The 47,040-nt window shown below is 70.0% G+C and carries 44 protein-coding genes, 1 pseudogene and 1 riboswitch (1 of these 46 only partly in view); of the genes and pseudogenes, 22 read left to right on the forward strand and 23 right to left on the reverse strand.

All coding sequences use genetic code 11. The annotated features are described in order from the left end of the window. The 4 genes from lpdA to O3W51_RS15935 all read right to left on the reverse strand — a co-directional run. Positions 1–448, reverse strand: the beginning of a protein-coding gene (gene lpdA, locus O3W51_RS15920; protein WP_164296201.1) for a dihydrolipoyl dehydrogenase. The gene continues 941 nt to the left of window position 1, outside the view; the window shows 448 of its 1,389 coding nt (coding positions 1–448); its start codon is at positions 446–448; the stop codon falls past the left edge of the window. Between the two features lie 367 nt (positions 449–815). Next, entirely contained in the window at positions 816–2,327 is a 1,512-nt protein-coding gene (locus tag O3W51_RS15925) for a leucyl aminopeptidase (protein ID WP_138353719.1), read from the reverse strand. 128 nt (positions 2,328–2,455) lie between these two features. Beyond that, the gene (locus O3W51_RS15930) at positions 2,456–2,656 is read right to left on the reverse strand and encodes a DUF397 domain-containing protein (RefSeq protein WP_198357143.1); all 201 of its coding nucleotides are present in this window, start codon (positions 2,654–2,656) and stop codon (positions 2,456–2,458) included. Positions 2,657–2,669: 13 nt separating this feature from the next. Then, entirely contained in the window at positions 2,670–3,524 is an 855-nt protein-coding gene (locus O3W51_RS15935) for a helix-turn-helix domain-containing protein (RefSeq protein WP_198357144.1), read from the reverse strand. A gap of 123 nt (positions 3,525–3,647) precedes the next feature. Here O3W51_RS15935 and O3W51_RS15940 point away from each other — a divergent pair, with 123 nt between their 5' ends. Both O3W51_RS15940 and O3W51_RS15945 read left to right on the forward strand, forming a co-directional pair. After that, the gene (locus tag O3W51_RS15940; RefSeq protein ID WP_269286293.1) at positions 3,648–4,124 is read left to right on the forward strand and encodes an ATP-binding protein; all 477 of its coding nucleotides are present in this window, start codon (positions 3,648–3,650) and stop codon (positions 4,122–4,124) included. A gap of 137 nt (positions 4,125–4,261) precedes the next feature. After that, entirely contained in the window at positions 4,262–4,669 is a 408-nt protein-coding gene (locus O3W51_RS15945) for a DUF2690 domain-containing protein (protein ID WP_138353715.1), read from the forward strand. 14 nt (positions 4,670–4,683) lie between these two features. Here the strand turns inward: O3W51_RS15945 and O3W51_RS15950 are convergent, their stop codons facing one another. From O3W51_RS15950 to O3W51_RS15990, 9 genes are all read right to left on the reverse strand, one after another. Further along, positions 4,684–5,079, reverse strand: coding sequence for a helix-turn-helix transcriptional regulator (locus O3W51_RS15950; RefSeq protein WP_164296207.1), 396 nt, complete (start codon positions 5,077–5,079; stop codon positions 4,684–4,686). A 119-nt stretch (positions 5,080–5,198) separates the two neighbouring features. Beyond that, the gene (locus O3W51_RS15955) at positions 5,199–6,077 is read right to left on the reverse strand and encodes an AraC family transcriptional regulator (RefSeq protein WP_198357145.1); all 879 of its coding nucleotides are present in this window, start codon (positions 6,075–6,077) and stop codon (positions 5,199–5,201) included. A gap of 176 nt (positions 6,078–6,253) precedes the next feature. After that, entirely contained in the window at positions 6,254–6,559 is a 306-nt protein-coding gene (locus O3W51_RS15960; protein WP_244809140.1) for a hypothetical protein, read from the reverse strand. 11 nt (positions 6,560–6,570) lie between these two features. Further along, on the reverse strand, positions 6,571–11,127 hold the full coding sequence (locus tag O3W51_RS15965) for a DUF6531 domain-containing protein (protein ID WP_269286297.1): 4,557 nt from the start codon (positions 11,125–11,127) through the stop codon (positions 6,571–6,573). Positions 11,128–11,254: 127 nt separating this feature from the next. Further along, positions 11,255–12,073 (reverse strand): adenosylcobinamide-GDP ribazoletransferase, encoded by an 819-nt coding sequence (locus O3W51_RS15970; RefSeq protein WP_138353711.1) that lies wholly within the window; start codon positions 12,071–12,073, stop codon positions 11,255–11,257. Between the two features lie 22 nt (positions 12,074–12,095). Then, positions 12,096–12,806 (reverse strand): hypothetical protein, encoded by a 711-nt coding sequence (locus O3W51_RS15975; protein WP_164296214.1) that lies wholly within the window; start codon positions 12,804–12,806, stop codon positions 12,096–12,098. Continuing rightward, positions 12,803–14,575, reverse strand: coding sequence for a phosphatidylglycerol lysyltransferase domain-containing protein (locus tag O3W51_RS15980; RefSeq protein WP_269286302.1), 1,773 nt, complete (start codon positions 14,573–14,575; stop codon positions 12,803–12,805). The genes O3W51_RS15975 and O3W51_RS15980 overlap by 4 nt, the downstream gene beginning before the upstream one ends. 112 nt (positions 14,576–14,687) lie before the next feature. Continuing rightward, positions 14,688–15,836, reverse strand: coding sequence for a nicotinate-nucleotide--dimethylbenzimidazole phosphoribosyltransferase (cobT, locus tag O3W51_RS15985; RefSeq protein ID WP_138353709.1), 1,149 nt, complete (start codon positions 15,834–15,836; stop codon positions 14,688–14,690). Between the two features lie 410 nt (positions 15,837–16,246). Further along, entirely contained in the window at positions 16,247–17,452 is a 1,206-nt protein-coding gene (locus O3W51_RS15990; protein ID WP_187144839.1) for a bifunctional adenosylcobinamide kinase/adenosylcobinamide-phosphate guanylyltransferase, read from the reverse strand. 118 nt (positions 17,453–17,570) lie between these two features. Between O3W51_RS15990 and O3W51_RS15995 the strand changes: the two genes are divergently transcribed. Beyond that, on the forward strand, positions 17,571–17,780 hold the full coding sequence (locus tag O3W51_RS15995) for a hypothetical protein (protein WP_138356213.1): 210 nt from the start codon (positions 17,571–17,573) through the stop codon (positions 17,778–17,780). Positions 17,781–18,011: 231 nt separating this feature from the next. Here the strand turns inward: O3W51_RS15995 and O3W51_RS16000 are convergent. The 3 genes and pseudogenes from O3W51_RS16000 to O3W51_RS16010 all read right to left on the reverse strand — a co-directional run. Then, positions 18,012–18,575, reverse strand: a pseudogene (locus O3W51_RS16000) (S1C family serine protease); the annotation flags it as partial. Beyond that, entirely contained in the window at positions 18,575–19,276 is a 702-nt protein-coding gene (locus tag O3W51_RS16005) for a class I SAM-dependent methyltransferase (RefSeq protein WP_269286308.1), read from the reverse strand. The gene O3W51_RS16005 and the pseudogene O3W51_RS16000, both read right to left, overlap by 1 nt. Positions 19,277–19,362: 86 nt before the next feature. Next, positions 19,363–19,950: a DUF3043 domain-containing protein gene (locus tag O3W51_RS16010; protein ID WP_138356211.1), complete on the reverse strand. Its 588-nt coding sequence runs from the start codon at positions 19,948–19,950 to the stop codon at positions 19,363–19,365. 194 nt (positions 19,951–20,144) lie between these two features. Here O3W51_RS16010 and O3W51_RS16015 point away from each other — a divergent pair, with 194 nt between their 5' ends. After that, positions 20,145–20,915, forward strand: a complete 771-nt coding sequence (locus tag O3W51_RS16015) for a PspA/IM30 family protein (protein WP_138356210.1) — start codon at positions 20,145–20,147, stop codon at positions 20,913–20,915. 64 nt (positions 20,916–20,979) lie between these two features. Further along, a complete protein-coding gene (pspAA, locus tag O3W51_RS16020) occupies positions 20,980–21,258 on the forward strand; it encodes a PspA-associated protein PspAA (RefSeq protein ID WP_164296222.1) in 279 nt (92 codons plus the stop codon). Between the two features lie 93 nt (positions 21,259–21,351). Here the strand turns inward: pspAA and nadA are convergent, their stop codons facing one another. Beyond that, positions 21,352–22,533 (reverse strand): quinolinate synthase NadA, encoded by a 1,182-nt coding sequence (nadA, locus tag O3W51_RS16025; protein WP_138356208.1) that lies wholly within the window; start codon positions 22,531–22,533, stop codon positions 21,352–21,354. Between the two features lie 232 nt (positions 22,534–22,765). Between nadA and O3W51_RS16030 the strand changes: the two genes are divergently transcribed. Next, positions 22,766–23,119: a HesB/IscA family protein gene (locus tag O3W51_RS16030; protein ID WP_138356207.1), complete on the forward strand. Its 354-nt coding sequence runs from the start codon at positions 22,766–22,768 to the stop codon at positions 23,117–23,119. 93 nt (positions 23,120–23,212) lie between these two features. Here the strand turns inward: O3W51_RS16030 and O3W51_RS16035 are convergent, their stop codons facing one another. Together O3W51_RS16035 and O3W51_RS16040 are read right to left on the reverse strand one after the other, a co-directional pair. Further along, positions 23,213–24,811: a hypothetical protein gene (locus O3W51_RS16035; protein ID WP_269286312.1), complete on the reverse strand. Its 1,599-nt coding sequence runs from the start codon at positions 24,809–24,811 to the stop codon at positions 23,213–23,215. 94 nt (positions 24,812–24,905) lie between these two features. Beyond that, the gene (locus O3W51_RS16040; protein WP_138356206.1) at positions 24,906–25,124 is read right to left on the reverse strand and encodes a hypothetical protein; all 219 of its coding nucleotides are present in this window, start codon (positions 25,122–25,124) and stop codon (positions 24,906–24,908) included. Positions 25,125–25,312: 188 nt separating this feature from the next. On the opposite strand from O3W51_RS16040, the gene O3W51_RS16045 reads away from it, so the two are divergent. Continuing rightward, entirely contained in the window at positions 25,313–26,287 is a 975-nt protein-coding gene (locus tag O3W51_RS16045) for a carbohydrate kinase family protein (RefSeq protein ID WP_138356205.1), read from the forward strand. A gap of 97 nt (positions 26,288–26,384) precedes the next feature. Here the strand turns inward: O3W51_RS16045 and O3W51_RS16050 are convergent, their stop codons facing one another. Further along, the gene (locus tag O3W51_RS16050) at positions 26,385–27,782 is read right to left on the reverse strand and encodes a cysteine desulfurase/sulfurtransferase TusA family protein (protein ID WP_269286314.1); all 1,398 of its coding nucleotides are present in this window, start codon (positions 27,780–27,782) and stop codon (positions 26,385–26,387) included. 237 nt (positions 27,783–28,019) lie between these two features. On the opposite strand from O3W51_RS16050, the gene ctaC reads away from it, so the two are divergent. The 4 genes from ctaC to O3W51_RS16070 all read left to right on the forward strand — a co-directional run bounded on the left by ctaC (position 28,020) and on the right by O3W51_RS16070 (position 32,498). Continuing rightward, the gene (gene ctaC / locus O3W51_RS16055) at positions 28,020–28,970 is read left to right on the forward strand and encodes an aa3-type cytochrome oxidase subunit II (RefSeq protein WP_138356203.1); all 951 of its coding nucleotides are present in this window, start codon (positions 28,020–28,022) and stop codon (positions 28,968–28,970) included. Then, positions 28,967–30,724, forward strand: a complete 1,758-nt coding sequence (gene ctaD / locus O3W51_RS16060) for an aa3-type cytochrome oxidase subunit I (protein ID WP_138356202.1) — start codon at positions 28,967–28,969, stop codon at positions 30,722–30,724. The genes ctaC and ctaD overlap by 4 nt, the downstream gene beginning before the upstream one ends. Further along, on the forward strand, positions 30,721–31,119 hold the full coding sequence (locus O3W51_RS16065; RefSeq protein WP_138356201.1) for a cytochrome c oxidase subunit 4: 399 nt from the start codon (positions 30,721–30,723) through the stop codon (positions 31,117–31,119). The genes ctaD and O3W51_RS16065 overlap by 4 nt, the downstream gene beginning before the upstream one ends. 122 nt (positions 31,120–31,241) lie before the next feature. Beyond that, on the forward strand, positions 31,242–32,498 hold the full coding sequence (locus tag O3W51_RS16070; RefSeq protein WP_138356200.1) for a L,D-transpeptidase: 1,257 nt from the start codon (positions 31,242–31,244) through the stop codon (positions 32,496–32,498). Positions 32,499–32,507: 9 nt separating this feature from the next. Here the strand turns inward: O3W51_RS16070 and O3W51_RS16075 are convergent, their stop codons facing one another. Then, complete coding sequence (locus O3W51_RS16075; protein WP_269286319.1) at positions 32,508–32,915, reverse strand: hypothetical protein; 408 nt, start codon at positions 32,913–32,915, stop codon at positions 32,508–32,510. A gap of 228 nt (positions 32,916–33,143) precedes the next feature. Between O3W51_RS16075 and ctaE the strand changes: the two genes are divergently transcribed. The 6 genes from ctaE to O3W51_RS16105 all read left to right on the forward strand — a co-directional run bounded on the left by ctaE (position 33,144) and on the right by O3W51_RS16105 (position 40,406). Next, positions 33,144–33,764, forward strand: a complete 621-nt coding sequence (gene ctaE / locus O3W51_RS16080) for an aa3-type cytochrome oxidase subunit III (RefSeq protein ID WP_138356198.1) — start codon at positions 33,144–33,146, stop codon at positions 33,762–33,764. Between the two features lie 82 nt (positions 33,765–33,846). Then, a complete protein-coding gene (gene qcrC, locus O3W51_RS16085) occupies positions 33,847–34,659 on the forward strand; it encodes a cytochrome bc1 complex diheme cytochrome c subunit (protein ID WP_138356197.1) in 813 nt (270 codons plus the stop codon). An 8-nt stretch (positions 34,660–34,667) separates the two neighbouring features. Next, positions 34,668–35,720 (forward strand): cytochrome bc1 complex Rieske iron-sulfur subunit, encoded by a 1,053-nt coding sequence (qcrA, locus tag O3W51_RS16090; RefSeq protein WP_232484789.1) that lies wholly within the window; start codon positions 34,668–34,670, stop codon positions 35,718–35,720. Further along, positions 35,717–37,351: a cytochrome bc1 complex cytochrome b subunit gene (gene qcrB / locus O3W51_RS16095; protein WP_138356195.1), complete on the forward strand. Its 1,635-nt coding sequence runs from the start codon at positions 35,717–35,719 to the stop codon at positions 37,349–37,351. The genes qcrA and qcrB overlap by 4 nt, the downstream gene beginning before the upstream one ends. A 137-nt stretch (positions 37,352–37,488) precedes the next feature. After that, positions 37,489–38,553, forward strand: coding sequence for an anthranilate phosphoribosyltransferase (trpD, locus tag O3W51_RS16100; protein WP_138356194.1), 1,065 nt, complete (start codon positions 37,489–37,491; stop codon positions 38,551–38,553). Positions 38,554–38,871: 318 nt separating this feature from the next. Further along, positions 38,872–38,987: riboswitch (SAM riboswitch) on the forward strand. 45 nt (positions 38,988–39,032) lie between these two features. Beyond that, the gene (locus O3W51_RS16105; RefSeq protein ID WP_164296231.1) at positions 39,033–40,406 is read left to right on the forward strand and encodes an aminotransferase class V-fold PLP-dependent enzyme; all 1,374 of its coding nucleotides are present in this window, start codon (positions 39,033–39,035) and stop codon (positions 40,404–40,406) included. A gap of 33 nt (positions 40,407–40,439) precedes the next feature. Here the strand turns inward: O3W51_RS16105 and O3W51_RS16110 are convergent, their stop codons facing one another. Both O3W51_RS16110 and O3W51_RS16115 read right to left on the reverse strand, forming a co-directional pair. Then, positions 40,440–40,721 (reverse strand): Lrp/AsnC family transcriptional regulator, encoded by a 282-nt coding sequence (locus O3W51_RS16110; RefSeq protein WP_138356192.1) that lies wholly within the window; start codon positions 40,719–40,721, stop codon positions 40,440–40,442. Continuing rightward, positions 40,718–41,497 carry a rhomboid family intramembrane serine protease gene (locus O3W51_RS16115; protein ID WP_138356191.1) on the reverse strand — a complete coding sequence of 260 codons (780 nt, stop codon included), beginning with the start codon at positions 41,495–41,497 and terminating at the stop codon, positions 40,718–40,720. The genes O3W51_RS16110 and O3W51_RS16115 overlap by 4 nt, the downstream gene beginning before the upstream one ends. 139 nt (positions 41,498–41,636) lie before the next feature. Here O3W51_RS16115 and O3W51_RS16120 point away from each other — a divergent pair, with 139 nt between their 5' ends. The 5 genes from O3W51_RS16120 to O3W51_RS16140 all read left to right on the forward strand — a co-directional run. Then, the gene (locus O3W51_RS16120) at positions 41,637–41,927 is read left to right on the forward strand and encodes a hypothetical protein (RefSeq protein ID WP_138356190.1); all 291 of its coding nucleotides are present in this window, start codon (positions 41,637–41,639) and stop codon (positions 41,925–41,927) included. Positions 41,928–42,018: 91 nt separating this feature from the next. Continuing rightward, positions 42,019–43,395, forward strand: coding sequence for an NYN domain-containing protein (locus O3W51_RS16125; RefSeq protein WP_198357148.1), 1,377 nt, complete (start codon positions 42,019–42,021; stop codon positions 43,393–43,395). A gap of 308 nt (positions 43,396–43,703) precedes the next feature. After that, complete coding sequence (locus O3W51_RS16130) at positions 43,704–44,729, forward strand: C40 family peptidase (protein WP_138356188.1); 1,026 nt, start codon at positions 43,704–43,706, stop codon at positions 44,727–44,729. Positions 44,730–44,927: 198 nt separating this feature from the next. Further along, positions 44,928–45,974 (forward strand): C40 family peptidase, encoded by a 1,047-nt coding sequence (locus tag O3W51_RS16135; protein WP_138356187.1) that lies wholly within the window; start codon positions 44,928–44,930, stop codon positions 45,972–45,974. 62 nt (positions 45,975–46,036) lie between these two features. Beyond that, positions 46,037–47,040: hypothetical protein (locus O3W51_RS16140; protein ID WP_269286328.1), on the forward strand; the 1,004-nt coding region annotated here is incomplete at its 3' end.

Genomic DNA, 47,040 nt, shown 5'->3' on the forward strand with positions numbered 1-47,040 from the left:
GCAGCGACTTCGGCACGGAGCCGGTCGCCAGCAGGAGGTGGCGGCCGGTGTAGCGCTCGCCGTTCACATCGACGGTGGTGGGGGAGGACACCCGGCCCTCACCCGTGACGTAAGTGATCTTGCGGCTGGCGACCAGCCCCTGCAGACCCTTGTACAGGCCCGCGATCACGTCGTCCTTGTACTTGTGGACACCCGCCATGTCGATGCCATCGAAGGTGGTCTTGACACCGAACTGCTCGCTCTCACGAGCCTGGTCGGCGATCTCGCCCGCGTGCAGCAGAGCCTTTGTGGGGATGCAGCCGTTGTGCAGACACGTGCCACCGAGCTTGTTCTTCTCGATCAGGGCGACGTCCAGGCCCAGCTGCGCCGCGCGCAGCGCCGCGGCGTAACCGCCACTGCCGCCGCCGAGGATCACTAGGTCGAAAACGGTGCTGGCGTCGTTCGCCACGTCACGTCCTCCATGCATGGGTACGCCGGAGCCGGTCTGTGGTGACCGGGCGGCGGCTGTTATTCGGCCGCTATGTCTGAAAACTGTGAAAACTGGGCCCTGTCGTGCCGACCAACATCTTCGCACTTGTTCGCGGCGGACGGGCCACCGGGCCGGGGTCTGAGACGGACTTAAGCCTCATCCCGGGAGGCTACTGGCCCGTAAGGGGCACTCCGGGCGCTGGAATCTCGCTCAGGGCGAACACCCGCCCGGTCGCGCGTACGGCCCCGGGCGTGCTAGCCCGGGGCCGTACCTTCGTACAAACGAGCACTGAATTCCGGCTGAAACGCGCGGTCGGAAGCGCGTCCGTCCGGGGTTTGCCGGGGGTCTAGAGGACGTCGCCCGCGGCGGCCTTCTCGACCAGCCGGACCAGGGTGCGGACCGCCGTGCCGGCGCCGCCCTTCGGGGTGTAGCCGAACGGCGCGCCCTCGTTGAACGCCGGGCCCGCGATGTCCAGGTGCGCCCAGGTGATGCCCTCGCCCACGAACTCCTGCAGGAACAGACCGGCCACCAGGCCGCCGCCCGCCCGCTCGCCCATGTTCGCGATGTCCGCGACCGGGGAGTCCATCGCCTTGAGCAGCTCCGGCGGCATCGGCATCGGCCACGCCTGCTCGCCCGACTCCGTCGCCGTCTCGTGCAGCACGGTACGGAAGCCGTCGTCGTTCGACATGATCGCGAACGTACGAGTACCGAGCGCCAGCACCATCGCGCCGGTCAGCGTCGCCACGTCCACGATCGCGTCCGGGTTGTCCTCGGAGGCGCGCGCCAGCGCGTCCGCCAGGACCAGCCGGCCCTCGGCGTCGGTGTTGAGCACCTCGACGGTCTTGCCCGAGTACATCTTCAGCACGTCGCCGGGACGCGTCGCGTTGCCGCCCGGCATGTTCTCCGCGAGCGCCAGCCAGCCGGTCACGTTGACCTGCAGGCCCAGCTTGGACGCGGCCACGACGGTCGCGAACACGGCGGCCGCGCCGCTCATGTCGCACTTCATCGTCTCGTTGTGGCCCGGGGGCTTGAGGGAGATGCCGCCCGAGTCGTACGTGATGCCCTTGCCGACCAGCGCGACGGTCTTCTTCGCCTTCGGGTGGGTGTACGCCACCTTCACCAGCCGCGGCGGGGTCGCCGAGCCCTGGCCGACGCCCATGATGCCGCCGAAGCCGCCCTTGAGCAGCGCCTTCTCGTCGAGCACCTCGACCTTGAGGCCGTGCTCCTTGCCCGCGGCCTGGACCGCCGACGCGAACGCCTTCGGGTTCAGGTCGTTCGGCGGCATGTTGATCAGGTCACGCGCCCGGTTGACCTCCTCGGCCACCGCGGTCGCCCGCTCGGCCGCGGCCTTGTGCGCCTTGTCGCGCGGCTTGGCACCCACCAGGGCGATCTCGCCCAGCGGACCCTTGCCGCCGGCGCTGTCCACCCGGTACGCCGTGTACGCGTAAGCGCCCAGCAGTGCGCCCGTCGCCACCGCCTCCACGCCCGCCGCGTCCGTCGCCGGCAGCGCGAACGCCGCCTTCTTCGTCCCGCTCAGCGCACGCGCCGCGGCACCGGCCGCCCGGCGCAGCGCCTCGGCGTCGTAGCCGGCACCGTCGGCGGGCGTCTCACCCAGACCCACAGCGAGCACCACCGCCGACTTCACGCCGGACGGAGCCGGCAGCTTCGTCACCTCGCCCTCGCCGCCCGAGGCGCCGAGGAGTTCCAGCGTCGCGGCGAGCTTGCCGTCGAACGCCGCGTCCACGGCCTCCGCACCGGCGGCGACCTCGGGGCCCTTGGCGCCCTTGGTCACTCCGATGACGACGGCATCCGCGCGCAACGCTGCGCCGGAGGAAGTGCTGAGTGTCAGTGCAGTCACGGTGAGGGTGGTCCTGTTCCGTCGAATGTTGTCGGCCGAGGGGTGGGCCGGCCGCGCCCCTCGCATCGTATTCCGCCACGCCCGCGGGGCGGCACGCCAGGGCTGCGCGGCCTGTGCCGCGGTCGAGCCTACGCCTGACGCGGCGCGTCGAGGGCCCCTGCCTTCACGGCGTCGAGGAACGCCCTGAGCCGGGCGGGGGTGGTCGTCACGATCGCCCCGGGCTCGGTGCTTTCGCGTATGGATACGCGGGGGCCGGTGACGGCCAGCTGTATGCAGTTGTTGCCGCCTCCGCCGGAGAACGAGGACTTCTGCCAGTTCGGTCGGGACACGTACGGCCACCTCTCAGAGTTCGCGGGCGATTGCCAGGATGAGCTCCCGGGACGCGACTGCGGGCATTGCCATCTGCTCCATGTTGTCGAGCAGCGCCGCATAGTTCGTCAGCGGCGTCGGGGCGTCGACGAAGACCGGGCCGAGCGCCGAGTCCAACTGCACGGTGTCCAACTGCGGGACGGGACCCTTGGCGTAGAGGATGGACTGGCCGTCACCGAAGATCCCACCGGCGCTGAAGGGGATCACCAGCAGGGTGACGCGCTCCCGCTCGGAGGCCTCGGCGAGGTACTCGAGCTGCGCACGCGTGGTTTTCGGGCCGCCGAACTGAATGCGGAGCGCGGCCTCGTGGATGATCCCGGTGTACTGCGGTGGGTCGGGCCGGTCGAGGACGGTCTGACGTGCCATCCGCTGCGCGAGCCGCAACTCCAGCTCAAGCGGGCGGGGCTTGGGGACGGCGAGCGAGAAGATCGCGCGGGCATGGTCTTCGGTCTGGAACAGTCCCGGCAGATGTGTCGTCTGGGAGGTACGCAAAGAGACGGCGAAGTGCTCCAACTCGCAGATGTCGAGGAACCCGCCGGGAACCTTGCCGCGGTACTCGTCCCACCAGAGACGACCCCGTCGCGCACCGGTCATCCCGGCCAGGGCATCGATCAGCGCGTGGTCGGAGCATCGGTAGAAGCTGGCGATCTGGCGGACCCGGTCCTCGCTGAGGCCGGTGCGTGCCGCTTCGATGTTCGAGACCATCGTCCGGTCCGCGCCCAGCCGCTCGGCGGCCTCCGCCACGGAGAGACCTGCTTGTTCGCGAAGCCTGCGGACCTCCGTGGCCAGGCGGCGCTGCCTACCTGTCGGTGGGTTCTTCGATGCCATGGGTCCTCTCTCGCAGGCCGGAGCCAGTTTGTCAGCGCTGCACGAGGCCGGTCCAGCAGCCGCAAGAATAGTTCACCTGTTAGTTGGAAATGGACTCACATGTGAGTCAGAATCCACTACGGTGTGACCCACGCCACTCAACCCGGCCCGGAGGGCAACATGTACGCCGTGCAGCCGTCGTGTCCCGACCCCGCCCGCCGCGAAGCGGAAACGTGGGAGTACTACCTCCAACTGCCGCACGACCCACGCGCGCCCGGGATCGCCCGGACGACCGTCCGGGCGATCCTCGTGGCACACGGCTTACGTGAACTCGTCGATACGGCTGCGCTGTTGACCTCGGAGCTGGCGACCAACGCGTACCGCTACGCGCAGGGCCCCGCTTCGCTGCGGCTCAACTGGGAGCCGCGTCGGCTGCGGGTGACGGTCCGGGACAACAACCCGGAGCTGCCGGCGGCGCTCGCGCCGGATCCGGACGCGGACGGCGGGCGCGGGCTCTTCCTGCTGGACCTGTTCTCGGACCGGTGCGGCGGATACGCGCTGGGGGAGGAGCCGTTCGGGCTGTGCGGCAAGCTGATGTGGTTCGAGCTGGCGGCACGGTGACCGCCGCAACGACGTACGCGGCGGTCTAACGGTTCCAGGGTGTCCGGAAGGGGACGCATGTCCTGTTCGCCCTCGTCCGGGGGGACTTCGGCTGGTGGGATCGGGGGGTCCCAGCAGGTAGCCGAAGGGAATCGCAGATGTCTTCGCTCAAGCGCCGGATCGCCGCAGGAATCGGAAGTACCGCCATCGTCGTGGCGGGTGTCGTCACCCTCGCCCCAGCCGCGAGCGCGGCGCCCAGCGCGCCAGCGGCGTGCAGTACGAGCAACGCGGTGACCAAGAAGACCGCGCACAACGGGAGCATGTACATCGAGCTGCGCTACAGCACGTCCAGCCGGTGCGCGTGGGGACGGATCAGCAGTTCCAACGTGGGCAACAAGGTGTGGGTCGACCGGTCGAGCAACGGTGGGTCCACGTGGACCGGGCCGATGGGGATGACCACGCAGCAGTCGGGCAGCGACACCCACACGCCGGCCTTCGATGACGCGGGTTACGTCATGCGGGCGTGCGGGTTCAACGGCACCACCGTGTGTACCGGCTGGTACTAGAGGGCCCAGTGGGCCTAGACGGCCCGCCGGTCGTAGGCCGGCAGCCAGCCGAGGCGGGCCGCGGCCAGTGCCAGGGTGAACCTGTTGCTGGCTCCGGCCCGTTCGGCGAGGGAGCCGACGTGGCGGCGGACGGATCGTTCGCTGACGCCCAGCCGGCGGGCGATCGCGCTGTCCTTGGTGCCGTCCGCGAGGAGCAGCAGGATGTGGCGCTGCACGAGCGTCGGGGGCAGGACGGGTGGGTCGCAGCGGGAGACGGCGGGCGGTGACGGTGCGGCGGCCAGGGCGGTGAAGGTCTGGATGCGTTCCAGCAGGGCGTTCTGCTCGGCGAGCAACCGGTTCTGGTCCGCGAGCAGTTCCTGGTAGCGCCGTAGTGCCGCCGGGGCGGACGGGGCCGTTCTGGTGTCATACACCTCGGCAGGCTCGCAGAGCGGCGGTCGCGCCGTATTGAAGAAATTCGCACCCGCACCCGCACCCGGCACCCGCACCCGCACCCGCACCCGCACCCGGCACGGTTCGGCGCAGGCCGGCGTCAGGTCAGGATGATGCTGGTGACCTGGCCGTCCACCCGGTCCACCGTGGGCGGGCCCGCGAAGTCCAGGCCGCGGGCGTGCCGGAACTGGCGGGGGGTGCGGCCGATCATCGCCTTGAACTCGCGGTTCAGGTGCGCCTGGTCGCTGAATCCGCACTCGGCGGCGATGCCCGCCACCGGCAGGTCCGCCGCCATCAGCCGCAGCACCTTGCGCAGCCGCATGACGCGCGCCGCGCCCTTCGGCGTCAGCCCGATCTCGGCGCGGAAGCGGTTCTCCAACTGCCGCCAGCCCCACCCGGTGGCGGCGACGAGCTCGCCGATGGGCAGGGCGCCGGAGGTCCTGGCGAGTTCCCGCCAGGCGTACCGGACGCGGTCCGAGACGGGGAGCGCGTCCTCGGACCAGTGCAGGAACACGGTGTCCAGCAGGTCGAAGCGCTGGGCCCAGCCAGCGGCGCAGGCGAGGGCGTCGGCGAGATCGCGGCAGCGGGGGCCGAGCAGGTCGATGGGGTCGGTGATGGTGTCGGCGAGTTCGTGCATCGGGATCCCGAACAGCGAATACGCCTTCCATGGCGAGAGGATGACCTCCAGGCCGTACAGCCGCCCGCTGTGCCGCCCGAGGCCGGCGCTGGTGCGTAGCCCGACCAGCATCGAGCGGTGGGCGTTGCCGGGGGCCGACGGCGTCAGGGCCTCCGTCACCCGCACTTCGTGGTCGAAGGAGAACAACAGCGTCACCGCGCCGTCCGGGACCTCCAGCCGCTGCCGCGGCAGGTCCAGGTTCAGCCGGTACCCCCGGTACCGCTGCACCCCCGGCCGCAGCCGGGCATGCGGCAGCGCCGTCGCCACCTCCCAACGGCCCTCAGGACACGCCAGATGCTGCATCGTCCGTTCCCCCCATGACCCCGGAACCGCTCAGCCCTTGTCATCCTGCGGTGCGGGGAAAGGGTTCGGAGCACCCTTTCCGGTCAGATGTGGCCTGCCAGGTCGCGCTGAGGATCCGTCGGCACCGGGCGGACCGTGCCGAGTGCCTCTGCCGGGCCCGCGATACCGCCACCCGGTCAGGCCTCCAGGGTCCAGGCGGGCGAGTCCCGCGGCGGGGCCTGGCGGATCCGCCATTGGGACCGGTCGGCGTCGGGCTCCCAGTAGGGCACGTCACCTTCGTAGTAGAGGCCGTAGGCCCAGTGCTCGGGCTCCTCGTGGGCCAGTAGGTCGGGCCATTCGTTGAACACCTGGTTGCCCCACGCCCGGTTGATACGCGCCACCGCCTCGGCCCGGGAGATCCCGAAGAGGGTCACCAGTTCTTCGGCGACTTCGCCCAGATATTCCTGCATCTCCGGAACTGCGGGCATCGTGAACTCGGACACGAGTCGATCTCCTAACGGACCAAGGATCGGGTGAACAGATCAGCTGCCTTAGAGGAGAAGATCGCTATCTGGTGTCCCTTGAAGACGCCGTCCGCGCCGCCGCGGAAAGCCCTGAGGTTCAACAGCATGGGGCCCTCCACCATCTCGAAGCTGTGCATTGCGCAGCCATTGCGGTGATGCCTGATGAAGCTGGCCAGGTCGTCGCTGGGACCATGGAAGATCTTACTCGTGAGGTTGTCCAGCTCGCTCTTCGGAACGCGGAAGTGCAGTACCTCCGCTGTGCCGCCCGCCCGGTCGGCGAGTCTTGTGGCCCACTGTCGGGCCTGGTTGGCGTCATTGGTGACGTAGAAGCCGCCGCGTCCGAAGTCCATGGCCCGAGTACTGAAGGTGGGATCGATCCCGTTCTTGAGGATTCCGTCCAGGCCGGCTCCCGTTGTGCCGTGGTAGAGATCCACCAGACACTTGGCCTTGAGACCCAGCGGATCGGACCAATTGAGAGGGTTGGAGACATAGCCGTGGTGATCGGGAGCGGCAGTGAGGCCGAGCGGGTCCGGGCTGAGGTATCGGGCGGTCCCGGGTTCGTAATAGCGTTGATAGTTGTAGTGCAAGCCGGTCTCGGCGTCGTAGTACTGCCCGGGAAAGCGCAGAGGGCAGTCCACATTCGCCGGTGACGTGACGCCGAGCGGTGATCCCCACAGTGTCGACCGATTCTTCCAGACGATCACACCGTATACGTCGACCATTTCGGTTGGCGTACCGACCAGATCGGTGACTATGGCGTAGAAGCGCTCGTCGATGTCGTCCTGAGGGGCATCGCGCAATGCGGCGCGAACCGTCTGTGCGACGGGTATGTCGCCGTGTTCCCAATCCCAGGTTGTCGTGGCATCCGCGGTTGTCTGCTCGGCGAGGCGCGTGCCGTCCCAGACGAATTCCGTTGTTTCCAGGGCGGTAGTTCCGTCGTCGGCAAGGCGTGACTTGGAGATTCGGCGGCCGAGCGGGTCGTACTCGTAGTGCCAGGCGATGCCGTCCGGGGTGGTGACGTCCGTGAGCCGGTCTTCGGCGTTCCACACGTATTGATATACACGACTGCCACCCGAGAGTAGCTTTTGCGTACGCCTGACCACCCGGCCCTGATCGTCGTATGTGTAGTTGACGTGCCCCGCCCGCTGGATGAGCGTTCCGTTGTAGGACCGGTCGCCCGATTCCGGGCTGGTGTGCTCACCGGCCGGCAGTGTCGCGGCGGCGAGATTCCCGGCGGTGTCATAGACGTATGCCTCGGTCCAGTCGGCACCGTTGACGGCAGTGACGCGGCTCGCGGAATCCAGCTCGAAGTGGTGGAAGCCCCCCGAGGCGTCATCGACGGCTGTGAGGCTTCCGTCCGCGGCGTGAGTGAAGGTCCGCCGTTGCGCCATCGGGGACTTCGGGCCGCGGGTTGACAGTGTCTGTGCTGTCGAACGGTTGTTGTCGTCCCACTGCCAGCTGAGTGCCACGCCCCCTAGGTCGCGCTCGACCTCCCGGCCCGCTTCGTCGTACGCGAAGCGCACGGTGTGGCTGCCCGACCGCAGGGACATCGGCCTGCCGGTGGTGCCGAATTCCCAGACGCTCAGGACCCCGCTCGGCGTGGTGCGCCGAGTACGGCGGCCTATTGCGTCGTAACGCGAGGAAACAGTACGACCGTTGACGCTTTCGGCCAGAATGCGGCCGAGAGGGTCCAGCTCCCGGGAGAGGTCGGCAACGGGGCTGACGGCACATTTCAGGCGTCCGAGTGCGTCGTGAACGAAGTCGGTGACCACACCACCGGAATCCTGCCGGGTGACATTGCCCAGGACATCCCGCTCGAATCGGATGCTTTGCCGCTCTCCGTTGATGCGTTCCGTCAATTGACCGGCTGCGTCGTAGCGATAACTGAGCTTCCGGCCATTGAAGTCGGTCTCCCCAACGAGGCGGCCCGAGGGATCGTAGTCGTAGCTCCAGACTCGGCCCTGCGCGTTGGTTACCGCCACCACTCGTAGCTCGGTGTCGTAGGTGAACTCGTAACGAGAGCCGTCCGGTTCCGTACGAACGGCGCAGAGGTCGAAATGAGTGTTCTCGTATCGTGTTGCACGGCCACTGCCGGAGCGGTGCGCGACGGGGTTTCCCTCGACGTCGTACGACCATTGCTCAACGGACCCGTCCGGAGCCATGCGCCAAGCGATCTGCCCTTCGCCCGTCCAGCCGACACTCGTGGACGCCCCGGACGCGTCAGCGGCCTCCACCATGCGTCCGAATGCATCCCGCGTGATCCGGATCGTGGTGCCACCTACGTCGGTGATCGCCGCCGGAAGACCGGCGGAGTCATTGACCACGACCTGTTGCACTGTGCCGAACGCGTCGGTGACGCTGGTCAGACCGCCGCGCTCGTCGTAGGTGAAGGTCGTCGTGGCGCCGAGCGCGTCGGTCGCGGACGTACGGTTCCCAGCGGCGTCGTAGGAGTAGCGGGCGCGCGTTCCGTCGGGTTGGGTGATCCTCACGGGCAGGTTGAGGTCGTTGTACTCGATCGTCGCGGAGCTGCCGTCAGGGCGGGTCGCCATGGTCAGGTTGCCGGCACCGTCGTACGCGCAGCTCGTCGTGCGGCCGAGGGGGTCGGTCCTGGTGAGCAGGCGGTCGTACCGATCCCAGCTCAGCAGGGTGACCTGCCCCAGCGGATCGGTCTCGCGGATGAGTTGGTACTGATCATTGAAGTGGAACGTGGTGGCGTGGCCGAGAGAATTTGTGGCGACGGTGGTGCGGGCGTCGGGATCGTATGAGTAGCGGTAGTTCAGAATCCCTTCCGAGCCTGTCGTACCCACACAGCGTCCTGCTTCGTCGTACTCGTAGCCGTACGAGGTCCCTGTCCGGTCCTCCCAGCCCGTGATACGGCCACGTTTGTCGTAGCTGAAGGCGAGCGGCAGGCCGGAGGAGTCAAAGATTTGGGTGAGGTTGCCGTCGCCGTCATATCCGTATCCCATCAACAGCGGCCGTTCCGGATCGCTGAGGAGGCGCAGAGCGGTGACTCGGCCGCCCCCTGTCTCGATTCCGACGTGGTATCCCCCCGTATGGCGCAGATCGACGGGGGCCGCGTCCGCGGAGTAGGTGATGGTGACGCGGTTGTTGTACCGATCGCTGATCGAAGTGAGCAGGAGTTCGGCTGTGCCCGGGTGCGGAGTGAAACCGAGAGTCCGGCCGGACTCGGGTATGCGGACCGACATGTCACTGGTAGGTCCGCCGTCCCATGTCAAGGGCCAGCGTGGACCCTCGAGAGGCATGAGGGAAAGGCCTGCGCTGGGGACGGGATAGTGCAGCAGCATCCCGTCGCCAGTGGTGAAGCGCACACCCTGATCGTCGAGATGAAGCCTTTGGTCCAGCGTTGAGGCCCAGGATTTACCGAACCAGCGGCCCGCCCGGTACGAGGAGCGGAAGTGGCGATCCAGGGTCAGCGGCAGGACACCGGGAAGTTGGAGATCGGTGGCTGACATGACCATTTCGCCGCTTGCCACGTCGATGGGGTCGCCACAGGTGAAGAGCTTCTTCATCTCGCGTCCCATTTGACGCAGCCCGCCGGCCCCCTTGCGGACGCTGTTGGCGATGTTCTCCAGGGCCTTGCCGCTCTTCAGCAGTGCCGGGAGTTCCTTGGCCATTTTGAGCAGGCCGCCAGCGGTGGTCAGGCCCTTGAACATGGGGATGCAGTCGAGGGCGGCGAAGAAGACGTCCCAGAGGCTGGCTTTTCCTTGCGCGTATTTGATGAGGGTGTCGGCGAGGACGACCAATGCGGCGGCCAGCACGATCCAGGCGAGCGGTCCGCCGATGATGAGGACGACGATGCCGAGCACGGCGACGATGACCTTGCAGACCGCGACGATGTCGTCCCAGTGGTCGGCGACCCAGTCGACCGCCTTCTCCCACCAGTGCTTGTTCTTGATCCCAGCGTCGGACGCCTCGTGCAGGGCGTGCTCCGCGGTCGACGCGGCGGTGTCCCGCAGGTGGGCGGCCTGAGCTGCCAGTTCCTTCGCCGCGTCCAGGCGTTGCTGCGCGTCGTGGACGGCGGTGTTCGCGGACTTCTGCGCGTTCGAAGCGTCCAGCGCATTACGGGTGGCGGTACGGACCTCGTCCGCCGACGGCGGTTCCACGCCCGGCTTCGGATCGGCCTGGTACTCCTTGGACTTGTCGCCCGCCCGCTTCACCCAGTCGTCGGCGTTGCCCTGCGTGGTCTTGGCCGCGTCCAGATCCTGCCGGGCGGTACGCCCCTGCGCCAAAGCGCGGTCCGCGTCCGCCTGCGCGGTCTCCAGCTTCGGCCAGTACGTCTCCAACGCCCCGGAAGCCAGCCGGTAGGACTTCTCCAACTTGCCCAGCTCGCCCGGCAGATCCCCGAACTGCTCGCGGTACGCGTCCCCCGCCAGACCCGCCCAGTCCTGCACCGCGTTGTTGCCGCTCAGCCCGCGCACCGACCGCAACGCCGACGACACATCGTCCGCGAAGTCGCCCAGTTTCCGGGCGAGTTCCTTCACCTCGTACGGATCACCCGGCACCGGATCCCGGTCCAGGTCCAGCACATGCCAATCCGTCGGACGATTCGCCACTGTCTAACCCCCGTGATTCGCCTCTGTCCGAGCGATCCTTTCACTTCCGCCACAGACGCTTCCATGGCGCCTGGTGCGACAGCACCCGGCGATGCCGTCGTCAGCCCAGGGACAGGACGACCAGAACCGCCGTCGCCGCCGTTTCGGCCAGGGCGCCGAAGACGTCGCCCGTGATGCCGCCGAAGCGGGTGCGGCAGTGGCGGAGGAGGAGTTCGGCCGTGATGAGGGCGAGGAGGGCGGCCAGGGCGAAGTGGAGGGCGGGGGAGAGGCCGAAGAGGGCGCCGGCCGCCGCCGCGACCACGAGGGTGCCGGCCGCGGTGAGGGCCGCGATGCGGAGCGGGACCGCTCCGGCCACGGCGGCGCCCAGGCCGTCGGGGCGGGCCGGGGGCACGCCGTCGCGGCAGGCCAGGGTCATGGCGGTACGGGCCACCACGGCGGAGACGGCGGCCGCGGCGGCGCCGTGGGACCAGCTGTCGGCGTAGAGGGCGGCGAGGCAGGCGACCTGGGCGAGGAGGACGAAGAGCAGCGTCAGGACGCCGAAGGGCCCGATGTCCGACTGCTTCATGATCCGCAGGGCGTCCTCGGCGGGCTTGGCGCTGCCGAGCCCGTCGGCGGTGTCGGCCAGGCCGTCCAGGTGCAGACCGCGGGTCAGGGCGGCGGGCACGGCCGCGGTGGCGACGGCGGCGAGCAGCGGGGACGCGTCCAGGAGCAGCAGCAGTCCGCCGACCGCGGCGGCACACAGGCCCACCACCGCCCCGACGACCGGCGCGCACAGCATCCCGCCGCGCGCGGCGGACCGGTCCCAGCGGGTGACGGTCACCGGCAGCGCGGTGAGGGTGCCGAAGGCGAAGCGGAGCGCGTCCGCGACGGAGGCGGCGGGCGCGGGTCCGGCCTTCGAGGGCTCGGCGGAGTCGGTCACCGCGTGAGGCTACCCCGGGCGGCTAACCCGAGGGCTGCCGCGGTGACTCCCGATGGAGCTCCGCCTCCCGGCGCCGCCGGAGGTGGCCCTCCAGGGCGCACAGCAGCAGCGTCGCCACGATCGCCGTCAGATGCTCGAAGCCCGCGAGGTTCACGATGAAGACGACCTCGACGAGCATCGCGAGGATCAGCGCGCCCCCCGTCCACCAGGCGCGGTAGCGGCAGGCCACGTACACCCCGAGGGCGACGACCGCCGCCGACGGGCCGGTGTCGCGCACGACGAGGGTGGAGACCGGGAGCCCGAGGAAGCCGTCGGGGCCGACCGCGAGCGAGTAGCGGGCGAACGACGTGCCGGCGAGCGTCGCGAGGAGCCCGATGCCGAGGGTGTGCCGCCTGCCGACCGTCATCTCGGCGATGCCGAACATGAAGACGACCTGGGCGATCAGCCCCCACACCGGCAGCGACGGGTCGGGGACGAAGAGCGAGAGGGGCGTGCGCAGCAGCGCCTTCCACCACGGGAGCGTCGCGTAGACGCCGCCGAGCCGGTTGACCCACTCCGTGCCGGTGCTCCCGGAGTGCTGGATCACCTGAAGGGTCAGGATGGACAGGCACGCGGAGAGGGTCAGTGGGATCGCGCGGAGCTTCTTCGTCCGCAGCTCGAACCACACATCTCGGGAGATTCCGCCCCATTCGACGTATGCGAAGTCGCGAAGGCGCTTGTTGAAGGGGCTCACCTGGCAGCGGTCCGCTCTCGGTCGCGTCTGCGCAGCGGGGACGGCAGCCGCGGCGCTTCGAGGAAGCCCTCGGCCCGGGCACTGGCGATTCCGATCCGCGGCAGCTCGCTGCTCTTGCCGAACAGCAGATACCGCGGCTCCCAGATGGGCCGGTACTTGGCGTTGGCCCGGTACAGCGACTCGATCTGCCACCAGCGCGAGAAGAACGTCAGCAGGGAGCGCCAGAACCGCAGCACCGGCCCGGCGCCCAGCCTCGAGCCGCGTTCGAACACCGAGCGGAACATCGCGAAGTTCAGCGAGATCTGCCGCACGCCCACCTCGTCGGCGCGCTGGATCAGCTCGATGACCATGAACTCGATCAGCCCGTTCTCGGAGTCGCGGTCGCGGCGCATCAGATCCAGCGACAGCCCCTGCGGACCCCACGGGACAAAGCTCAGCAGCGCGCGCGGCACACCCTCGCCGTCGTGGCACTCGACCATGACGCAGCGCCCGTCGGCGGGGTCGCCGAGCCGGCCGAGCGCCATCGAGAACCCGCGCTCCGTCTCCCCGTCGCGCCAGGCGTCGGCGCGCTCCAGCATCGCGTCCATCTCGTCCGCGGGGATGTCGTCGTGCCGGCGCATCCGGACGGTGTAGCCGGTCCGCTTGACGCGGTTGTACGCCTGCCGCACGGTCCGCATGGCGCGGCCGTCCAGGGTGAACTCGGCGGTCTCGACGATCGCCTCGTCCCCGATCTCCAGGGCGTCCAGGCCGTGCCTGGCGTAGATCACGCCCGCTTCCTCGCTCGCGCCCATCACCGCGGGCACCCAGGCGTGCTCGCGGGCCTCGGCGAGCCAGGCGTCGATGGCGCCGGGCCACGCCTCGGGGTCGCCGATCGGATCCCCGGACGCCAGCGACACCTCCCCGACGACCCGGTACGCGATCGCGGACTTCTCGCTCGGCGACCAGATGACGCTCTTGTCGCGGCGCAGCGCGAAGTAGCCGAGCGAGTCCCGGTCGCCGTAGCGGTCCAGGAGCCCGCGCAGCTTGGCCTCGTCCTCCGGGCCGAGCAGTGCCCGGCCGCGCGGCGAGCGGAACGCCACGTACAGCACGAGCAGGAAGAGCAACGCACTCATGACGTTGATGACGACATCCACCCCCCCGGGCGTTGAGATGTTCGCGTAATTGTCGTCATTCGGGTCGAGCGCGATCATGCGCATGATCGCGTAACGGAAGCTGGCGCCGAAGTCCGAGCCGTGTTCGCTGTTGGTCGCGGTGACCAGCAGCGCGCTGATCAGCGAGCCCACGATGAGGCCGCCGACGGCGGTCAGGATCGCGTGCTTCGGATTGGAGCGGTCGCCCTTGGCCCGGAACTCACGGCGGCCGACCAGCAGGGCGGCGACGAAGGAGCCGGTCAGGCCCAGGGTGATCCAGTTCTGGACGTGGCCCCGGTACTCGGCGAAGCCCATCGTCAGCGCCAGCACCAGCAGGAACAGCCCGCTCAGCACGAGATTGAGCACCCACGCGGCCCGTTTGCGGCGCCGCATGGTGATGGCGAAGAAGAGCGCGAACACACCCGTGGTGAAGCCCGCGGTCAGCAGATACGGGGTGAAGAGGTCCTCGATGTTGTGGCGCCGGATGTCGGCTCCGAAGGAGACCCACACCGCCCCGAGGAAGTTGAGGAAGGCGACAGCCCGCAGATACCAGACGGCGTAGGCGGCGGAGCGCTGCCCCCAGACATGCGGACGGCCCTCCCCGTCCTGCGGTGTGCGACCCGGTGTCGTGCTGCCCATTCCCATGGTTGTGGATCTTATGACGGAATGTCCGGATCCTCGTCGCAGGGGCGGTGGCCGGATCCGGCTACGCCCCGCGGAGCCCACCCCGGAGGGCGGGCGGAACGGCGCTCTACGGAGTGTCGGCCGCCTCGCGGGGCGGGTCCGCGGGCGGCTCCTCCGACGTGACGGCGACAGGTTCCGTGACGGGTTCCGGGGCCCGCTCCACCACCGGCTCGCCCGACACGTCCGGCAACTCCGCCGCCAGCGCCGCCGCGGCCTGCAGCAGCGGCAGCGCGAGCAGCGCGCCGGTGCCCTGGCCGAGCCGTACGCCGTGGTCGAGCAGCGGCTCGATGGAGAGCCGGTCCAGAGCCTTGGCCTGCCCCGGCTCACCACTCGCCTGGCCCGCCAGCCACCAGTCGGGAGCCCGGAACGCCACACGCTGCGCGACCAGCGCACAGGCCGCGGAGACGACACCGTCCAGCACGACGGGCAGCTTGCGCACGGCGGCCTGCAGCAGGAAGCCCGTCATCGCGGCGAGGTCCGCGCCACCGCTCGCGGCCAGCAGTTCGAGCTGGTCGCCCAGGACCGGCCGGGCCCGGCGCAGCCCGTCACGGATCGCCGCGCACTTGCGCATCCACGCCAGGTCGTCGATCCCGGAGCCGCGGCCGGTCACCACAGAGGCGTCCGTACCGCACAGCGCCGCCACGAGAATGCCGGCGGCCGTGGTGCCACCGACGCTGATGTCACCGAGCAGTACGAGGTCGGTACCGGAGTCGGCCTCCTCGTCGGCGATGGCCATGCCCGCGCGGAACGCCAGTTCGGCCTCCTCGACGGTGAGCGCGTCCTCCACGTCCACCCGCCCCGAGCCGCGGCGCACCCGGTGCGCGGTGACCTCGGCCGGCAGCTCCGCCGGATCGCAGTCCAGGCCCATGTCGATCACGCGGACCTGCGCCCCGAACTGACGCGCCAGCACATTCACCGGCGCCCCACCGTCGAGCACCGCCCGGACCAGCGCCACGGCCGTACCGGCCTCATGCGCCGAGACGCGCAGGCTCGCGACCCCGTGGTCCCCGGCGAACAACAGCACCCGTGGCCGGGCGATCGGCCGCGCCGGAACCCGCCCCTGAGCGGCCGACAGCCACTCGGCCAGCTCCGCGGGCTTGCCGAGAGCCCCCGGAGGGCTCACCAGACGCTGCCACCGGTCTTGCGCGTCACGCCGCACACCGGCGTCGGGACGCTCCACCAGGGAGCCGAAGTCATCGAGATTCAGGCCGCTCATTCGCCGCACAGTACCGGCTGCGCCTCGGGCCAGGGGAAGCGGGCGCCTGCCGGCGCGGGCCGCAGGGGCCGCGCGGGCGCGGGCCGGCCTCCGGCCGTGGGGTGCGGGCCGCAGGGTCGCCTGCCGGCGCGGGATCGACCGGCGGCGGCCCGGAGTTCCCACCCCCAACCCGCACGTGGCGCGGGCCCGTCACCCAACCCCCACCGGGGCGTGAACGCGAAGGGCCGGCGCTACCCGCACGTGGCGCGGGCCTGTCACCCAACCCCCACCGGGGCGTGAACGCGAGGGGCCGGGATCGCAGGCAGGGGGGTCCGAAATGCTGCCGAGCTATTTGTGGGCCGCCAGGCCCGTAAATAGTCGATTTCGGACCCCCTGCCGGAGAGCCCGGCCCCGACCAGGACACAGCCCCATCAGCCGCGCAGCGAAACCGCCTGACCCGCCACCACAAGAAGCACCTGCTCGGACTCTCCCGCAACAGCGGCGTTCAACCGCCCCAACTCGTCCCTGAACCGGCGCCCCGACGCCGTCCCCGGAACCACCCCCGAACCCACCTCATTGCTCACCGCGACCACCGTGCGCCGCGTCGCCCGCCACGCCGCCGTCAACTCGGCGACCCGGGCGTGCAGTTCGCGTTCGCCGCCCGACGACCACTGCTCGTCGTCCCAGGCGCCGACGGAGTCCATCGCGGACGTCAGCCACAGCGCCAGGCAGTCGATGAGCAGCGGCGCGCCGTCCACGGCGAGCAGCGGCACCAGGTCGCAGGTCTCCTGCGTCGCCCACGTACCGGGCCGGCGGTCGCGGTGCAGCGCGACGCGGCGCGCCCACTCCTGGTCGCCCTCGCGGGTGCCGCCGGTGGCCACGTACAGGACGTCGGAGAACGCGGCGAGCCGCCGTTCCGCCTCGGCGGACTTGCCGGAGCGGGCGCCACCGAGCACCAGCGTGCGGCGGGGCACGTCCGGTACGTCGTGGTAGTCGCCGGCGACCAGCGTGGTGCCGTCGGGGACGGCGCGCACGCCCAGCGCGGCGAGCCGGCGCCGCAGCTCGGCGCCGGGCGGCGCGCTGTGGTCGATGTGCACGGCGACGACGTCGGTGGTCGGGCCCACGGCGCCGGCGGCGCGCAGCCTGCCCAGCGCGTCGGGCCGGTCGACCGCGTCGAACAGCACCACGTTGTACGGTGCGGCGGCCTCCTGGACCCCGGCGGGGGCGCAGCCCGGTGGCAAATAGAGGGCCTTCATCCCGTCCGGCCCCTCGATCTCGTAGCCGGTGCCGGGCGCGTCCGTGGGGACGGCGCGTACCCGGTGCCCGGTCAGGAGCGTCAGCTCCTGACCGTCGGGGACGCGGCCCGGTGCCGGCAGGCCGACGGGGATCTCCACCGCGGGCCCGTCGTGCGGGTGGGACAGCAGTGCCTGCCGCACGCCGCCGAGGGAGTGCCCGGAACGGGCGGCGGCGAAGGCCAGCCCGGGGGTGAGGTCGAGCAGCAGCACGCCGTCCACGAGGACGGCGGTCGCGGCGCGCGGCCCGTCGCGGTCGCCGATGGCGTCCGCACAGGAGGCGCAGGGGCAGTCGGGCAGGGGCAGGCCCTCGGGGCCTCCGGTGCCGAGCAGTGTCAGTTCCACCCCCCGATCGTCTCGCGTCCGCGTACGGCGGGCTCGCCGGGTCCGCCATGCGGTTACCCTGCGGGACAGGCACACGACGGACAGCAGCAGCTGTGGACCGAGGACCGAGGAGAAATACATGGCGTGGACGTGGCGGTTCGAGAAGGCCGACGGCACCGAGGTTGCGCCCGCGGTGCAGCCGGAGGAGTTCACGACGCAGGGGGATGCGGAGTCCTGGATCGGTGAGCTCTGGAAGGACCTGGTGGAGGGCGGCGCGGACCAGGTCGTGCTCTTCGACGGGGAGACCAAGATCTACGGCCCGATGAGCCTGCACGGGAACGAGGAATAGCGGCGTAGCGCGCGGGGGGTTCGGTACCGGCCGCTTCGGGGTCGGGGCCGGGCTCTCCGGCGCGGGGGTCCGAAATCGACTATTTACGGTCCCCCAACCTTCGGCCGGGGGTGCCCCCAACTGCGATCCCGGCCCCTCGCGTCCAGGCCCCGGTGGGGAATGGGTGACGGGCCCGCGCCACGTGCGGATAGCGCCGGGGATCCGGGCACCGGCTGTGGCACGCCTGACGAGTCAGACCGACCCCAGCGTGACCTCCGCCGTCTTCGTGGCCCCGCCACGCTCGTACGTCACCTGGACCTTGTCGCCCGGCTTGTGGGCCGCCAGTGCCTCCGTCAGGGACTGCAGCGTCGAGATCCCGGTTGGGTCGATCTTGGTGATGACGTCGCCCGCCTTGAGTCCCGCCTTCGCGGCGGCTCCGCCGCCCGTTACCGAGACCACGGCGACGCCGGACGGCTGGAGGTCGTCGCCGACCACGGTGCGGGCGGTGATGCCGAGGGCGGCGCGGCCGGAGTCGGTGACGCGGCCGTCCTTGATGATCTGGCCGGCGATGTCGGTGACGGTCGCGGCCGGGATCGCGAAGCCGATGCCCGGCGCCGCTCCCGCGCCCATCTGGGGATCGGTGGCGGCCAGGGTCGGGATGCCGATGACCTCGTTGTCGAGGTTCACCAGGGCGCCGCCGCTGTTGCCGGGGTTGATCGCGGCCGAGGTCTGCACCATGTTCGCGATCGTGGCCCCGGTGCCGCCGTCGCTCTCACTGCCTTCGCCGACGGTCCGGCCGACGGCCGAAACACGCCCTAGGCGCGTACCCCGCACAGGTGCAGCAGTGCCGCCACGGCGCGGTACGGGTCCGTCCGCCCGGCCTGTTCCTCGGCGGCCAGCAGCGGTTCGAGATCCGCCGGTACCGGCGCGTCGTTCGGTGCGGCGTCGGTGAGGACCCGGACCCCGTACCAGGAGTGCACCGGGGTGCCCAGCCCGTTGAGGGTCGCGGTCACGGCCTCCCGGCGGTCGGCGCGCACGTCGAGGCCGATCCGGTTGGTGTACGTGTCGCTGCCGAAGGCGTCGAGCGCTGCTGGCCAGTCGCCGAGCAGCCCCGGCCGCATGGCCAGCGCGTCGGCGTTGCGTACGAGCAGCGACAGCAGACCGCCGGGCGCCAGCACCCGGGCCAGCGCGGCCAGCATCGGGTCGGGCTCGGGCATGTACATCAGCACGCCGTGGCAGAGCACGAGGTCGAAGCTGCCGGGGCCGAAGTGCCGGCCGGTCTCCCGGCCGTCGCCCGCGATCAGGGAGACCCGCTCGCGTATGCCCTCCGGTTCGACGGCCAGCGCGGTGCGCAGCGCGTCGAGCATCTTCGGGTCGGACTCCAGGCCGGTGACCTGGTGCCCCGCGCGGGCCAGCCGGAGCGCCTGGGTGCCCTGGCCGGGGCCGACGTCGAGCACCCGCAGCCGGCGGCCCACGGCGAAGCGCGCCGTTATCTGCTCGTCGAGCTGCCGAGCCACCAGTTCCTGGCGGACGACGTTGCGCAGCCCGCCGAGACCGCCCAGCCAGCCGGCCGCGCCGCCCTCGAACCCGGATCTGCCGGTGCTCAGAGCTTCACGCCGCGCTTGACCATCGGCTTCGGCAGCCGCAGCCGGCGCATCTGGAGCGTCCGCATCAGGGCGTACGCCACCGCACCGCGCAGGTTCTTGTCGGGGAAGCGGGTGCGCAGCTGCTTACGCAGCAGGATCGTCGTGATGACGGAGTCGACCAGGATCAGGACGATCACGACCATCCACAGCAGCAGCGAGAGGTTCCGCAGCTGAGTGTTCTGGATCATGCTCAGGACGAGGATGACCACCGCGAGCGGAAGGAAGAACTCCGCGACGCGGTAGCGCGAGTCGACATAGTCCCGGACGAACTTGCGCACCGGTCCCTTGTCTCGTGCGGGCAGGTAGCGCTCGTCGCCACCGGCCAGCGCTTCGCGCTGCTTGGCCATCTCGGCACGGCGCGCTTCGCGTGCCTGCTTGCCGGCGGCCTTGCGGTCGGTCGGCACGACGGCACGGGTGCGGCGCTGGCCCTGGGCCTCGTTGCGCTTGGGCGTGGGGCGACCCTTGGGAGCCTGCGGGTCGCGGGGCTGGTCCTCAAGCACCGTGGTGGTTGAGGCCTGCTCATCTGGGGAACGACGTCGGAACACGACTCCAGGTTACGTGCCCCGGGGCGGGAACCCCAGCCTTCACCTACTCCTTGGGCCTTAGGTCACCGAACCGTGATCGTCCCTAGGGAGGAGCGCATCCGTCGCCGAACAGTGCGGTAATGGAACCAGGGCCCGTACTGTGGGGTCTGTAGAGGTGCTGGAGCTGTAGTCCGAGAAGGGGGCGCGCGAGGCCCATGAGCGGTGTCATGAAGCGGATGGGATTGATTTTCCGCGCGAAGGCCAACAAGGCCCTGGACAGGGCCGAGGACCCGCGCGAGACGCTTGACTACTCGTACCAGAAGCAGCTGGAACTGCTGCAGAAGGTACGTCGGGGTGTGGCCGATGTCGCCACCTCGCGCAAGCGCCTGGAGCTGCAGCTGAACGAGCTGCAGAAGAAGTCGTCGACCTACGAGGACCAGGGCCGCAAGGCGCTGGCGCTGGGTCGTGAGGATCTGGCCCGTGAGGCGCTGTCGCGCCGGGCCGCGCTGCAGCAGCAGGTCACGGACCTGGAGACGCAGCACCAGACGTTGCAGGGCGAGGAGGAGAAGCTCACTCTCGCGTCGCAGCGGCTGCAGGCCAAGGTGGACGCCTTCCGCACCAAGAAGGAGACCATCAAGGCCACGTACACGGCCGCCCAGGCCCAGACCAAGATCGGCGAGGCGTTCTCCGGCATCTCCGAGGAGATGGGCGACGTCGGCATGGCGATCCAGCGCGCCGAGGACAAGACCGAGCAGCTGCGCGCGCGGGCCGGTGCCCTCGACGAGCTGATGGCGTCCGGCGCCCTGGACGACCAGAGCGGCCTGCAGAAGGACGACATCCAGGCCGAGCTGGACCGGCTGTCCGGTGGTACGGACGTCGAGCTGGAGCTGGCCCGGATGAAGGCCGAACTGGCCGGTGGCACTCCGCAGCAGGCCATCGAGGGCGGAAAGCAGCCCGAGGACAAGCCGCGGATGGACAAGCAGTAACGCAGGACAGCAGTGACGCAGGACAACCGCCGGGCCGTAGCCGAACCGACTAGGAGGCGCCGTCATGATCGTCAGGATCATGGGGGAGGGGCAGGTGAAGGTGGCCGACAGCCATCTCACCCGCCTCAACGTGCTGGACGACGAACTGCTCGCCCAGATCGAGAGCGGTGACGAGGAAGGCTTCCGCAAGACGCTGGGAGCCCTGCTCGACGCCGTACGGGAACTGGGCGAACCGCTGCCCGACGCCTCCCTGGAGCCGTCGGAGCTGATCCTGCCGTCTCCCGACGCCTCCCTCACGGAGGTCCGGGAGATGCTCGGCGACGACGGGCTCATCCCGGGCTGAGCCGCGCGATCGCACCTCGCACCTCGTACCGCTCATGAACGGGCGGGCCGGAACCCTCAGGGTTCCGGCCCGCCCGTTCAGCGTTACCGGGCCTTACGGCAGCGCCAGCATCTGCTCCAGGGCCAGCTTGGCGAACCGCTCGGTCTCCTCGTCCACCTGGATGCGGTTGACGAGCTTGCCGTCCGCCAGCGACTCCAGGGTCCACACCAGGTGCGGCAGGTCGATGCGGTTCATCGTCGAGCAGAAGCAGACGGTCTTGTCGAGGAAGACGATCTGCTTGTCCGGGTGCGCCTTGGCGAGCCGGCGGACCAGGTTCAGCTCGGTGCCGATCGCCCACGCGGAGCCGGCCGGGGCCGCGTCCAGCGCCTTGATGATGTACTCCGTCGAGCCGACGTAGTCGGCGGCGGAGACGACCTCGTGCTTGCACTCGGGGTGCACCAGCACATTGACCCCGGGGATCCGTGCGCGGACGTCCTCGACCGACTCGATCGAGAAGCGGCCGTGCACGGAGCAGTGGCCGCGCCACAGGATCATCTTGGCGTCGCGCAGCTGCTGGACGGTCAGGCCGCCGTTCGGCTTGTGCGGGTTGTAGAGGACGCAGTCGTCGAGCGACAGGCCCAGATCGCGTACCGCGGTGTTGCGCCCCAGGTGCTGGTCGGGAAGGAAGAGCACCTTCTCGCCCTGTGAGAACGCCCACTCCAGCGCGCGCTCGGCGTTCGAGGACGTGCAGATCGTGCCGCCGTGCCGGCCGGTGAAGGCCTTGATGTCGGCGGAGGAGTTCATGTAGGAGACGGGGACGGTGGCCTCGGCCACGCCCGCCTCGGTCAGCACGTCCCAGCACTCGGCGACCTGCTCGGCGGTGGCCATGTCGGCCATCGAGCAGCCGGCCGCCAGGTCCGGGAGGATCACGGCCTGCTTGCCGGACGTGAGGATGTCCGCGGACTCGGCCATGAAGTGCACACCGCAGAAGACGATGTACTCGGCCTCCGGGCGCGCGGCGGCGTCCCGCGCGAGTTTGAAGGAGTCACCGGTCACATCGGCGAACTCGATGACTTCGTCGCGCTGGTAGTGGTGGCCCAGGATGAAGACCTTGCTCCCGAGCTTCGCCTTGGCGGCGCGGGCGCGCTCGACCAGGTCGGGGTCGGACGCGGCCGGCAGGTCGCCGGGGCAGTCAACTCCGCGCTCGCTACGGGGATCGGACTCCCGCCCGAGCAGCAGCAGGGCGAGCGGCGTGGGCTGAACATCCAGCACATCCAGCGGTTCTGTGGTGGTCACGGGCCCGGAGCCCTTTCTGTGCAGCACAGCCTTTTCGTCTACCTGACGTTATCTATGATAGCCCGTTCGTGTCAGATTGACGATGGGGGTCGCGTCAATGTGACGCATTCCGTTCCCGGCCTCCGGTGTGCGAGCATTGTTGGCGGAAAGACGTATCGGACCCGGAATGAATCCGGGGGGTCATCGGTTACCAGTCGGTGGCAGCAGTCCGAACAACCCGGGAGTGAAGCAGATGACGGTTCAGGACGAGACCACCGCGAACGACGGACTTCTCCTGTCGGATTCCGCCGCGGCCAAGGTCAAGGGCTTGCTCGAGCAGGAAGGCCGCGAGGACCTGGCGCTGCGCGTCGCCGTTCAGCCCGGTGGCTGCTCCGGTCTGCGCTACCAGCTGTTCTTCGACGAGCGTTCGCTCGACGGCGATGTCGTGAAGGACTTCGACGGTGTGAAGGTCGTCACCGACCGCATGAGCGCCCCGTACCTGGGCGGCGCCTCCATCGACTTCGTGGACACGATCGAGAAGCAGGGCTTCACGATCGACAACCCGAACGCCACCGGCTCCTGCGCCTGCGGCGATTCGTTCCACTGATCGCACGCGAAGGCGGCGGCCACCCGAGAGGGTGACCGCCGCCTTCGTCGTTCCGCGGCCCGCTGGGAACCGGTCCGCCCGGAACCTGTCCGGCTACTTCCGCAGCGGCACGACGGTGCCGTCGTACAGGTCGACGACCTTGCGGTCACCGAGCGGCTTGGCCAGCTGCACGGTCCTGGTGGTGTCCTTCGCGATCATGATGCACATCCCCCGCACGGCCGGGTCGTGCATCCCCGTGATCCGCACGGTCACCGCCGCGTCGGACTCCTCGGCGGTCGCCGCGTAGGTAGAGCAGACACCGGCCCAGAAGTGCAGCTCCAGGACGTTGCCGCGCACGGTGTACGAGACGGCCTTCTGCTTCTTGGGCGCGTTCGGGTCGGCGGGCTGCCCGGGGTCGGCGGGCTGCGTCGGCGCGGTCGTACCCGGACCGCCCGGCTCACTCGGCAGTCCCGTGCCCGGCGCCGTCTGCTGGATGTAGCGCGCCTCCACGGCGGGCTGTGCCACCGTGTGCGCCTTCACCACTCCGGCCTGTGCCACGTCGAACAGCCAGGACGGCACCAGTGCCCGCGCGCCCGAGACGAACTGGGCCGACAGCCCGAACGTGACGCCGCGGACCTCCAGCTTCTGCTCGGCGGCCGGCACACACGGCATCGACTGCGGCAGCGTCTTGTCGTTGCTCGGTGCCGTCGGCGCCTTCGGGAGCGGTGCCGGGCAGGTGCCGCCGACCCCGTGGTCCGTGCCGCCGGCTCCGCCGGTCTCCAGCTGCTTCAGGGCCTGCGCCGCGTCGATCACCGGGTACTGGTCGCCCTTGTCGAGGGCCGCCAGCAGACCGTAGCCGCCGCTCAGCTGCCCGTCCGCGCCGATCCGCAGGGTGGTGCGCCAGCCATGCGTCGGCAGCCCGCCCACCACCGGGTCGGCGTTCACCATGCGCACCGCGCCGGCGGTCTCACTCGCGTCCACCGCGGCTCCGGTCAGTCCGAGAGCGGCCAGGGCGGGCGCCGCGGCCTGCTTCGCCCGGTCCTCGGAGACCGCGCCGTCACTCGTGCCGGCCGGCCCGGAGGACGACGTCGAGGTACCGCCCGCGCCGTCGGCCGAGGCGACCGGCGGGCCGGAGCAGACCGGGGAGTCGGGACCGCCGGCGCTGGGAGCACTCGGCACCCCCGGCTTCATCGGCGTGGTGCGGTAGCACTTGGCGATCGGGCCGAGCCGGGAGTACGACCAGTTGCCCTCGCCCGACCGGTTGACCTGCAGGAACGGCCCGCTGCCGTCCGGGGTGCCGCCCGCCCGCCAGAAATCGTGGTCGAGCTTGACGGGGCCGGGCACATCCAGCGCCTTCGCCAGCTTCTCGACGGCCGCCTGCGTCACGTCCCCGTGCGGCCGGTAGACCGGTGCCGCCTTCGGACCGGCCGGCAGCGGCTTCGTGACCTGGTACTGCGCCCCGGCGGGGGCCGCCGCGCCGCTGTCCGTGCCGGCTGCCACCCCGGTCCTGGCGCCGTCCAGCGCCAGTGGCGCGGGTGCCTTGCTCTCGCTCTTGTCGGGGGCGCTGCTGCCCGCGTTCGCCGTCGCCCAGTAGGCCCCGCCGCCGCCAGCCACCAGGACCGCCGCGGCCATCGCGGCGACGGCCAGTGGTGACCTGAGGCGGCGGCGGGGGACGGGATGCTCCATCGTGTCGTCGTTGCGTTCGGTGCTCACCGTGCTGCTCCCTCGGCTCCGTACCGTCAGATGCAGCTGTGACGGAGCCGGAGCCCGCGCGGTTCCCACCGCGCGGTTCCGCGACCGGCCGGGATCAGGCGCCGTACTCCGCCATACCGTCCACGACGTGCGCGGACGCGAGCGGCACGGTGATTCCGTGCAGGCTCGACGGAGCGGCCACCGGTGGGGCCGCATGGGCGGGAACCGTCCAGTGCGGCGCCATCCGACGGCAGTCGCCGAGCAGTTCGGCGAGCGATTCGGAGCGGGATTCAGGTTCGACGACGGGGGGCAGTGGGGACGAAGTAGAAGCCATGTCTTCGACCCTAGGCACTTGATCAGGTAGGGGTAAGCCCTACTATCGGGTAGTTTCTCCGTGTCCGGTGGCCGGTTCCCGGTCGCGGCGGCGCACCCCATACGATGGCTGTGCCTTTTCCGTGTTGCCCAGGGCCTCCTTCCGGCCCTTGCCGACCTTCGCCGCCGCCCCCGCAGGAGCATTCAGTCGTGCGTATCGCTGTCACCGGATCCATCGCCACCGATCACCTGATGACCTTCCCCGGCCGCTTCGCCGACCAGCTGGTCGCGGACCAGCTGCACACGGTCTCGCTCTCCTTCCTCGTCGACAACCTCGATGTCCGGCGCGGCGGAGTCGCTCCGAACATCTGCTTCGGCATGGGCGTGCTCGGCCTCCGGCCGGTCCTCGTGGGCGCGGCGGGCTCCGACTTCGCCGAGTACCGCGCCTGGCTGGACCGGCACGGCGTCGACACCGCGTCCGTCCGCATCTCCGAGGTGCTGCACACCGCGCGCTTCGTCTGCACCACGGACACCGACCACAACCAGATCGCGTCCTTCTACACCGGCGCGATGAGCGAGGCCCGGCAGATCGAGCTGCAGCCGATCGCCGACCGGGTGGGCGGCCTGGACCTGGTCCTCATCGGCGCGGACGACCCCGAGGCGATGATCCGGCACACCCAGGAGTGCCGCAGCCGTGGCATCCCGTTCGCGGCCGACCCCTCGCAGCAGCTCGCCCGCATGGACGGCGAGGACATCCGCCTCCTCGTGGACGGCGCCACGTACCTCTTCACCAATGAGTACGAGAAGGCGCTCATCGAGTCGAAGACGGGCTGGACCGGCGAAGAGATCCTCGCCAAGGTCGGCACCCGCATCACCACCCTCGGCGCGCAGGGCGTCCGCATCGAGCGGGTCGGCCAGCCGGTGATCGAGGTCGGCTGCGCCGAGGAAGAGGCGAAGGTCGACCCGACCGGCGTCGGCGACGCGTTCCGCGCCGGCTTCCTGGCGGGCCTGGACTGGAACCTGTCGCTGGAGCGCTCCGCCCAGCTCGGCTGCATGCTGGCGACCCTCGTCATCGAGACGCTCGGCACCCAGGAGTACGAGCTGCGCCGCGGCCACTTCATGGACCGCTTCACCAAGGCCTACGGCCACGAGGCCGCCGCCGAGGTCAAGACCCACCTGGCCTGACCCTTTCGTTCCCTCGATCGCCGGCCGGGCTGATTCCTTCAGCCCGGCCTGGGGGTACCTCCCGGACGGAGTCCGGGGGAGCTCGAGGCCATCTTTTTCACGTTCTGCGCCGCACCAGGTACGCCGTACCCCGCTTTGCCGCGCGCTCGCCGACGTACTCCTGGTCCCGCATCTGGCACCACGCGGGGATGTCCAGCCGCGCCGCCTCGTCGTCGGACAGCACGGAGATCACCGCGCCCACCGGCACATCGCCGATGACCTTGGCGAGCTCGATGACCGGGACCGGGCAGCGCTTGCCGAGCGAGTCGACCGTCAGAGCGGGCTCGTCGGGGGCACCGGCGACCTCGGCCGACGGGGCGGAGGTGTCCGCGGCGGGGGAGGCCGGGGCGCCGAGCTGGTCGCGGACCGAGCGGACGACCTCCGGCAGCACGCCGAGGAACCGCTCGACGTCCTCCGCAGGAGTGCCCGGCGGCAGTGACACCCGGACGTTGCCCTCCGACAGGACGCCCATCGCGCGCAGCACATGGCTCGGGGTCAGGGTGCTGGAGGTGCAGGACGAGCCGGAGGAGACCGAGAAGCCCGCGCGGTCGAGCCCGCCGAGCAGCGCTTCCCCGTCGACGTAGAGGCAGGAGAACGTCACGAGGTGCGGGAGCCGCAGCGTGGGATGGCCGACGACCTCCACATCGGGGACGAGTACCGGCACCCGGGAGCGGATCCGGCCGACCAGCTCCGACAGCCGCGCCCCTTCGGCCGCGGCCTCCTCCCGCACGGCGCGCAGCGACGCCGCCGCGGCCACGATGGCCGGCAGGTTCTCGAAGCCGGGGGAGCGTCCCGACTCCCGTTCGTCCGTGGGGCCCTGAGCGGCGAAGCGCACGCCCTTGCGGACCGCGAGCAGCCCGACCCCGGGCGGCCCGCCCCATTTGTGGGCGCTGGCGGTGAGCAGCGACCAGCCGCCATCCACCGGCCCCCAGGCCAGCGACTGCGCCGCGTCCACCAGCAGCGGCACCCCCGCCTCCCGGCAGAGCTCGGCGGCCTCGGCGACCGGCTGGACCGTGCCCACCTCGTGATTGGCGGACTGCAGGCAGGCCAGTGCCGTGTCCGGCCGCAGCGCGGCGGCGAACGCGGCGGCGTCCACCCGCCCCGTACGGTCCACCCCGACCTCGGTGGCCTCGTACGCCTCGGCCGCATGGAGCACCGACGAGTGCTCGACGGCCGACACCACGAGGTGACGCCCCGTCCGCCGCCGTCCCGCCATGGCTCCTGACACGCCCGTGTGAACGGCACGGGTTCCCGAAGGAGTGAAAACCAGTTCGTCGGGACGGCAGCCCACCGCTTCGGCGGCCGCCTCGCGGGAGGCGTCCAACAGCAGCCGGGCGCGCCGCCCCTCGCGGTACAGGCGGGCCGGATCCGCCCACCCCTCGTCCAGCGCGGCTACCAGCGCCTGGCGGGCGACGGGGTGCAGGGGAGCGGCCGAAGCCGCATCGAAGTAGGACACGCCCGGCACGCTACGCCTGTCGCCCGGCGGGCCGTCAGGCGGCATGCGGAGCATGCCGGTCCATCCCTTCGGGAAGTGCCCCGGCGCGTTGGACCCCCTCCCCGCGCGACCCCAAATAGCGTCCAGTAGGGTTTGGTCCGCATAAACATCCACACCTACCTGCCCGCGCCAGGGCCGACCGACCAGCTGACGGCCGGGCACCCGGACGCGTGGGCGAGACTCTCGGGAAGGCGCTACGTGAGTCCCAACGGCTCCGACCGCTCGTCGCGGCGCCCGGTGCGGCGGAAGCTGCCGCAGGCGCTGGCCGCGGCGCTGGTCCTTGTGACCGCTACCGGTTGTGAATACCCCCGCCTTGGCATGCCCAGCCCCGCTACGGAACAAGCCCCCCGGATCCTGGCGCTCTGGCAGGGCTCCTGGGCCGCCGCGCTGGCGACCGGTGTACTTGTCTGGGGTTTGATCATCTGGAGTGTGATCTTCCACCGGCGAAGCCGGACGAAGGTCGAGGTTCCTCCGCAGACCCGGTACAACATGCCCATCGAGGCGCTGTACACCGTGGTCCCGATCATCATCATCGCGGTGTTCTTCTACTTCACCGCGCGTGACGAATCCAAGCTTCTGGCGACCTCAGAAAAGCCGGACCACGTGGTGAACGTGGTCGGCATGCAGTGGAGCTGGGCCTTCAACTACGTCGAGGACGTGGACGGCAACAAGTCGTCCCCTGCGGTGGCTCCCAAGGAGCTCGAGCAGATCCCCGTCGACAAGCTGAAGTTCCCGGTGGGTGCCGAGGGCGTCTACGACTTCGGCACTCCCGCCACGAAGAACCAGGACACCGGTAACCCCGGTCCGACGCTCTGGCTGCCGAAGGGCGAGACGGTGCGGTTCGTCCTCACCTCGCGCGACGTCATCCACTCGTTCTGGGTGGTGCCGTTCCTCATGAAGATGGACGTCATCCCGGGCCACACCAACGTCTTCGAGGTGACCCCGAGCAAGGAGGGCACCTTCCTGGGCAAGTGCGCGGAACTGTGCGGCATGGACCACTCCCGGATGCTCTTCAACGTGAAGGTCGTCTCCCCGGAGCAGTACCAGCAGCACCTGCAGGATCTGGCGAAGAAGGGCCAGACCGGATACCTCCCGGCGGGCATTGCCACCACGGGCAACGCCAAGAATGCGGAGCCCAAGACCACATGAGCATTCTCAACGAACCCCATCAGGGCGCGGCCGCCATCGGCGAGTCGTACGAGGACGAGTTGCCGGTGAAGCGGGCACAGCCCGGCGCCGTGGTCATCAAGTGGCTCACCACCACCGACCACAAGACGATCGGGACGATGTACCTGATCACCTCGTTCTTCTTCTTCATCCTCGGCGGGATCATGGCGCTGCTCATGCGCGCCGAACTGGCCCGCCCGGGCACCCAGATCATGTCGAACGAGCAGTTCAACCAGGCGTTCACGATGCACGGCACCGTGATGCTGCTGATGTTCGCGACGCCGCTCTTCGCGGGCTTCGCGAACTGGATCATGCCGCTGCAGATCGGCGCGCCCGACGTGGCGTTCCCGCGGCTGAACATGTTCGCCTACTGGCTCTACCTGTTCGGCTCGCTGATCGCGGTGGCCGGCTTCCTGACGCCGGCGGGCGCGGCCGACTTCGGCTGGTTCGCGTACTCCCCGCTGTCGGACGCGGTCCGGTCCCCGGGCGTCGGCGCCGACATGTGGATCATGGGTCTGGCCTTCTCCGGTTTCGGCACGATCCTCGGTTCGGTCAACTTCATCACCACGATCATCTGCATGCGCGCACCCGGCATGACGATGTTCCGCATGCCGATCTTCGTCTGGAACGTCCTGCTGACCGGTGTACTGGTCCTGCTGGCCTTCCCGGTGCTCGCCGCCGCGCTGTTCGCCCTGGAGGCCGACCGGAAGTTCGGGGCGCACGTCTTCGATGCCGCCAACGGCGGGGCGTTGCTTTGGCAACACCTGTTCTGGTTCTTCGGGCATCCAGAGGTGTACATCATCGCGTTGCCGTTCTTCGGCATCATCAGCGAAGTGATCCCGGTGTTCAGCCGCAAGCCGATGTTCGGCTACGTCGGCCTGATCGGCGCGACGATCTCCATCGCCGGCCTGTCGGTCACCGTCTGGGCGCACCACATGTACGTCACCGGCGGTGTGCTGCTGCCGTTCTTCTCGTTCATGACGTTCCTCATCGCGGTCCCGACCGGGGTGAAGTTCTTCAACTGGATCGGCACGATGTGGAAGGGGTCACTGAGTTTCGAGACCCCGATGCTGTGGGCCGTCGGCTTCCTGATCACCTTCGCGTTCGGTGGTCTGACCGGTGTGATCCTGGCGGCGCCGCCGCTGGACTTCCACGTCTCGGACTCGTACTTCGTGGTGGCGCACTTCCACTACGTGATCTTCGGGACCGTGGTCTTCGCGATGTTCTCCGGCTTCCACTTCTGGTGGCCGAAGTTCACCGGCAAGATGCTGGACGAGCGGCTCGGCAAGATCACCTTCTGGACGCTGTTCTTCGGCTTCCACGGCACGTTCCTGATCCAGCACTGGCTGGGTGTCGAGGGCATGCCGCGCCGTTACGCGGACTACCTGGCGGCCGACGGGTTCACCACGCTGAACACCATCTCGACCATCAGTTCGTTCCTGCTCGGCCTGTCGATGCTGCCGTTCTTCTACAACGTGTGGAAGACCGCCAAGTACGGCAAGAAGGTCGAGGTCGACGACCCGTGGGGCTACGGCCGTTCCCTCGAATGGGCGACCTCCTGCCCGCCGCCGCGGCACAATTTCCTCACGCTGCCGCGTATCCGGTCCGAGTCGCCGGCGTTCGACCTGCACCACCCGGAGATCTCCGCGATGGAGCTCGAGCAGAACCTCGACCCTGAGCGCGGCGCCCTCGTCGCCGGTGGCGAGGAGCACGAGGAGAAGGGGAAGCAGCTGTGAGGGTCCAAGGCAAGATGTTCCTCGGCCTGGCGGTCTTCATCCTCGCCTCGGCCATCGTCTACGGCTACTGGTCCAAGGAGCCCGCCGGCACCACGGCGCTGTTCCTTGCCTTCGGCCTCAGCGTGATGATCGGGTTCTACCTGGCCTTCACCGCCCGCCGGGCGGACACCGGAGCCCAGGACAACGAGAACGCGGACGTCGCGGACGACGCCGGCGAGGTGGGCTTCTTCAGCCCGCACAGCTGGCAGCCGCTCTCGCTCGCCATCGGCGGTGCGCTGGCGTTCCTCGGTGTGATCTTCGGCTGGTGGCTGCTGTACTTCTCCGCCCCGATGCTCCTCATCGGCCTGTACGGCTGGGTGTTCGAGTACTACCGCGGTGAGAACCAGACACAGTAGGACCGGCGGGTGACCGCCGCGACACATCACGGGCTGGGCCCGGACACCGCACGGTGTCCGGGCCCAGCCCGTTCGCATGCGCTCAACGCGCCGATCCGGGCGAATCTTCATACCTTGTGACCATGAGTCACTTCTCGACACGCCGGACGGCGATGCGATACGCGCTTCTCGTAGCCCCTCTCGCGGTGGGGCTGACCTCATGCGGCGGTGACGGCGGGGATCCGCTGGCCGCCTCTCCCTACGACGCGGCGGGCGAGGTCTCCTACAGTCTCGCCGACGGCGGCAAGGTGGACCCGAACAAGCCCCTGGAGATCACCGCCAAGGACGACGGCCGGATCACCGACGTCACGGCCACGGACGCCGCAGGACGCTACGTCAGGGGCGAACTCTCCCCGGACGGCATACGTTGGCACAGCACCGCCCCGCTGGCCGCAGGAGCCCACTACACGGTCCGGGTGAGCACCGAGGACAGCGCCGGGCGTCCCGGCCGGGAGACCGTCGGATTCGACACGAAGGCCTCCGACAGCCTGCTCCGGGTCACCTTCGGCCCCGACACCGGCACCTACGGCGTCGGACAGCCCGTCACCGCCATGCTGACCGTGCCCGTCAAGGACCCCGCGGCACGCGCCAAGGTCGAGCAGAACCTGCAGGTCACCGCCAGTCCGGAGGCCGCCGTCGGCTCCTGGTACTGGGTGGACGACCGCACGCTGCACTACCGGCCTGAGACCTTCTGGCCCGCCCACGCGAAGATCGAGGTCCGCAGCACCCTGGACGGTGTCCGCGTCACGGACAGCCTCCACGGCGGAGCCTCCAAGCCGCTGACGCTCACGACCGGTGACCGGGTCGAGGCGATAACGGACGCGGGCTCCCACGAGATGACGTTCAAGCGCAACGGCAGCGTCGTCCGCACCATACCCGTGACCACCGGCAAGCCCGGGTTCTCCACCCGCAACGGCGTCAAGGTCGTCCTGGGCAAGGAGAGCTTCGTCCGGATGCAGAGCGAGAGCATCGGCATAGCCGCCGGCAGCTCGGAGGGGTACGACCTTCCCGTCTACTGGGCCACCCGGGTGACCTGGAGCGGCGAGTACGTGCACGCCGCGCCCTGGTCGGAGGGCTCACAGGGGGTCGACAACGTCAGCCACGGCTGCACCGGGATGAGCACCGAGAACGCGCACTGGTTCTTCGACCAGGTGCGCATGGGCGACGTCGTCCAGGTCGTCAACAGCGCGGGCTCGACGATGACTCCGTTCGACAACGGCTTCGGCGACTGGAACCTGAACTGGTCCGAGTGGAAGAAGGGCAGCGCGCTGGGCAGCCCGGGCAAGGCGGCGGCGGTGCAGAACACCGCCGCCCCCGCCCGGCTCCGTCCCGAGGTCTGACCGGTCCGGCTACGCCGGTGCGGTCACCGCGAGGCGCTCGCGCAGCAGCCCTGGCCGGGCCTGCGCAAGCGCCACCGGGTCGACGGGGTGCGTCACCGCCGCCTCGGCCCGGCTCCAGGTGGCCAGCCACGCGTCCTGCGGCCGGCCGATCAGCACCAGCACCGGCGGCGCCTGGAAGATCTCGTCCTTCACCTGCCGGCACACGCCCATGCCCCCCGCGGGAGCCGCCTCACCGTCGAAGACGCAGGCGTCGATGCCGCCCCGTTCCAACTCCGTGAGGACGGCCGGCAGTGTCGCGCACTCCAGGAATTCGACCGGCGGCAGGTCGGGCGCCGGCCTGCGCCCGACGGCGAGCCGGACCTGCTCCCGGGTGTTCGCGTTGTCGCTGTAGACCAGCACCGTGGCAGTCGCCCGCATCGTGCCTCCTGATCGTCGAGGAATCGTCGTCGAGTCCGTCGTCAAGTGGCTCGGATGCTACTCCCGTGAACAGCTCCGCGAGGAGCCTTCGGCCCAGGACAAGATCCGTCCGATGCTCCGTCATCCCTCCTTCGAGGGACGGCTTCGGTAGGCCACGCGGGTCTCCTGCGGGGCCGGACACACCGAATGGCACCCCCCGGAGTGAGCGCGAGATAAGGGACCGACATAATGTCGGACGTGGCGACAGCAACAGCAGTAGATACCGGGCACGCGCACCCGTCGGTCAACCGGCCGAACCTCACCAGCGTCGGAACCATCATCTGGCTGAGTTCCGAGCTGATGTTCTTCGCGGCCCTCTTCGCGATGTACTTCACCCTTCGCTCGGTGACGGGTGCCGAGTTCTGGAAGGAACACGCGTCGGCGTTGAACGTTCCGTTCTCGGCGACGAACACGACGATCCTCGTGCTCTCCTCCCTCACCTGCCAGCTCGGCGTGTTCGCCGCCGAGCGCGGCGACGTGAAGAAGCTCCGCGCGTGGTTCATGCTCACGTTCGTGATGGGCGCGATCTTCATCGGTGGCCAGATCTTCGAGTACACCGAACTGGTCAAGAACGACGGCCTCTCGCTGTCGTCCGACCCGTACGGATCGGTGTTCTACCTCACGACCGGCTTCCACGGGATGCACGTGACAGGTGGTCTGATCGCGTTCCTGCTGGTTCTCGGCAGAACGTACGCGGCCAAGAGGTTCACTCACGAGCAGGCCACGGCGGCCATCGTCGTGTCCTACTACTGGCACTTCGTCGATGTCGTCTGGATCGGCCTCTTTGCCACGATCTACCTGATCAAGTAACCGGCGGGCCGGCCACGGGCCGGAACGACGTTCAGACAGACACAGACAGAAGCATCGACACAGATCCTGACCGGGGTAATCCGTGAAAAAGCTCTCCGCACGACGGCGCCATCCGCTGGCGGCGCTTGTCGTCCTACTTCTCGCGCTCGCGGCCACCGGGGGGCTGTACGCCGCGTTCGCGCCGGCGCAGAAGGCGCAGGCTGACGACACAGCCCAGTCCCTCGCGATCGAAGAGGGCAAGAAGCTGTACGCCGTCGGCTGCTCCAGCTGCCACGGCACGTCCGGCCAGGGAAGTAAGAACGACGGCCCGAGCCTGGTGGGCGTCGGCGCCGCAGCCGTCGACTTCCAGGTGGGCACCGGCCGCATGCCGGCCCAGCAGCCGGGATCGCAGATCCCGAAGAAGAAGAACATCTACACGCAGGCCCAGATCGACCAGCTCGCCGCGTACATCGCCTCGCTGGGCCCGGGTCCCTCGGTACCCACCAAGGAGCAGTACAGCCCGGACGGCGCGGACGCCGCCAGGGGCGGGGAGCTGTTCCGCACGAACTGCGCGCAGTGCCACAACTTCACAGGCAAGGGCGGTGCGTTGACCAACGGCAAGTACGCGCCCAGCCTGGAGGACGTGGACCCCAAGCACACCTACGAGGCCATGCAGAGCGGCCCGCAGAGCATGCCGTCCTTCCCCGACACCACGATGCCGGAGGACGCGAAGGCGGACATCATCGCGTACCTCGACGCCGTGAACGGCGAAAAGACCCCCAGCCCCGGTGGCCTTGAGCTCGGAGGCATCGGACCGGTTTCGGAGGGTCTGTTCGCCTGGGTCTTCGGCCTCGGAGCCATGATCGCTGTCGCCATCTGGGTTGCGGCCCGGACCACGAAGGCCAAGAAGTCATGAGTCAGGACATGTCAGAGTCAGAAGAGAACCTGCCGAGTGAGCCGTCACACGCTCACGGGGGCGACGTGCCGGCCGTCCGCGGAGAGAACGCGTTCGCCGACCCCGGCCTTCCGCCCCACGAGCACCGCCGTCAGGACATCGACGAGCGTGCCGCGAAGAGCTCGGAACGCACCATCGCGTTCCTCTTCCTCCTGTCGATGCTGTCCACGATCGGCTTCATCGCCTGTTTCGTGGTCTTCCCCGTCGACAAGATCATCTACGTCTTCCCGTTCGGCCACGTCAGTGCGCTGAACTTCTCGCTCGGCCTGACGTTGGGTCTTGCCCTCTTCTGCATCGGCGCCGGCGCGGTCCACTGGGCCCGCACGCTGATGTCCGACGAGGAGCACGCCGCCGAGCGTCACCCGATTTCGGCCGAGCCCGAGGTCAAGGCCCAGGTGCTGGCCGACTTCGCGCAGGGCGCGAAGGAGAGCGGCTTCGGCCGCCGGAAGCTGATCCGCAACACGATGTTCGGCGCGCTGGCCCTGGTGCCGCTCTCCGGTGTCGTGCTCCTGCGTGACCTGGGACCGCTGCCGGGCGACAAGCTCCGGCACACCCTGTGGTCCAAGGGCAAGGTGCTGATCAACCAGAACACCAACAAGCCGCTCCGGCCCGAGGACGTTCCCGTCGGATCGCTCACCTTCGCCATGCCCGAGGGCCTGGAGGAGAACCAGGAGCGGTTCCAGAAGGAGATCGCCAAGGCCGCCCTGATGATCATCCGGCTCGAGCCGAACGACATCAAGGACAAGCGGGAGCGTGACTGGGCCCACGAGGGCATCGTCGCGTTCTCCAAGATCTGCACGCACGTCGGCTGCCCGATCAGCCTCTACGAGCAGCAGACGCACCACGTCCTCTGCCCGTGCCACCAGTCGACGTTCGACCTGTCCGACGGCGCCCGGGTCATCTTCGGCCCTGCCGGTCACGCCCTTCCGCAGCTGCGGATCAGCGTGAACGAGGAGGGCAACCTCATCGCCCTCGGCGACTTCACGGAGCCCGTCGGCCCGAGCTTCTGGGAGCGCGGATGAGTACCACTGCTGAAAACTCGCAGCGCCGGGGCAAAGCCCCCGCCGGCGAGCGGGTCGCCGACTGGGCGGATGGCCGTCTCGGCATCTACGGCCTGGCCAAGGCCAACATGCGCAAGATCTTCCCGGACCACTGGTCCTTCATGCTCGGTGAGATCTGCCTCTACAGCTTCATCATCCTCATCCTCACGGGTGTGTATCTGACGCTGTTCTTCCACCCCAGCATGGCCGAGGTCGTCTACGACGGCCCCTACGCCCCGCTGCAGGGCCAGCGCATGTCCGACGCGTTCGCGTCGACGATGCACATCAGCTTCGAGGTGCGTGGCGGTCTGCTGGTCCGCCAGATCCACCACTGGGCCGCGCTGATCTTCGTGGCCGCGATGCTCGTGCACATGATGCGCGTGTTCTTCACGGGTGCGTTCCGCAAGCCCCGCGAGGTCAACTGGCTCTTCGGCTTCCTGCTGCTGGTCCTCGGCATGTTCACCGGGTTCACCGGTTACTCGCTGCCGGACGACCTGCTGTCGGGCACCGGTGTCCGGTTCATGGACGGCGCGGTGCTGTCCATGCCGGTCGTGGGCACGTACCTGTCGTTCTTCATGTTCGGCGGGGAGTTCCCCGGCACCGACTTCGTACCGCGCTTCTACTCGGTGCACATCCTGCTGCTGCCGGGCATCATGGCCGGTCTGCTGGTGGCCCACCTGATCCTGGTCTTCTACCACAAGCACACCCAGTTCCCGGGTGCCGGCAAGACGGAGAAGAACGTCGTCGGCATGCCGCTGCTGCCGGTGTACATGGCGAAGGCGGGCGGCTTCTTCTTCCTGGTCTTCGGTGTCATCGCGGCGGTCGCCTCGATCGCGTCGATCAACCCGATCTGGGCGATGGGCCCCTACCGGCCGGACCAGGTGTCCACCGGCGCCCAGCCCGACTGGTACATGGGCTTCTCCGAGGGCCTGATCCGTGTCATGCCGGGTTGGGAGATCAACGCATGGGGCCACACCCTGGCCCTGGGTGTGTTCATCCCGCTGATGATCTTCCCGCTGGTACTCGTCGCGATCGCGATCTACCCGTTCGTCGAGTCCTGGGTCACCGGGGACAAGCGGGAGCACCACCTGCTGGACCGGCCGCGCAACCACCCGGTCCGCACCGGCTTCGGCGCGGCCTGGCTGAGCTGGTACGGCATCCTGCTCGTCGGTGGCGGCAACGACCTCTGGGCGACGCACTTCCACCTGTCGCTCAACCAGATCACCTGGGTCGTGCGCATCGGGTTCTTCGTGCTCCCGGTGCTCGTGTTCATCGCGACGAAGCGGATCTGCCTCGGCCTCCAGCGCCGCGACCGCGACAAGGTCCTGCACGGTCGCGAGACCGGCCTGATCAAGCGGCTGCCGCACGGTGAGTTCATCGAGGTGCACGAGCAGCTCTCCCAGGAGGCGCTGCACACGCTCACCGCGCACGACCAGCCGAAGCCGCTCGAAGCCGGCCCCGAGGTCGACGAGAACGGCGTGGAACGCAAGATCGGCCCGATCACGAAGCTGCGCACCAAGCTGTCGCACGGCTTCTACGGCGAGGCCAGCCAGATCCCCAAGCCGACCCCCGAGGAGCACGCGGAGATCACCAGTGGCCACGGCCACCACTGATCGTCCGCTGATCCCTCGCGCCGGCTGACGGCAACCTCGAAGGGCCCCGTCCATGACATGGACGGGGCCCTTCGCCGTGCCCCGCCCCCGATAGGCTTGGGCACGCAGTATCGACCCGACCACCAGGAGTGTGGACCATGAGCGTTGTGACCCCGGCAGGCGGCGACAGCTCGGCGAACCACTCATGGCCGGGCGTACTGAACCAGCTGCTGCGCGGCCATGACCTGACGGCCGACGACACCGCCTGGGCGATGGACCAGATCATGACCGGCGAGGCGACCGACGTGCAGATCGCCGGCTTCGCCATCGCGCTGCGTTCCAAGGGCGAGACCGTCGACGAGATGTCGGGCCTGGTCCGGGCGATGTACGCGCACGCCAACATCATCGAGGTGCCGGGCCGGACGGTGGACATCGTCGGCACCGGCGGTGACCTCGCCAGGACGGTGAACATCTCCACCATGTCGGCGATCGTCGTGGCGGGCACCGGCGCCAAGGTCGTCAAGCACGGCAACCGCGCCGCGTCGTCCCAGAGCGGCTCGTCCGACGTGCTGGAGCGGCTCGGGGTCAATCTGGAGCTCACCCCGCAGCGGGTCGTGGAGGTCGCCGAGGAAGCGGGCATCACGTTCTGTTTCGCGGTGAAGTTCCACCCCGCGCTGCGGTACGCGGCCAAGGCCCGCAGGGAGCTCGGCGCCCAGACCACGTTCAACTTCCTCGGCCCGCTCACCAACCCGGCCCGGGTCCGCGCCCAGGCCACCGGGGTCGCCGACGCCCGGATGGCGCCGATCATGGCGGGTGTGCTGGCCGAGCGCGGCTCCTCCGCGCTGGTCTTCCGCGGCGACGACGGGCTGGACGAGCTGACCACCACCGCGACCTCCCAGGTGTGGGTGGTCCGGGACGGCAAGGTCGACCAGGTCGCGTTCGACCCCCGTGACGTCGGGATCCCGCTGGTCCCCGTCGAGGCCCTGCGCGGCGCGGACGCCGCCTACAACGCCGAGGTGGCCCGCCGGCTGCTGGCGGGCGAGCGCGGTCCGGTCCGCGACGCGGTCCTGCTCAACTCGGCCGCCGCCCTGGTCGCCCTCGACCCCGGATCCGCCACCCTGGAGGTCCAGATCGCCGACGGCATCAACCGCGCCGCCGAGGCCATCGACTCGGGCGCGGCCAGAATCGCGCTGGACCGCTGGGTCGCGGCGAGCAACGCGTAACGCCCTTCCGGCGGATGAGGAACGGCTCTTTCCCGGCCTTCGGCCGGAGGGAGCCCTGACGAGGCTTCCCCCGCCTTCGGGCGGGGAGACCCCCTGCGGCGGACGGCGTCTGGACTGCCCATTGCCCAGCCGGACAGGCCCCAGCACCCCGTCCGGCGGATCCCTGTCCGCTCCCCGGTCCGGGGGCTCTCCGCGCTCCCGGACGGGGACGAGGCCTGCCCGTCCTGACGGCGGGCTTCCCTCGAGCCCGTCCGGAGGACCGTCCGTATCGCGGAATGCCGCTTGCCGTCGGCAGGACAGCTGGCATACTTCTCGTCAGGTCACGAGTGACAGCGATTTGGCCCTGGCTTGCTGTCCGGCAACCCTCCGTCCGTGGCGGGGTGCCCCAGGTGATGACCGGGCCGTAGGCGAGGTGTCTACGGCAAGCGCGGGCCCCTTCGCGACTGCTTCCGGGGTCCAGGTCCCTGAGGAGCTCCGTCATGTCCGTGCACCCCGTTTCCACCTGCACCCCTGGTTCCGTGGCCACCGCTCCCCTCGAAGTGCTCGGCCGTGACGTCCGGGTCCCGCTGGTGACCGGCGGCGAGGTCACCTACGCGGCCCTGGACTACGCGGCCAGCGCGCCCGCGCTGCAGCGGGTCTGGGACGACGTGGCCGCGTACGCGCCCTACTACGGCAGCGTGCACCGCGGGGCCGGTTACCTGTCGCAGCTCTCCACCGACCTGTTCGAGCAGAGCAGGGCGACGGTGGCCGACTTCCTGGGCTGCCGGGAGGGCGACCAGGTGGTCTTCACCCGGTCGACCACCGACTCGCTGAACCTGCTGGCCTCGGTGCTCCCGGCCGGCACCCAGGTCTTCGTCTTCGAGACCGAGCACCACGCGTCGCTGCTGCCGTGGCGGGACGCGCGCGTCACGTACCTGACCGCGCCCCGCACCCCCGAGCAGGCCGTCGCCTCGCTGGAGGCGGCGCTCGCGCAGCGCGACCCCTACGGCCCCGCGCTCGTGTGCGTGACCGGCGCCTCGAACGTCACCGGTGAGCTGTGGCCGGTCCGTGAGCTGGCCGACGCGGCGCACGCGCACGGCGCCCGCATCGTGCTGGACGCCGCGCAGCTCGCCCCGCACCACCCGGTGGACATCGCGGAGCTGGACGTGGACTGGGTGGCGTTCTCCGGGCACAAGCTCTACGCCCCGTTCGGCTCCGGCGTGCTGGCCGGCCGGGCGGACTGGCTGCAGGAGGCCGAGCCGTACCTGGCGGGCGGCGGCGCGAGCCGCAAGGTCGCGCGGCGTGCCGACGGCGGGGTGGACGTCGAGTGGCACACCACCGCGGCCCGGCACGAGGCCGGATCGCCGAACGTCATCGGCGTGTACTCGATCGCCTCGGCCTGCCGGGCGCTGACCGAGGCGGGCTTCGACTCGCTCGTGGAGCGGGAGCAGGGCCTGGTCACCCGGGTCCGCGCCGGACTGGCCGGGGTGCCGGAGGTCCGGGTGCTGTCGCTGTTCGGCGACGACGCGCCCCGGGTCGGTGTCATCTCGTTCGTCGTGGACGGCTGGAACAGCTCGCACTTCGCCGCCGCGCTGTCCGCCGAGTACGGCATCGGGGTGCGCGACGGCCTCTTCTGCGCCCACCCGCTGGTCCGCACCCTGCTGGGCAGCGAGCCGACCGAGCCGGGCGAGTGCGGATCCCCGGAGACCGAGCCGGGGGAGAAGTCGCTCAACGCGATCCGTGTGAGCTTCGGGGCGGGCACGCCGGACGAGCACGTGGACCGCTTCCTGGGCGCCGTCACGGAACTCGTCAGGGACGGCGCCAAGTGGAACTACCGCACCGAGGACGGCCGCTGCGTGCCCGCCCGCGACTGAGCGGCCGGATACGCCGGGCGGCGGCCGGCCGCGTCAGCCTTCGAGGCCGATCGCGAAGGCCGCCTCCAGGTCGTGCTGGGAGTACGTGCGGAACGCGACATGCGTGTCGGTGGCCTCGACGCCGGGGATCTTGCTGATCCGGCCCGGGATGATGTCCGCGAGGTCGTCGTGCCGGGAGACCCGGACCATGGCGACCAGGTCGTACGTCCCGGTGACCGAATAGACCTCGCTGACGCTGTCCAGGGCGGCGATCGCCTCGGCGATCTCGGGGATCCGGTCGACGCTGGTCTTGATGAGCACGATCGCGGTGATCACGGCTGTAGGTCTCCTTGGGTCGCCCTGGCTGCGGTCTCCAGCTTAGGGCTTCGGCGGAAGCACACCACGGCGGCCAGGAAGCCGAAGACAAAGCCCACCACGTGGGCCAGATAGGCGACCCCGGGACCCGACTGGCTGGTCTGGGCGGCCAGCCACTGCAGCGCGAACCAGAAGCCGAGGACCATCCAGGCCGGGAAGCGCAGCGGGACGAAGAAGAGGAACGGGAACAGGCTCGTCACCCGCGCCTTGGGATAGAGGTAGAGATACGCCCCGAGCGCCCCGGAGATGGCGCCGGAGGCGCCGACCAGGGTCTGCGTCGAGTCGGCGCTGGCGAGCGCGAAGCCGTACGTGGCGAGGTATCCGGCGGCCAGAAAGAACAGCAGATAGCGGAAGCGGCCCATGCGGCTCTCGACGTTGTCGCCGAAGACGTACAAAAACAGCATGTTGCCGATCAGATGCAGCCAACTTCCATGGACGAACATCGCGGTGAGCACCGACGGAAATGTCATTTTGGTGAACGTGTGCGGGGCCGGGCAGCCGGCGGGCAGCCCCAGCCGGTCCAGCGGCAGCTGCCCGTGGAACAGTTCGGCGGGGATGACTCCCCAGCGGTCGAAATACACCGCCTGGGCGCACTGGAGCTGGTCACCCGTGCCGTAGGAGGGGTTGAACCCCGAGATCGGACCCAGCAGGAACACGACCACGCACAGGGCGATCAAGGCGTACGTCACCACGGGAGTGCGGCGGACCGGGTTCTTGTCGTAGACCGGGATGACCATGTATCGATCATGACGGAACAGGCGTATCGGTCAGGGGGCGCCTCGCCGCAGCGCCGCCCGCCGTGGAGGCCGTAGGGTAACCGGAACGCGCGCGTACGCCACGTGCCGACCCGAAAGTCCCGAAAGAGGTGTCCGCCCGATGCCGGTTCCCCTGCCGACCGCGACGACCCGGTGGCGCTGCACGCTGTGCGGCAATCTGACCCGGTTCGATGTCACGCGATCGACGAAGGTCGTGGAGTACGTCCACCTGGACCTCGCCGGTGAGGCGAAGGTCGAGGAGACCGAGGTGCTCAGCGAGACCGTGGAGTCGGTGCGCTGCCGCTGGTGCAACGCGGCCGACCAGGTCGAGTTGGTCGACCGGCCCAGTGCGGGAGCCGAGGGCGGCGCCGACGCCGGTGTCGAAGCGGAAGCGGATTCGACGCAGGGTTGACCCTGTACGGCGACAATGGACTTGTACGGCGGCGGCCGGAGGGATCGAAGGGGGCCGGGGAGGCGCCGACAGCACTGGACGGGAGTGACTGGTGGATGGGACCGGCGGGCACCCGCAGGCCGAGAGCAGGGGCGCCGACGAGGCGGCCGAGCCGGCCCTGGACCGACCGCTGCCCGAAGGCGTGCGGCACCGGGTCGTGACGATAGCCGCTGATGCCTTCGGCGGCCTCACCCTCGCCGAACTGCCGTCCCCGCTGCGGCCCTATGCCCGGTTCACCCCGTCGCGGCGCGCCAAGTTCGCGGCGACCGCGCTGGCCACCGCCCTGGAGACCGATCCCGCCTTCCGGCAGAAGATCGCCGCCCGGCTGCGTGAGTCCCAGCCGGAGCTGGCCGAGGCGCTGGAGGCGGGCACCCCGCCGCCCGCCGCGGACCCGCTCGACGTGGCCGCCGCCGCCTATCTGCTGCGCCCGGCCGGCTGGGCCAAGATCGTCGCGACCGCCGGCGAGGAGGCGCAGCGCGCGCTGGCCGAACGGGCCGACGGCGAGACCACCCGCGAACTGCAGCAGCTCAGGGACGAGCTGGCCGATTTCCAGCTGCAGGCCCGTGACGAGGCCGCCCGCGGCCGCGGCGAGCTGGAGGCTGCCCGCAGGGAGATCGACACGACGCAGCGCAGGCTGCGCAGCGCGGTCAGCGACATGAAGCGTGCCGAGGCGGCGCTGCGCAAGGTGGAGACCGAGCTGGAGGAGGTCCGGGCCGCGGCCGCCGCGGACAAGGCCGCCGCCGAGAACGAGGCACGCCGGCTCAGGACCCGCGTCACCGAGGCCGAGGCCGCTCTGGAGGCGGGCCGCAGGTCCGTGCGCGAGGGCCGCAGCGCCGAGGGCGTACGGCTGCGGCTGTTGCTGGACACCGTGCTGGACGCGGCCACCGGGCTGCGCCGCGAGCTGGCGCTGCCACCGCGCGACACCATGGGCGTCCGGCCGGCCGACACCGTCGAAGCGGTCGCGCCCGGCACGATCAGCCCCAAGGACATCGCGCAGCGCGCCCTGTCCGAGAACGACCCGGCCCTGCTCGACCAGTTGCTGGCCCTCCCGCAGGCGCACCTGGTGATCGACGGCTACAACGTCACCAAGACGGGTTATCCGTCCCTGCCGTTGGAGAAGCAGCGGCTGCGGCTGCTCGGCGGCCTCGCGGTGCTGGCGGCGCAGAGCGGCGCCGAGGTCACCTGTGTCTTCGACGGGGCCGATCTGGACGCCCCGGTGCTGCTGGCGCCGCCGCGCGGGGTGCGGGTGATGTTCAGCAAGGCGGGCGAGACCGCCGACGAGTTGATCCGCCGCCTGGTCCGGGCGGAACCGCCGGGGCGGGTCGTCGTGGTGGTCTCCGCGGACCGTGAGGTCGCCGACGGCGTCGCCAAGGCCGGTGCGCGGCCCGTCGCTTCGACGCTGCTCCTCAGGCGGCTCGCGCGCGGCTGAACTCCGGTCCGCTCCCTTACCGGTGTGCCTCGCACTCCGGTGTCCCTTATGCGCATCTGCGATCAACTCAGCGTCAGATGAACACTACTGCACGTTCGATCTTCGTAAAGAAAACGTGTCGCGATCGAAGTTTTACCTACAAGGATTTGAACCGATCACAGGAAGGTCACTATGGTCGGGGCTCGAACCTCCGCGCCGTCGATCAAGCCGCACCACGAAAACCGTGGGTCCAGCGGCCGAACGACCGGGCGCAGGGGGGACCGCCGACCAACCGGGTAGGCGGCTGAAGGAAGAAGGAGCTCGCCTTCGTGGCGTCCCACCGTCGTCCCAAGCCGACAAGCCGCATGCGGGTGACCGTACTCACCGCTACCGCTGCCGCAGCCGTCGCCCTCACTTCCCAGGCCGCGAACGCCGCCCCCGCCAAGCCCGACATCAAGGACGTCAAGTCCCAGGTCGACAAGTTGTACGACGAGGCGGAGCAGGCCACCGAGAAGTACAACGGGGCCAAGGAGCAGCAGGGCAAGCTGCAGAAGGAGGTCGGCGACCTCCAGGACCGGGTGGCGCGCGAACAGGGCACGCTCAACACCCTGCGCGACGGCCTCGGCGCGATGGCCAGTGCCCAGTACCGCACCGGCGGCATCGACCCGACGCTCCAGCTCTTCCTGTCGGCGGACCCGGACACCTACCTGTCCCAGGCATCCATGATGGACCAGGTGAGCGCCCAGCAGGCCGAGTCGCTCAAGCAGATCCAGGAAGTCAAGCGCACCCTGGACCAGCAGCGCGCCGAGGCCACCACCAAGATGGCCTCGCTGGAGAGCGCCCGCACCGAACTCGGCAAGCAGAAGAACGCGGCCCAGAGCAAGCTCGCCGCGGCCCAGAAGGTGCTCAACTCGCTGACCGCGCAGCAGCGTGCGGCCATCGCGGACCAGGACGCCCGCGCGAGCCGCAGCAACGAGCGGCCCAACCTGGGCGACGTTCCCGCGCCCTCGCAGCGTGCCGCCGCCGCGCTCGCCGCCGCGAAGACCAGGATCGGCATGCCGTACGAGTGGGCGAAGACGGGTCCCAACACCTTCGACTGCTCCGGCCTCACCATGTGGTCCTACGCGCAGGCGGGTGTCAACATCCCCCGGATGTCCCAGGACCAGGCCAACTACGGCACCCACCTGACGATGAGCCAGCTGGCCCCCGGCGACCTGGTCATCTTCTTCGGCGACCGCCACCACGTCGGCTTCTACGCCGGCAACGGCATGGTGCTGCACGCTCCCAAGCCGGGTGCGTACGTGCGCTACGAGGCGATCGGCAACATGCCGTTCCAGTTCGGCGTACGGATCTGATCCGGTTCGTTCTCCCGGCACTCTCCCGCCCGGCCGGAATCATGTCTCCTCCGGCCGGCGGCGTGGTTCATTCGAGTGATATCGGAGGGTGACCGCTGACGGCCGAGCGGCAGTGACCTGGGCATCGAGAAGGCCGCCCGCCCGTCACGGCCGCGCGGTCTTTGAACTCAGCGTGATGGTCTGACTACTGTCTCAGCCGTGGCAACACATCGGCGGTCCCCGCAACCCGGCTTCACCCGCACCTCCCGCGTCACCGTGCTCTCCGCGGCGGCCGCCGCGGCGGCGCTCTCCGGAGGCGCGGCGGCCCAGGTCGCGGCCGCCGACCCGGCGGGTCCCGCGACCGACACGTCGTCCCGGGTGGGACGGCTCTACCAGCAGGCCGAACAGGCCACCGAGCAGTACAACGCGGCGCAGGAGCGCGCCACCCGGCTGCGGCACGAGGTGGCCTCCCTCCAGGACCAGGCCGCCCGGGGCCAGGAGCGGGTCAACCGGATGCGGGACGACCTCGGCGCGATCGCCGGGGCCCAGTACCGCAGCGGCGGCATCGACCCGACGATGGCCCTCATGCTCTCCTCCGATCCCGACAGCTATCTCGACCGGGCCGAGGCGCTGGAGCGGATCAGCAACCACCAGGCCGCCGATCTGGCGCAACTGCAGGAAGCACAGCGCTCGCTGGAGCAGAAGCGTTCGATGGCGGCGGCCAAGCTGGCCGACCTGGAACGCGCCAGGTCCACGATGAAGGACCGCAAGCGCAGCGTGCAGGGCAAACTCGGCGCGGCGCAACGGCTCCTCAACCAGATGCCGGCCGCGCAGCGCGCCGGATTCGTCCGCGGCCTGGACGACCGGACGTCGCGCTCCAGCCGTTCCGTACCCGACATGCCGGATCTGCCGGCCTCCTCGTCCCGCGCCGCGATGGCCGTGGCCGCCGCGCGGGCGGCGATCGGCTCGCCCTATGTGTGGGGCAGCACGGGCCCGTCGTCCTTCGACTGTTCCGGCCTCATGCAGTACTCCTACCGGAAGGCCGGGGTGTCGCTGCCGCGGACCTCGCAGGAGCAGAAGCACGCCGGCCACCAGGTCCCGCTCGACCAGGCCCGCCCCGGCGACCTGGTGATCTACCGGGACAACGCGAGCCATGTGGGGATGTACGTCGGCGGCGGCCGGGTGGTGCACGCCCCGTACCCGGGCGCGCGGGTGCGCTACGACCCGGTCAACATGATGCCGATCTCCGCGGTCACCCGGCCCTGACCTGCCCGTCGGCCACCCGGCCCTGACCCGGGCCACGGGGCGGCGCCCGTACGATCGGGCGTATGGCGGCAGCGCGCACGCGACCCGGGACCGCCGCGCTGTGGCGCGCGGTGGTTCTCGTCGTGCTGACCCTGCCGGCGCTGCTCACCGGGTGCGGCGGTGGCGGGAGCGGTGCTGCCGTCGTCCCCGCGGGCCCGGGCGTTCCCGCCGTCCAGTCGGTGCTCGACCGGCATGCGGCGGCGCTGCTGCACCACGACGAGACGGCGTTCCTCGCGGACGTCGACCCGGGATTCCGGGACCGGCAGCGGCAGGTGTTCCGGAACCTGGCGCTGGTGCCGCTCGACTCGTGGTCGTACCGGGTGACGGGTGTCGGTGCCGACGCCGGTGGTGGTGGCAGTGACCGGGCTCTGGCGCGGGTCCAGGTCGGCTACCGGCTGACCGGGTACGACACCTCGGCGGTCACCTCGGACGCCGATCTGACGTTCGTCCGGCGCGGCGGCCGCTGGTACGTCGCCGGGGACCGGCACGACGCCCAGCAGTTGTGGGACCAGGGCCCGGTGCGGGTGGTGCGCGGAGCGCACAGCCTCGTGCTCGGGACGGACGGGCCCGCGGCGCTGCGGACCTACGCCGACGCCGCCGACCGTGCGGTGCCCGCGGTGGGGCGGGCCTGGGGGAACGGCTGGAGCGGGCGCGTCGTCGTCGAAGCGCCGTCCTCGCTGGCGCGGATGGCCGCGCTGCTGCACGGGGCCCCCGACACCTACCGTGGCATCGCCGCCGTCACCACCGGCGAACTCGGCGGATCCTCCGGGGCGCCGGCCGACCGCGTGATCATCAACCCCGAGGCGTTCGGGGAGCTTTCCGCGTTCGGCCGCCAGGTCGTGCTCACCCACGAGACGACCCATGTCGCGACCCGCGCCGCCACCACCGCGACCACCCCGCTGTGGCTCACCGAGGGGTTCGCCGACTGGGTCGGCTACCGCGGCAGCGGCCGCACCGCCCGCCAGGACGCGCCCGACCTGAGCCGCGACGTGGCCGCGGGCAGAGCCCCGCGGAACCTGCCGTCCGA

The sequence above is a fragment of the Streptomyces sp. H39-C1 genome, assembly GCF_027158125.1.
GTDB classification, from domain to species: domain Bacteria; phylum Actinomycetota; class Actinomycetes; order Streptomycetales; family Streptomycetaceae; genus Actinacidiphila; species Actinacidiphila fildesensis.

Coding starts and splice junctions, on each gene's coding strand:
- O3W51_RS15935 (WP_198357144.1), bottom strand. CDS start 3,524: ATGGCATCGAAGAACCCACCGACAGGTAGGCAGCGCCGCCTGGCCACG.
- qcrA (WP_232484789.1), top strand. CDS start 34,668: ATGTCAGAGTCAGAAGAGAACCTGCCGAGTGAGCCGTCACACGCTCAC.
- O3W51_RS15955 (WP_198357145.1), bottom strand. CDS start 6,077: ATGCAGCATCTGGCGTGTCCTGAGGGCCGTTGGGAGGTGGCGACGGCG.
- O3W51_RS16015 (WP_138356210.1), top strand. CDS start 20,145: ATGAGCGGTGTCATGAAGCGGATGGGATTGATTTTCCGCGCGAAGGCC.
- O3W51_RS16115 (WP_138356191.1), bottom strand. CDS start 41,497: ATGGTCATCCCGGTCTACGACAAGAACCCGGTCCGCCGCACTCCCGTG.
- O3W51_RS15945 (WP_138353715.1), top strand. CDS start 4,262: ATGTCTTCGCTCAAGCGCCGGATCGCCGCAGGAATCGGAAGTACCGCC.
- qcrB (WP_138356195.1), top strand. CDS start 35,717: ATGAGTACCACTGCTGAAAACTCGCAGCGCCGGGGCAAAGCCCCCGCC.
- O3W51_RS16120 (WP_138356190.1), top strand. CDS start 41,637: ATGCCGGTTCCCCTGCCGACCGCGACGACCCGGTGGCGCTGCACGCTG.
- O3W51_RS16030 (WP_138356207.1), top strand. CDS start 22,766: ATGACGGTTCAGGACGAGACCACCGCGAACGACGGACTTCTCCTGTCG.
- ctaD (WP_138356202.1), top strand. CDS start 28,967: ATGAGCATTCTCAACGAACCCCATCAGGGCGCGGCCGCCATCGGCGAG.
- pspAA (WP_164296222.1), top strand. CDS start 20,980: ATGATCGTCAGGATCATGGGGGAGGGGCAGGTGAAGGTGGCCGACAGC.
- O3W51_RS16105 (WP_164296231.1), top strand. CDS start 39,033: ATGTCCGTGCACCCCGTTTCCACCTGCACCCCTGGTTCCGTGGCCACC.
- O3W51_RS15980 (WP_269286302.1), bottom strand. CDS start 14,575: ATGGGCAGCACGACACCGGGTCGCACACCGCAGGACGGGGAGGGCCGT.
- O3W51_RS16070 (WP_138356200.1), top strand. CDS start 31,242: ATGAGTCACTTCTCGACACGCCGGACGGCGATGCGATACGCGCTTCTC.
- O3W51_RS15995 (WP_138356213.1), top strand. CDS start 17,571: ATGGCGTGGACGTGGCGGTTCGAGAAGGCCGACGGCACCGAGGTTGCG.
- trpD (WP_138356194.1), top strand. CDS start 37,489: ATGAGCGTTGTGACCCCGGCAGGCGGCGACAGCTCGGCGAACCACTCA.
- cobT (WP_138353709.1), bottom strand. CDS start 15,836: ATGAGCGGCCTGAATCTCGATGACTTCGGCTCCCTGGTGGAGCGTCCC.
- O3W51_RS16040 (WP_138356206.1), bottom strand. CDS start 25,124: ATGGCTTCTACTTCGTCCCCACTGCCCCCCGTCGTCGAACCTGAATCC.
- ctaE (WP_138356198.1), top strand. CDS start 33,144: ATGTCGGACGTGGCGACAGCAACAGCAGTAGATACCGGGCACGCGCAC.
- O3W51_RS16075 (WP_269286319.1), bottom strand. CDS start 32,915: ATGCGGGCGACTGCCACGGTGCTGGTCTACAGCGACAACGCGAACACC.